The sequence below is a fragment of the Bacteroides sp. MSK.18.37 genome (assembly GCF_019129155.2).
Classification (GTDB): domain Bacteria; phylum Bacteroidota; class Bacteroidia; order Bacteroidales; family Bacteroidaceae; genus Bacteroides; species Bacteroides ovatus.
Genome location: NZ_JAHOIB020000001.1, coordinates 1499459 through 1557129, shown reverse-complemented (window position 1 = coordinate 1557129; position 57671 = coordinate 1499459). Strand labels below are relative to the sequence as shown.

42 protein-coding genes and 2 riboswitches (2 of these 44 running past the window's edge) are annotated in these 57671 nt (G+C 41.8%); of the genes, 23 read left to right on the top strand and 19 right to left on the bottom strand.

The window, feature by feature from the left end; genetic code table 11:
• Positions 1 to 60: the start of a DUF4248 domain-containing protein gene (locus KSX81_RS06515; RefSeq protein WP_004299385.1), read on the bottom strand. Its footprint begins 186 nt before the window's first position; the window shows 60 of its 246 coding nt (coding positions 1-60); its start codon is at positions 58 to 60; its stop codon lies off the left edge, out of view.
• Between the two features lie 141 nt (positions 61 to 201).
• Positions 202 to 681 carry an HU family DNA-binding protein gene (locus KSX81_RS06510; protein WP_004313515.1) on the bottom strand — a complete coding sequence of 160 codons (480 nt, stop codon included), beginning with the start codon at positions 679 to 681 and terminating at the stop codon, positions 202 to 204.
• 330 nt (positions 682 to 1011) lie between these two features.
• Here KSX81_RS06510 and KSX81_RS06505 point away from each other — a divergent pair, with 330 nt between their 5' ends.
• Genes KSX81_RS06505 through KSX81_RS06495 form a run of 3 tightly spaced genes read left to right on the top strand, consistent with a single transcriptional unit; the run spans position 1012 to position 1633 of the window.
• The gene (locus KSX81_RS06505; protein ID WP_004299387.1) at positions 1012 to 1278 is read left to right on the top strand and encodes a DUF3791 domain-containing protein; all 267 of its coding nucleotides are present in this window, start codon (positions 1012 to 1014) and stop codon (positions 1276 to 1278) included.
• Entirely contained in the window at positions 1275 to 1409 is a 135-nt protein-coding gene (locus KSX81_RS06500; protein ID WP_004326183.1) for a DUF3990 domain-containing protein, read from the top strand. Before KSX81_RS06505 ends, KSX81_RS06500 begins: the two co-directional genes overlap by 4 nt.
• 20 nt (positions 1410 to 1429) lie before the next feature.
• Positions 1430 to 1633, top strand: coding sequence for a DUF3791 domain-containing protein (locus tag KSX81_RS06495; RefSeq protein WP_004299389.1), 204 nt, complete (start codon positions 1430 to 1432; stop codon positions 1631 to 1633).
• Positions 1634 to 1668: 35 nt separating this feature from the next.
• On the opposite strand, the gene KSX81_RS06490 is transcribed toward KSX81_RS06495, so the two are convergent.
• Positions 1669 to 2268 carry a DsbA family protein gene (locus KSX81_RS06490; protein WP_004299390.1) on the bottom strand — a complete coding sequence of 200 codons (600 nt, stop codon included), beginning with the start codon at positions 2266 to 2268 and terminating at the stop codon, positions 1669 to 1671.
• Positions 2269 to 2874: 606 nt separating this feature from the next.
• Between KSX81_RS06490 and KSX81_RS06485 the strand changes: the two genes are divergently transcribed.
• On the top strand, positions 2875 to 3672 hold the full coding sequence (locus KSX81_RS06485; protein WP_217725550.1) for a hypothetical protein: 798 nt from the start codon (positions 2875 to 2877) through the stop codon (positions 3670 to 3672).
• 109 nt (positions 3673 to 3781) lie between these two features.
• On the opposite strand, the gene KSX81_RS06480 is transcribed toward KSX81_RS06485, so the two are convergent.
• Positions 3782 to 4510 carry a GntR family transcriptional regulator gene (locus KSX81_RS06480; protein WP_004321898.1) on the bottom strand — a complete coding sequence of 243 codons (729 nt, stop codon included), beginning with the start codon at positions 4508 to 4510 and terminating at the stop codon, positions 3782 to 3784.
• A gap of 142 nt (positions 4511 to 4652) precedes the next feature.
• Here KSX81_RS06480 and KSX81_RS06475 point away from each other — a divergent pair, with 142 nt between their 5' ends.
• Genes KSX81_RS06475 through KSX81_RS06440 form a run of 8 tightly spaced genes read left to right on the top strand, consistent with a single transcriptional unit; the run spans position 4653 to position 18099 of the window.
• The gene (locus KSX81_RS06475; RefSeq protein WP_115484970.1) at positions 4653 to 6383 is read left to right on the top strand and encodes a class I mannose-6-phosphate isomerase; all 1731 of its coding nucleotides are present in this window, start codon (positions 4653 to 4655) and stop codon (positions 6381 to 6383) included.
• Between the two features lie 29 nt (positions 6384 to 6412).
• Positions 6413 to 7513, top strand: coding sequence for an ROK family protein (locus KSX81_RS06470; RefSeq protein ID WP_004312377.1), 1101 nt, complete (start codon positions 6413 to 6415; stop codon positions 7511 to 7513).
• 21 nt (positions 7514 to 7534) lie between these two features.
• Positions 7535 to 8407: a hypothetical protein gene (locus tag KSX81_RS06465; RefSeq protein WP_004312378.1), complete on the top strand. Its 873-nt coding sequence runs from the start codon at positions 7535 to 7537 to the stop codon at positions 8405 to 8407.
• Between the two features lie 24 nt (positions 8408 to 8431).
• Entirely contained in the window at positions 8432 to 11533 is a 3102-nt protein-coding gene (locus KSX81_RS06460; protein WP_008998878.1) for a SusC/RagA family TonB-linked outer membrane protein, read from the top strand.
• Between the two features lie 13 nt (positions 11534 to 11546).
• Positions 11547 to 13040: a RagB/SusD family nutrient uptake outer membrane protein gene (locus tag KSX81_RS06455; RefSeq protein ID WP_008998877.1), complete on the top strand. Its 1494-nt coding sequence runs from the start codon at positions 11547 to 11549 to the stop codon at positions 13038 to 13040.
• Between the two features lie 16 nt (positions 13041 to 13056).
• A complete protein-coding gene (locus KSX81_RS06450; RefSeq protein ID WP_115484971.1) occupies positions 13057 to 14160 on the top strand; it encodes a DUF4185 domain-containing protein in 1104 nt (367 codons plus the stop codon).
• Between the two features lie 5 nt (positions 14161 to 14165).
• A complete protein-coding gene (locus tag KSX81_RS06445) occupies positions 14166 to 15350 on the top strand; it encodes an MFS transporter (protein ID WP_004312382.1) in 1185 nt (394 codons plus the stop codon).
• 10 nt (positions 15351 to 15360) lie between these two features.
• Entirely contained in the window at positions 15361 to 18099 is a 2739-nt protein-coding gene (locus KSX81_RS06440) for a GH92 family glycosyl hydrolase (RefSeq protein WP_217725555.1), read from the top strand.
• 109 nt (positions 18100 to 18208) lie between these two features.
• Here the strand turns inward: KSX81_RS06440 and KSX81_RS06435 are convergent, their stop codons facing one another.
• From KSX81_RS06435 to cobU, 14 genes are all read right to left on the bottom strand, one after another.
• Positions 18209 to 18787: a Crp/Fnr family transcriptional regulator gene (locus tag KSX81_RS06435; protein ID WP_008998873.1), complete on the bottom strand. Its 579-nt coding sequence runs from the start codon at positions 18785 to 18787 to the stop codon at positions 18209 to 18211.
• Positions 18788 to 18800: 13 nt separating this feature from the next.
• The gene (locus KSX81_RS06430) at positions 18801 to 20156 is read right to left on the bottom strand and encodes an MATE family efflux transporter (protein WP_115484965.1); all 1356 of its coding nucleotides are present in this window, start codon (positions 20154 to 20156) and stop codon (positions 18801 to 18803) included.
• A gap of 128 nt (positions 20157 to 20284) precedes the next feature.
• Entirely contained in the window at positions 20285 to 21997 is a 1713-nt protein-coding gene (locus KSX81_RS06425) for a PKD-like domain-containing protein (protein WP_115484966.1), read from the bottom strand.
• Entirely contained in the window at positions 21997 to 23634 is a 1638-nt protein-coding gene (locus KSX81_RS06420; protein WP_115484967.1) for a PL29 family lyase N-terminal domain-containing protein, read from the bottom strand. The genes KSX81_RS06425 and KSX81_RS06420 overlap by 1 nt, the downstream gene beginning before the upstream one ends.
• Positions 23635 to 23668: 34 nt before the next feature.
• The gene (locus tag KSX81_RS06415; protein ID WP_004312388.1) at positions 23669 to 24826 is read right to left on the bottom strand and encodes a DUF5074 domain-containing protein; all 1158 of its coding nucleotides are present in this window, start codon (positions 24824 to 24826) and stop codon (positions 23669 to 23671) included.
• On the bottom strand, positions 24823 to 26886 hold the full coding sequence (locus tag KSX81_RS06410; protein ID WP_217725549.1) for a TonB-dependent receptor: 2064 nt from the start codon (positions 26884 to 26886) through the stop codon (positions 24823 to 24825). Before KSX81_RS06410 ends, KSX81_RS06415 begins: the two co-directional genes overlap by 4 nt.
• A 137-nt stretch (positions 26887 to 27023) precedes the next feature.
• A riboswitch (cobalamin riboswitch) is annotated at positions 27024 to 27242 on the bottom strand.
• 132 nt (positions 27243 to 27374) lie between these two features.
• Positions 27375 to 29060 carry a putative transporter gene (locus KSX81_RS06405; RefSeq protein WP_120080610.1) on the bottom strand — a complete coding sequence of 562 codons (1686 nt, stop codon included), beginning with the start codon at positions 29058 to 29060 and terminating at the stop codon, positions 27375 to 27377.
• A gap of 211 nt (positions 29061 to 29271) precedes the next feature.
• A riboswitch (cobalamin riboswitch) is annotated at positions 29272 to 29483 on the bottom strand.
• A gap of 78 nt (positions 29484 to 29561) precedes the next feature.
• Positions 29562 to 30317 carry an ABC transporter ATP-binding protein gene (locus tag KSX81_RS06400; RefSeq protein WP_004299412.1) on the bottom strand — a complete coding sequence of 252 codons (756 nt, stop codon included), beginning with the start codon at positions 30315 to 30317 and terminating at the stop codon, positions 29562 to 29564.
• Positions 30314 to 31330, bottom strand: a complete 1017-nt coding sequence (locus tag KSX81_RS06395) for a FecCD family ABC transporter permease (RefSeq protein ID WP_008998867.1) — start codon at positions 31328 to 31330, stop codon at positions 30314 to 30316. Before KSX81_RS06395 ends, KSX81_RS06400 begins: the two co-directional genes overlap by 4 nt.
• Positions 31327 to 32460, bottom strand: coding sequence for an ABC transporter substrate-binding protein (locus tag KSX81_RS06390; protein WP_217725548.1), 1134 nt, complete (start codon positions 32458 to 32460; stop codon positions 31327 to 31329). Before KSX81_RS06390 ends, KSX81_RS06395 begins: the two co-directional genes overlap by 4 nt.
• Before the next feature lie 596 nt (positions 32461 to 33056).
• On the bottom strand, positions 33057 to 33590 hold the full coding sequence (gene cobC / locus KSX81_RS06385; protein WP_004299418.1) for an alpha-ribazole phosphatase: 534 nt from the start codon (positions 33588 to 33590) through the stop codon (positions 33057 to 33059).
• A gap of 8 nt (positions 33591 to 33598) precedes the next feature.
• A complete protein-coding gene (locus KSX81_RS06380; RefSeq protein ID WP_032843997.1) occupies positions 33599 to 34345 on the bottom strand; it encodes an adenosylcobinamide-GDP ribazoletransferase in 747 nt (248 codons plus the stop codon).
• Position 34346: 1 nt separating this feature from the next.
• Complete coding sequence (gene cobT / locus KSX81_RS06375; RefSeq protein WP_217725547.1) at positions 34347 to 35384, bottom strand: nicotinate-nucleotide--dimethylbenzimidazole phosphoribosyltransferase; 1038 nt, start codon at positions 35382 to 35384, stop codon at positions 34347 to 34349.
• Between the two features lie 2 nt (positions 35385 to 35386).
• Positions 35387 to 35896, bottom strand: coding sequence for a bifunctional adenosylcobinamide kinase/adenosylcobinamide-phosphate guanylyltransferase (cobU, locus tag KSX81_RS06370; protein WP_008024847.1), 510 nt, complete (start codon positions 35894 to 35896; stop codon positions 35387 to 35389).
• A gap of 136 nt (positions 35897 to 36032) precedes the next feature.
• Between cobU and KSX81_RS06365 the strand changes: the two genes are divergently transcribed.
• Complete coding sequence (locus tag KSX81_RS06365) at positions 36033 to 38789, top strand: outer membrane beta-barrel protein (RefSeq protein ID WP_117611051.1); 2757 nt, start codon at positions 36033 to 36035, stop codon at positions 38787 to 38789.
• A gap of 52 nt (positions 38790 to 38841) precedes the next feature.
• Positions 38842 to 39474 carry an AAA family ATPase gene (locus KSX81_RS06360; protein WP_004299434.1) on the top strand — a complete coding sequence of 211 codons (633 nt, stop codon included), beginning with the start codon at positions 38842 to 38844 and terminating at the stop codon, positions 39472 to 39474.
• 90 nt (positions 39475 to 39564) lie between these two features.
• On the opposite strand, the gene KSX81_RS06355 is transcribed toward KSX81_RS06360, so the two are convergent.
• Entirely contained in the window at positions 39565 to 41229 is a 1665-nt protein-coding gene (locus KSX81_RS06355) for a putative transporter (RefSeq protein WP_004321876.1), read from the bottom strand.
• Between the two features lie 269 nt (positions 41230 to 41498).
• Here KSX81_RS06355 and mutA point away from each other — a divergent pair, with 269 nt between their 5' ends.
• The 9 genes from mutA to KSX81_RS06310 all read left to right on the top strand — a co-directional run.
• Positions 41499 to 43400, top strand: coding sequence for a methylmalonyl-CoA mutase small subunit (mutA, locus tag KSX81_RS06350; RefSeq protein WP_128857553.1), 1902 nt, complete (start codon positions 41499 to 41501; stop codon positions 43398 to 43400).
• Between the two features lies 1 nt (position 43401).
• The gene (gene scpA / locus KSX81_RS06345; RefSeq protein ID WP_004299440.1) at positions 43402 to 45549 is read left to right on the top strand and encodes a methylmalonyl-CoA mutase; all 2148 of its coding nucleotides are present in this window, start codon (positions 43402 to 43404) and stop codon (positions 45547 to 45549) included.
• Between the two features lie 227 nt (positions 45550 to 45776).
• Positions 45777 to 46397: an RNA polymerase sigma-70 factor gene (locus KSX81_RS06340; protein WP_004312400.1), complete on the top strand. Its 621-nt coding sequence runs from the start codon at positions 45777 to 45779 to the stop codon at positions 46395 to 46397.
• A 118-nt stretch (positions 46398 to 46515) separates the two neighbouring features.
• Positions 46516 to 47499, top strand: a complete 984-nt coding sequence (locus KSX81_RS06335) for a FecR family protein (protein WP_149945211.1) — start codon at positions 46516 to 46518, stop codon at positions 47497 to 47499.
• Between the two features lie 32 nt (positions 47500 to 47531).
• Complete coding sequence (locus KSX81_RS06330; RefSeq protein ID WP_004299451.1) at positions 47532 to 48677, top strand: hypothetical protein; 1146 nt, start codon at positions 47532 to 47534, stop codon at positions 48675 to 48677.
• Between the two features lie 179 nt (positions 48678 to 48856).
• Entirely contained in the window at positions 48857 to 52378 is a 3522-nt protein-coding gene (locus tag KSX81_RS06325; RefSeq protein WP_004312402.1) for a SusC/RagA family TonB-linked outer membrane protein, read from the top strand.
• A gap of 19 nt (positions 52379 to 52397) precedes the next feature.
• The gene (locus KSX81_RS06320) at positions 52398 to 54155 is read left to right on the top strand and encodes a RagB/SusD family nutrient uptake outer membrane protein (protein ID WP_074637557.1); all 1758 of its coding nucleotides are present in this window, start codon (positions 52398 to 52400) and stop codon (positions 54153 to 54155) included.
• A gap of 24 nt (positions 54156 to 54179) precedes the next feature.
• Positions 54180 to 55739 (top strand): endonuclease/exonuclease/phosphatase family protein, encoded by a 1560-nt coding sequence (locus KSX81_RS06315; protein WP_032843990.1) that lies wholly within the window; start codon positions 54180 to 54182, stop codon positions 55737 to 55739.
• 257 nt (positions 55740 to 55996) lie between these two features.
• Positions 55997 to 57671 carry the 5' portion of a DNA topoisomerase 3 gene (locus KSX81_RS06310; RefSeq protein WP_004306716.1) on the top strand. 500 nt of this gene lie beyond the right edge of the window, so only the first 1675 of its 2175 coding nucleotides appear in the window; its start codon is at positions 55997 to 55999; its stop codon lies beyond the right edge, outside the window.

The following is a 57671-nucleotide window of genomic DNA, read 5'->3' as shown; positions in this document are numbered from 1 at the left end:
TTTCTTATAAGTTTTAATGCGAAACGGAATTTCTTCCTCTTCTGATGGCAATTCTTTCATGTTGATATTTTAATGTTTTAAGATGTGGTAAAGATACAAAATAAAAAAGGCGTTGTCAAGTCTTTTACAGGAATACTTTGGGAAACAGTATCCGCCCGTAGGCGGTACTGTTTTCCTGCTTTTAAAGGCTGATGATTAATCTTATGCTGCCGGGTCCGGTGCTTCTCCTTTGCCGTCATCCGGGTTTGGATTCGGGTTGGGGTCCGGTTGTTCCGGGCTGATGGAACCATCATCGGAAGCTACCGCTTTTTGAACACTGACTTTACTTAGCATCTCTTTGAATTTGTAGCCCGGAGTGAAAATGATTTTCACTCTGCGTATCGTATCGCTATCTACCTCTTTTTCAGTATCCTGACTTTCGCAATTCATACCTGGACGGAAGCATCCGAAATCTCCTAATTGAACAGAGATGCCTTTTCTAAGGTTGAGATTTAATGTATCGATCAAAGCATCGAGTACAAATTTTACCGCTCCACTGGGAACCATTCCTACTTTAGTGATTTCCTCGCACAAATCTCTGAAATCCACCGTATTGGTGATTACATTTTGTGCTACATACTTTTCAGCTTTAGTTTTATCAAAACCGAATGTTCTTTTTTTAATGACGTATCTAAGTGCCATAGTTTTTTGTTTTTTAAATTAATTACTTTACTTATCAATTCTCTTTGTGATCACGATGCAAAGATACTATGGGCACTTTCCGGGGAGGTGCTTTAACGGTCCTAGATGTACGTACTTTGATTCACTTTTATTTATTTTGTTTGTATGATTCTGATTTATAGATCCTTATATATTCTGCTTTAATAGCCATTTCCAAATAGGGAATATTTCAATCAGTTTCACGATACTCAAATGTTCTTGATAATCATAAAATATGCCGAAAAACGATGAACGTTGTAAGAATAAACACTATATTTGTACATATTACATTAAGATAATAGAGGTATAGCTATGCTACATTCAAGCCAATCAGCCCCCGTTGTTGATGGCAAAGTCATGGAGTTTGTGATTTTTGCCATTGAGAGTGCCGCCCAGAAGTTGGGTATTCCGGCTCCTACTCTCTATAACCGTTTGGAAAAACTGAATCTTATCCGTCAATACCTGATAAGTGGATATGACATGCTTCACACCCAGAGTCGTGAGTACATAGCCGATACGTTGGTAGAAGCTCTTGAAAACTGGGAAGCCCATTATAAAGAAAAAGGAGAATCTGTATGAAGGTCTATCATGGTAGTACGCAGGCCGTAGAGTATCCTTTGGTCGGTGTCGGACGCGAAAACCTCGACTTTGGTAAAGGATTCTCAATCAACGTCTCATTGACGAGTGTCTCTCTTTCAAAGAATATATAACAATAAAATAACCTGCGTTTATGATAGATGTATTAGTATGGAATAAATACACTCGTGTGGTGATGCAATTAGCGGAGCGTTTGAATATTTCTCCCGAAAAAGCATTGCACTTGTTCTATAATAGTAAGGTATATGCATTGCTTCTTAATAAACAATATCCGCTTATAACGTTGAGTGATGCCTACATCACTGATGAAATCATACTTGAGTTACAACAGCAATAATCTTGTTGTGGCTCTTAATTCTGTGTTCCAAGAGTTTATACCTTTATATATACAGTCAACTTTCCAACCCCTTCCTTTTGGATTATTCTGTCGGTAATAAAGGAATTTAATTCTTCAATAGCTACTTTTTTATTTCGTCCTGTCAGATGGCTATAATCTGTCCGGCTGATGAATAGGTGATTTTCCAAATATGTGTTGAGGCGCTCGCGACACGTCTCACGGGAGATACTATTTTTCTTAGGGCGTGTGATAGATTCTCCTCGTTGCAGCCTCATTTTGTCGCCTACTTCTTTCTTGAATGGACGACTTGCGCGGAAATTAATATTTTTCATTTGGACAGACGCTGCCCGAATTTCTTTTTTATCTTTAACCGGCGGACATTGTAACGATGTAGAGAAGAATCCGAAGTTTCCCATTTCTACATTCCAGCCGTCGGCTAGTAAATCCCGTGCTTCATTGGCAAAGGCTTCCATGGCTCCTGCCAATAAACTTCTGCTGATACCGGTAAATTTGTGGACACGATCCAGAAACTCTTCTTTATCTACGGTTCCTTTGGAGACAATACGGGCATGTAGCGGTTGTTTCTCTTCTTTGTTTGGACTAGGAGTCTCAAATAGGTCATATATTGCACTCATATACTAATGTTTAGTGGTTTTATAGTTACTGTTAATTCGTTCTACAACTGTTGACTTTTAGTTCCACAGTTGTTTCCCTTTAGTTCCACATCTGTTATTGTTTCGTTCCATATTTGTGGAACGAATTGATGTGTGTTACAAAAGTAGCTAGTTTATGTAAGAGAGAGGTGCTTTAATTGTAGAGTGGTTTCTTATATGAATAAGATAACTTATTGAAGCCTGCCTTTTTATATACATACGCTTTAATTATACAATCATCATTCATTTTCTTTCCTAAACATTTATAACTCTCTCTTGTTATTTTCCGAAAAGTATTTGTACCTTTGTCATTGGAACGTAGTATGCCTTTGTGGTATGCGATTGTGCGTTTCCTCGGTGAACAGGAAATCGTAGCGGATTTTTTTTCAGACACCGGGAGACGCCTGTACTTCTATGACTTCTCATAGGGTACGGGCTGTCTGCCCGTGTCTGAAAGGTAGCCGCTACTACCTCCTGTTTGCGGGATTGTGGCAGCTCCGTACTCTTTTATAATAAAAGGTACGGAACTAGTTGATATTATTAATCTAGTTCCGTTTTTTTATGTCAAATTGGCTCACAACAAAACAGATGTCTGAAAGACGCGACATTCAAGAAGCTATTCTAAAGAATTGGGCAAATCTTGGATACATTACGAGTTTCCGAATCGACGATCAGTTGTTTTTGGATGATGAGAGTTTGGATGCTTATCTGGAAGCTCACAAAAGACTTGGTTTAGAAGCAGGTTACCTTTCTAAAATCGTAGAAGAAAAGAAACTGGAACGGGACTTTATCATTTCCAAATACGATGATCTACTATATGTATTGAGAACACAGACGACTTGTAAACCGCTATATGAAATAATCATTCGTGAACTGTCAGCATTGATTCTTCACCCTGTTACCCGCGATATCTTCTATTCAATTTCTACAGGAGAATCAGTAGCGAAAGTGGCTGATCGGCATCGAATTACCTATGGGAAGACATTGCAAATGTATAACTTTATACTTAAAGGGTTGAAACTGAAAAAAGATATATTGGCTACTTATCGAAAGCGTGCTATCGATGCTCGTTTTTTATCCTTGGTAGACAATAATAAGAATATAAATGTTGGGCAGGAGGAGTGGATACTTCAATTGCCTGTTCGTAAAGTAGCTGATACCCGGTTGGCTAATATCTTGTATAATCAAGATGTTCGAACGGTGAAAGATTTGTTGGATATAGTATCGGGAAGAGGTTGGAAAAGTCTGTTGAGAATAGAAGGAGTAGGAAAAACTTCCTACTATCATTTATTATCCAAACTTCAGATGATAGGTGTTGTGGATGAAAGTCTGGATCGGATTCTTGCCGGATGCTCTAATGGTAGTTCGATAATAAATGACGGGTAGGACATGATTATGGAAAGAGAGATGATATAAAGAGGTTATTTTAAAGGAAAGATAGAGATTTCAACTTCTAAAATAGCCTCCTTATATTATATATGTATGAACATACGGTCTATCTCTCTGCCTCTATTGTATAAGTAAAGCTGTCTGCCCGATAATATCCGACGTTGTATTCAATAGGTACTCCGTTCACATCATAAACAAATCTTCTCCTTATTAATATAGGGTCATTGGATTTTATCTCCAGTTTCTCTGCAATAAATTCCCCTGCAAGTCTGGCTGAAATCTCCTCCTTGCTGGTCTTTACCACTATATTATATTGGGTTTCCAGCATTTCGTATAATGGGCGTGTATAATCTTCCTCTCCGGTTAGTGGAATATTGGGGTTGAAATAAGAGATGAAGTAAACAAACGGATATTCTTTTTTTCCTCTGACACGCTCCATCACTACACAGCGAGTGTCGGGATTGGAACCTAAATCAAAGAATGTGCCGATTTCTTCGGTTGGACGCTTTAAACTGATATGCAGCTCGAAATTGCGAATCTCGATACCTAACATCTTCATCTCCTGTGAGAAACTAAGCCAGTTCTTTACTCCGCCTACGATACCTTTCTTTACTACCTTCGTTCCGTAACCTTTCTTTCGCACCAAAAGCCCCTCAAACACGAGTTTGTTGATAGCTTGTCTTAATGTGTTCCTTGAAATGTGTAATTGTTCAGACAATTCGACCTCGTTGGGAAATAGCTTCCCGTTTTTGTACTCTTCAGATTCTATGAGTCTTCTTAGTATCTCTTCTGCCTGAATATGAAGCGGTTTATCACTATTATGATCTAATTTCATATCTATTCTGATTGGTTTATTTTCAGCAAATATAAGATTTATCAAAAAATAATCCAAGTTTTGTTTGGAATAAAAATAAAATCTATATATTTGCACAATTGAAAGTATGTATGAACATATAAAATTTAAAAACGCTATAAACATGAGAAAAGCTAATTATGATAAATTTCCTTCTACGAAGCTGACGGGGATGCTTGTTCAGGGTTGGGATAGTATCATTTCTATGTTAAAAAAGAAAATGGATGCAAGAAAAGTGCTGGCTGTGGATTTATATACAGGAGTATATGAAGAAGAAGTGCTGGATGCTTTTTCAAAAGAATTCTCCGGAAGAGTGATGAATGTACGTGATTTGATGAAACCGGAAAAAGAAATTCAAACGTTGACAGAACGCTTCATGACTGAAGATGTGTTATTCGGCTATGTTACCAATTTGAAGCTGGAAGATTATTTGGATGCGGATAAGGTGGCTGCTGCACGGAAGCAAATCAGTGAAGCGAAAGAAACCATTGTAATCATAGGTACGGGAGCTGCTGTTGTTGCTCCGCAGGATGCGATGGTAGTTTATGCGGATATGGCACGTTGGGAAATCCAACAACGTTTCCGCCGGCATGAGGTAAAAGCTTTAGGTATAGACAATCGGAACGATGCTGTTTCTTTGCAATACAAGAGAGGCTATTTCAATGATTGGAGAGTATGTGATAGGTATAAGGAAAGATTGTTTGACAGGGTAGAATTCTGGATTGACACCCATGTGGCCGGAACACCGAAGATGATTGATAAGGATACTTTCTTTAAAGGGGTAGAGGCAACGGTGAAAACACCGTTCCGGGTAGTTCCTTTCTTCGATCCGGCTCCCTGGGGTGGTCAATGGATGAAAGAAGTTTGCGACTTGGATCGTGAACGCGAAAATTTTGGCTGGTGCTTTGACTGTGTGCCCGAAGAAAACAGCCTCTATTTTGAGGTGAACGGAGTGCGCTTCGAACTTCCTTCGGTCGATTTGGTTTTGCTGAAAAGTAAAGAGTTGCTTGGTGAACCGGTGGAAGCACGCTTTGGAAAAGACTTCCCCATCCGTTTCGACTTTTTGGATACGATAGGTGGAGGTAATTTGAGTTTGCAGGTGCATCCTACCACTCAATTTATCCGTGATAGTTTCGGTATGTACTATACACAGGATGAAAGTTACTACATGGTAGATGCGGAAGAAGATGCCGTAGTTTATCTGGGAGTGAAAACGGGCGTTGATAAAGAAGCGATGATCGACGATTTGCGTAAGGCACAAAAAGGCGAATTGGTGTTCGACGCAGAAAAGTATGTCAACAAGATTCCGACAAAGAAACACGATCACTTCCTGATTCCGGGAGGAACGATTCATTGTTCCGGTGCGAATAGTATGGTACTTGAAATCAGTTCGACTCCGAACCTCTTTACTTTCAAACTATGGGACTGGCAACGTCTGGGACTGGATGGAAAACCACGCCCAATCAATGTGGAACGTGGTAAATGCGTAATCAACTGGAACCGGGATACGGAATATGTAAATGAACATCTTCGCAACCAGTTTAAAGAAGTGGCTTCCGGAGATGGGTGGATTGAGGAACGTACCGGATTGCATCCGAATGAATTTATCGAAACCCGCCGTCACCGTTTCTCGTCACCGGTGCTGCATCACACAAACGACAGTGTAAATGTGCTGAATCTGCTGGAGGGAGAAGAGGCCGTCGTTGAGAGTCCTACTCACGCCTTTGAACCTTTCGTGGTGCATTATGCGGAAACATTTATCATTCCTGCTTCTGTTGGCGAATATACAATCAAACCTTATGGAAAGTGTCGCGATAAGGAATGTGTCACTATCAAGGCATATGTCAGATTTTAGTACTTGAACTTTTAAACCTAAAATAGTATATGTATGAATATGATAAACGGGTAGTTTTGACTCTGGATGCAGGAGGAACAAATTTTGTATTTTCTGCCATTCAAGGGAATAATGAAATGATAAGTCCAATAGGGCTTCCGGCAGTTTCTGATAACTTAGACGAGTGCCTGGAAGTATTGGTGAAAGGATTTGATAGAGTGATAGCTGCTATACCAGTTCCCCCAGTTGCGATCAGTTTTGCTTTTCCGGGCCCTGCTGATTATGAGAATGGAATCATAGGAGATTTGCCCAATTTTCCTTCATTTAGAGGAGGTGTTGCATTAGGTCCTTTTTTGAAGCATAAATACGGAATTCCGGTTTTTATAGAAAATGATGGAAATCTGTTTGCTTACGGTGAAGCCTTATCGGGTGCATTGCCTATGATAAACAGGGAATTATCTTTAGCTGGTTGCAGCAGGGAATATAAAAATTTGATTGGTATAACATTGGGAACCGGATTCGGTGCAGGAGTTGTTATAAATAAAGTCTTGTTGACCGGAGATAATGGTTGTGGAGGGGACATCTGGCTTATGAGAAATAAGAAATATCCGGATATGCTTGCTGAAGAAAGTGTTAGCATACGCGCTGTGAGAAGAGTATACAGCGATTTGTCCGGACAAAGCTCTGCTTCATTAAGTCCAAAAGATATTTATGACATTGCTGAAGGTATAAAGGAAGGTGACAGTCATGCAGCAATCGCAAGTTTTAATGAACTTGGTATAATGGCAGGTGCTGCTATTGCTTCGGTACTGAATGTTGTGGATGGTCTGGTGGTTATAGGTGGAGGAGTCGCAGGAGCCTCAAAATATATATTACCAGCTCTGATAACAGAACTTAGGGCACAACTGACAACTTTTTCGGGAAATAAGTTTCCATGCGTTTCTATGCAAGTATATAATGGAGAAGATGAATCGGAGAGAGCTCGTTTCTTGAGTTTATCTGATAGTCAGGTTGTCATTCCTGGTACTCATTTGACTACTACCTATCATCAATTAAAACAGACCTTGGTGCTGTGCAGTAAAGAAGGTGCTAGCCGCTCTATTATGCGAGGTGCTTATGCCTATGCGCTACAAAAAATAGATTTAACATAATATTCGTAAACTAAATATCATATGAAAACACTAAAAAAAATCATTTTCATTTCTATTGTATTAGGAATGATATCATCATTAATTATTTCGTGTAAGAGTGATGATAAGCAACAGACAGGGTTACTGACCTTAAGTATTTTGGAGGGGAAAATTAAGATTGGGGATTATGTTTCTGTAGAACTGTCATTGTCTCATCCTGATTTGATTTCAAAAATTGTGGTTAAGAAAAGTATCGAAGGAAAAGAAGTCAGTTCTTATTTAAAGGAACTGAATGTGAAGGAATTGAGCTTTCCATATACATTCACTGAGGAGATTATCGCCGGTGATGAAAATGGAATATTAGTGTACTCCTTTTATGGAATGGATGAGAATAATAGTGTGGTGGATGCCGCAGATCTGGTTTTAACAGTGGAGCTGGCGCAGATTCCGTTATTGCTAAAATATGACTGGGTATTGGCATCACAAACTATTAAAGGAGAAGATACAGCTACTCCCGATTTGAAAGATGATATACATCGGTTTAATTCAGACCTGACTTGGCAGGTTGATTGGGGATTCATATTCTCAAGTGCTGCTTTGGAAACATTAAACTCCTATTGTGCATGGCAGGTTACCATGGACGGCGCTACTGTCAAGACTCTATCTACCATTCACTATAATGTGTTTTCACCGTCCCAAGCTTTGATGACTCATTATAATGTATTACAGTTGTCGGATCGTAAAATGATATTGGAAAGTTATCAAGACCTTTCAGGGCTGGGGGATGGCTATTCTTCAAATGAAAGAGTGTTGGAAGTTTATACGCCAGTATCCAAAACTGAAGATTTTACTCCTTATCGGGGACAAAATCCGGATAACTATATTGTAGCGTCTTGTAATCCGGGATCTTATTAATAAACAATCTAATCATAAAAACACATGAATAATTTATTTAGGAGCATAACTTTATTGTTGTTGATGTTTATTCTGGGAAGTGTTAGTGCACAGAATAAAAGTTTGAACGTCAAGGGTACAGTTCGTGATGCAATGGGTGACCCCATTATCGGAGCTACTATTTTACAGCAAGGTTCAACTTATGGAACCATTTCTAATAAGGATGGAGAATTTTCATTATCTGTTCCCGACAAATCAGTACTTGAGATTTCTTTTGTAGGATACCAAACAAAGATCGTTAAAGTTACCGCACAAAAGAGAGAATTTCACATAGTGCTGGAAGATGATATGCAAGTATTGGCTGATGTGGTAGTGGTAGGATATGGTGTGCAAAAGAAAAGTGATCTGACTTCGTCAATTTCTACTATTAAGTCAGAACAATTATCTTCCACTTCGATAACCTCTTTAGATCAGGGTATTCAGGGAAGAGCAGCCGGTGTGGCTGTTTTAAACACTTCGGGTCAGCCAGGTGCCGGAACTTCTATTCGAATCAGAGGTACCAGTTCTATTAATGGAAACAATGAACCTTTGTATGTGATTGATGGTGTTCCTGTGATTAGTGATGCAAATACATTCAGCACCGGGACTTTAAAGAATCCGGCTCTTAATCCTTTGACTAATATCAATCCCAATGATATTGAATCTATTGAAATTTTGAAAGATGCTTCTGCAACTTCCATATACGGTGCCCGTGGGGCGAATGGTGTGGTGCTGGTCACTACCAAACAAGGTAAGAATGGAAAGCCTAAAGTCTCTATCGGAGCTAAATACACATTGCAGCAGGTAACTAAAAAAATGGATATGCTGAATGCGGTCCAATTGGCCGAGTTGGGAAATGAGGCAACGGACAATGCTGGTGAAGAAAGAAATCCCGTTTTTGCTGGGTTGAATAATCTGTCCAAACTAAATACGGACTGGCAAGATGAGATATTCCGTACAGCACCTATGCAGAACTATGATATTTCAGTATCAGGTGGAAATGATAAAACTACTTATTTTGTTTCCGGTAATTTACTGTTGCAAGATGGTATAATTATTGGTTCAGATTTTGGAAAAGGAAGCTTCCGTATTAACCTGGGGCAGCAAATAAATAAATGGCTGAAGACTGGCGTTTCTGTAAATCTGAGTTATAGCCGTTCAAATGGTGTAGTAACGAACTCGGAAGGAGGATTTGCTTCTTCTATCACTTCTTGGGCGTTGGAAATGAATCCGGCTCTTCCCGTGAGAAATGAATCCGGAGATTACATTTATGAAAACAATTTGACTACAACTAATAATGTGGGTAATCCTGTGCAAGATGCCTATGAAGCGAAAAATAGAAATACTTCATTCCGGACATTGGCTAATGCTTATTTAGAATGGGTTCCAATTAAAAATCTAACCTTTAAGACTAGTATCGGTGTTGACTATTTCTATATAAAGGATCAGGCTTTTGCTCCCGGGGAGATTAAACGTGCAGAATCGAATGGTGGCTATGCCAGCATAGGAAATCGTGACGGTTACAACTGGGTATGGGAGAATACCGTCAACTATACAAACACTTTTGAGAAGCATACGATTAGCGCTTTGGCCGGTATGACAGCGCAAGCTTTTGTCTCGGAAAATTCGGCAGTTTCAACAGCTGATTTTACAGACGGATTTTTAGGATTCAACTCAATACAATCAGGAGCGTTGCGTCAAGCTGCAAGTTCGGGTATCTCCGAATGGCAGATGTTATCTTATTTGGCTCGTGTGAATTATAATTACGGTGGTCGTTATTTAATGAGTCTGACCGGTCGTATTGACGGATCTTCAAAATTTGGTAAGGGCAATAAATATGGCTTTTTCCCTTCGATCTCGGGTGCATGGAGAATTTCAGAAGAGAATTTCATGAAGCGGGCGCAAGCCATTTCAAATATGAAGTTGAGAGTAAGTTATGGTATTGTGGGCAATGAAGGAATTCCTCCATATAGTTCGCAAGGGTTGATGTATAACACAGAAGCGTATTTTGGCAATAGTGAAGTGGCAACCGGCGTGGTGCCTTATACATTGAGTAATCAAGACTTGAAGTGGGAAACAACTTCGCAGGTGAATCTTGGTTTTGACTTGGGTTTATTTAATAATCGTCTTACCTTAACTGCGGACTATTACCGAAAAAATACGCGCGACTTGCTGCTTGCTATGCCTGTGTCGTTTAATACCGGTTATGATACAGCCGTAAAGAATGTTGGCAGTCTGCGTAATGAGGGTTTTGAATTTGCTTTGGGTGCAGTACCTTTTGCCGGTAAATTCGGCTGGGATATGAATTTTACTCTCGGTTACAATAAGAATGAAATTACAGATTTAGCTGGAAGCCAGGAAAATCTTTCGGGGGCATCTATTTTGGGAGTAACCTATTGGACTAAAATAAATGAGGGTAAGCCTATCGGTACAATTTATGGATATAAAACTGATGGAATAGCACAATTGAGCGAAGACTTGTCTAAAATTCCATATTTCTCTGGAAAAACCTTGAAACATGGTGATCGTAAATATGTCAATAAGAATGGTGATAATGTGATTAATGAGGACGATTTATATGAGTTGGGAAATGCTAATCCGGATTTTACTTTCGGATTCAATAATACCTTTACTTATAACCTGCGCGATCATTCATCCATTGGGCTGACAGTCTATTTGCAAGGTGCGGTAGGTAATGAGATTGTGAACTTCAATAAGTTTTCATTGGAAAGTTTTGACGGACATAAAAATAATTCTGTGGCAGCATTGGAAAGATGGACTCCTGAGAATCCTACTAATAAATATCCTCGTGCCACGACTAAATCATCTGGTACTATTTTGTCCGATCATTATGTGGAAGACGGTTCATATCTCAGAATAAAAGATATCACGTTAAGTTATACTTTCCCCAAAAGCATCCTTCAGAAATTTTATTGTGAGGGACTTACAATCTTTGCCGGATTAAAGAATATTTATACGTTCACCAATTATTCCGGATATGATCCTGAGGTAAGTCGTTTTTCTAACGACAATCTTTCAATGGGAGCTGATTATGGTTCTTATCCGATGTCTAAATCGTATGAGTTTGGTTTAAGAATGAATTTTTAAAAAAGAATAGATTATGAAAAAATACATATTAAGCATTTTATTGAGTGGAGCATTCATGTTCACTGCTTGTTCGGATTTCCTCGACGAAGTGCCTAAAGGGAATATTACAAGTGAAGGATATTATAAAACAGCTCAGCATGCTATATCCGCCACCAATGCTATTTATGATTATTTGATTATCGGATATGCTCCGAATGGGTTATGGGATAAAAACTATGGTGGTACTTTCTACAATGATTATTGGGTTCTTCAGGATATGTTTGCTGATAATTCGGAAACTAATCAGACCAGCATTGACTACCAATCGGTGGAAAATATGCAAATAGACCAATATAATCAGCCTGTAGAATTGCTGTGGAGAGATTTTTATCAAACGATAAAATGTTGTAATGTCGTGATTGATAAAGTTCCATCTATTGATATGGATGTGACTTTAAGAAATCAGTTGGTGGCCGAAGCAAAATTCTTTAGAGCAATGATGTATTTTGATTTGATCCGGATGTTTGGTGATGTTCCTTTACGCGAACATAATGTTGAAAGTGCAGAGGAAGATGCAACTAGCCGGACCTCCAAAGAAACAATTTATGAATTGATCTTTTCGGATCTTAAGACTGCTGAAACCGATTTGAAGTACACTGAACGCTTTGGCGGAGGAAGACCTTATCCTGCATCTGCATCAGCTTTGTTAGCCAGGGTTTATCTAACTTATGCAGCAGAACATCATAGTCAGGAGCATTACCAGCTTGCTGTAGACAAGGCTAAATCTGTCATCCCGAATTTCCCTATGCTTGAAAACTACGGTGATTTATTTAAAGTGGCCAATCGTTTTAATACGGAAATAATCTGGGGAGTAAACTTTAGCGCAACGTTGAGTGAAGGTTGGAAAGGTGCACAGTTTTTGGTACGTTTATTGCCTGCCCTTGACGGAGTAAGCAATGCCCAAGGATGGGAAAATGCTACCGAAGATTTATGGAATAGCTTTGACCAGCAGAATGACCAGCGCCTGGATGTTACTTTGAAGAGAAGTTTTACTTATAGTGATGGTAGCATTAAGGATTTCGATAAGCCCTATGTTTTTAAGTATTGGGATAGTCAAGCCGAACCTAAAGGGAATAATACAGAGGCTATATTTCCGGCAATTCGTACAGCAGAGATGTATTTGATTATAGCCGAAGCTTTGAATGAAATAAATCAAGGAGCTAATGAGGAGGCGGTAATCGCAATTAATGCTGTAAGGAACCGTGCCGGACTGACCACGGCTGTACCTACTGACTATAAGGGATTTAAGAAGGCCGTATTGAATGAGTATCGTCATGAATTTGTGATGGAAGGACATCGTTGGTTTGATTTGACCAGGATGTGTACACCGCAAGAATTTGTGTCTATCATAAAGGCTGCCAAACCGGAATCTACTCCTAAAGAATACCATGTGAAATTTCCTATTCCTCAAAGAGAAATAGACCTGTCACAAAACATGATTACGCAGAATGAAGGCTATGGACAATAACCAAAAAGATAGAATTATGAATAAGTTTATCTATTTGTTGGCCTGTACATTATTTGTATCTTGCCAAAACAACAATAAGTCATCTGTAACACAGATGGAAGTCGAACTGGATTCAATGTGGTGTACACGGTTGATGCCTGGACTTGGCAGTGGAGTGACAGGAGGTGACGGTGCTATATCAATAGACTTGAAGGATGGACGGAATCTTTTTATGTGGGGTGACTCGTTTTTTGGAGATGTTGTCGATGATAAAAGGAGTAAAGACTCTAAATTTGTGATGGGTAACACTTTTACGATTATCAATGAGAAAGGAGAACTGGAGACCTTGTATAGTGGTGATTTGAAGAATCCTTCTGCATATATACTGGCAGAGCAGGATGGGGATTCACCCCGTTGGTATTGGCCTGGAGATGGATTTGTGAAAGATGGTATTCTTCATTTGTTCATGTCCAAGTTCAGGAAAGTGGGTGAGGGATCTTTTGGTTTTGAATATATGTGTTGTGACTATTTTCGTCTGGATGTGAAAACCATGAAGATCATTGATAAGATGAATATCCCTGCTGCCAATCAGAATGGTGTACACTATGGACATGCAGTGATGCCTTATCAAAATGCAATCTACATTTACGGAACAAAGTCGGACTCGACAGGAGCAAAGGCAGTTGTTCATGTGGCGAAGGCTGAATTGGTTGATAATAAGCTGGCGAACTTTGTGTATTGGGATGGGGCTAGCTGGCAGGCGGATGCTACTAAAACAGCGAAACTTGAAGGATTTCAGAAAAATATCTCTGAGCAATTCAATGTATTTAGTCTAAATGAAAAAATTGTGTTGGTTTCCCAAAATCGTTCGGGAAATGCCAAAGAAATTTATTCCTATATTGCCGACAGCCCTGAAGGTGCATTTAGTCATGAGAAATTGCTCTATACGGTCGATGAACCTAATTTTGAAAAAGACAGTATGATGACTTATAATACAATGGTACATCCTCAATACATGAAAAATGATAAAATATTGATGTGTTATAACGTTAATACCTATGATTTGAAGAAGGTATTTGAGAAGGCATCATTGTACCAGCCTCGTTTCTTCTGGGTACCCGTAGATCATATATTAAAGTGATAGTTATGGTAAAGAATAACTCTTATTTGAAAGCCATTCCCGTGCTTGCCGCTTTTTTTGTTATGGGATTCTGTGATATAGTCGGTATTTCATCCGACTATATGCAGAAGAGCTTTAATTGGTCTCCAACTATGACAGGTTTTGTTCCTTCAATGGTATTTATCTGGTTTCTATTTTTAGGGATTCCTGTTGGTAACAGAATGAGTAAATACGGACGGAAAAATACAGTACTCGCCAGTATGGCGGTAACAGTTGTTGGGATGTTTTTGCCATTGTTGGTCTACAGTAGTGTAACATGTGTTATTGCGTATGTTTTGCTAGGTATAGGGAACGCCATATTACAGATCTCTTTAAATCCGTTATTGAATAATGTTATTTCCAGCCCTCGGCTATTGACTAGCAGTCTGACGGCCGGACAGGTTATCAAGGCTGTCTCTTCGTTGGTAGGTCCTGAAATTGTATTATTTGCTACCCTGCATTTTGGTGATGATAAATGGTATTATTGTTTCCCCATTTTAGGCGCTATTACATTATTCTTTGCTTTATGGTTGACGTTTACTCCCATTCGGAGAGAGCAGGTGGAAGAGAGTAAAGTATCTGTTTCTGATTCTTTCAACCTGCTGAAAAATAGAACCATACTCATTCTTTTTTTGGGAATATTCTTTATTGTAGGTGTGGATGTCGCTACAAATTATGTCAGTTCAAAATTAATGAGCATCCGGTATGATTGGACTGCGGAACAAGTGAAGTTTGCTCCACAAGTATATTTCTTTAGTAGAACGGTTGGTGCTCTTCTCGGTGCTTTCTTGCTGACCCGCATTGCAGGTGCCCGCTATTTCAAAGTCAATATTCTGGCATGTATCATGATGCTTGTATTATTGATTAGTGTTCAGAATCCCGCTGTTAGTCTATTATGTATTGGCGGAATTGGCTTTTTTGCTTCGTCTGTATTTTCTATTATTTACTCGATGGCATTTCAAGAGTGTCCCACAAAAATGAATCAGATTTCCGGGTTAATGCTGACGGCTGTAGCCGGAGGGGGAGTGGTAACTCCTGTTATTGGGTTTGCAATAGATAACGCCGGAATTACGGCTGGAGTTATTGTCATTTTACTTTGTGTGTTGTATCTCACCTATTGTGCTTTTGCGGTAGGAGAACGGAAATGTGGAGAGCAGACATATAATAAATAAAAATATAATGATGAATCAAAACATAATAAAAGGATTGCTAGTAGCTGCTATATGGTGCAGCAATATTCTTGTACTTCAGGCAGCACAAGATAATATAGCCCCACGGGCGCATGTCACGGTATCTAATGTGTTGAATGAGAATTATGCTGCCGACAACCTGGTTGACGGTAAAATAATGTATGATGATAAGGGCGAGTGGGCTTGCAAGGGAAGTGTTACATCGTGGGGAGTCATGTATACCCCGTGGGCACAGTTGGAATGGGATGAAGAAGTGTGTGTGGATCGAGTGGTGCTGTATGACCGGGTATCTCTTGCTGAACACCTTGCCGGTGGAACTCTTCATTTCAGTGATGGATCTCAGCTTAGTGTAACAGCTATTCCCAATGATGGAAGCCCGAAAAGTATCTCTTTCCCTAAGAAAAAGGTGAAATGGATTCGTTTTGAGGCAACAGATGGGAATGGAAAGAATTTGGGGTTGTCTGAAATCGAAGTTTTTGCCGCACATGGTAATCAAACTGACTATGTAGAGTGGGTTGACCCTTATATTGAAACTACCCGGGGACGGTGGTTTTTCTGTACTCCGGGCGGACGTCCCTTTGGTATGGTGGCTGCTCATGCTTTCACCCGCAATAAAAATCAGGGAGGTGGCGGATATAATTATAATTTTCCGGATATCTTAGGATTCTCTCAAATAAATGAATGGATGATTTCCGGTCCGAACATTATGCCGGTTGTAGGGGAAATAAATCCTACTGAAGGTATGGCAGGATGGAAATCACCTTTTAAACATGAAAGTGAAATAATTCAGCCAGGCTATCATCGTCTGTATTTGGACCGGTATAAGACTTGGGTGGAGTATACGGCAACAGAGCGGGCTACATTCTACCGTTTGAATTATACCGAAAATGTAAATGCCAAATTATTGGTGGATGTAGGTAGTGTTTTAGGGAATTGCTCTATGGATAAAGCTACCTTACTGCGTGTCAGCAATACACGTGTTGTAGGAGAATTTTTCACGACAGAACGCTTTTGGGGTGGTCCTGACAGCATAAAAATAAGCTTTGTACTAGATTGTAACCGTCCCATAAAAAGCATTGACGGATGGAATGAGAAAGGTGTCTTGCCCGATGTTGAGGCTATTGCGGGGAATGCTGCCGGTATGGTTTTGAACTTTGGACAATTGAATGCTGAAGAGTTGCTTTTTAAAATGGCATTCTCATATACAAGCGTAGACAATGCAATAGCCAATATGGATGCGGAACTGAACCATTGGGATTTTGACAAGGTATGTAAAGAAACCCGTTCTGTCTGGAATGAGGCTTTAGGACGTATAGCTGTTGAAGGTGGTACGGATGCTCAACGCATCAAATTCTACACTGACCTTTGGCATGTATTGCTAGGGCGACATAAAATAAATGATGTGAATGGCTATTATCCGGATTATGCCGGAAATAAATACGTCAATAAACGTACGTCTGAACCTATGAAGGTACGTCGTCTTCCACTTACGGCGGATGGAAAACCTAAGTTTAATATGTATGGCTTTGACGGGCTTTGGTTGACACACTGGAATTTAAACGTATTATGGGGTCTGGCATGGCCCGAAGTCATGGATGATTTATCTGCTTGTTTAGTTCAGTATGCTGATAATGGTAAGCTGTTGCCTCGTGGGGCATGTTCGGGTGGATATTCATTTATTATGAGCGGTTGTCCGGCTACCAGCTTGCTGGTAAGTACATATATGAAAGGAATTATGAAAAAAGCTGATCCTTTGCATACATTTGATGTCATAAAACGTAATCATATGCCTGGCGGAATGATGAGCTATGAGAGTGCTGATGATTTAAAGTTTTATATCAGTCATGGTTATTGTCCGGACAATGCAAGTAAAACTCTGGAATGGGCATTTCAAGATTGGGGAGCAAGCCGGATGGCTGCAAGGTTGGGAAAACACTCGGATGCACGTATGTTTGAAAAACGCTCACGAGCATGGACTCCTTTATTCAATGCGGAACTGGGCTTGGTATTTCCGAAAAAGAGAAATGGTGAATGGCTGCATCAGGATGCATTGAGTGGAAACGGTTGGGTGGAAGCGAATTCCTGGCAGGCCACATGGTTTTTGTCTCATGAACTGCCTAAGCTGGTAAAGATGATGGGAGGAGCAGATAAGTTTTGCGAGAAATTAAATTTCGCATTTGAGCAGGCAAGAGATTTAGATTTTGTTTATGCTTACAGTGGAGGATACGTAAGTTATGCTAATCAGCCCGGATGTTCTAATGCACACATCTTTGCTTATGGTGGAAAACCTTGGTTGACACAATATTGGGTACGTCAGGTAAAAGAACGTGCGTATGGAGGAATTACTCCAGATAAAGGGTACGGTGGTCATGATGAAGATGAAGGTCAAATGGGAGGGGTCAGTGCATTGATGGCACTTGGACTATTTAGTGTAACAGGTACGGAATCTGATACTCCATACTACGATATTACTTCACCTATTTTTGATAAGATCACAATCAAACTGAATGGGGATTATTATGAAGGAAGTACATTTACTATAACTACCCACAATAATTCTGCTGAAAATTGTTATATCCAACGTGCGCAATTGAACGGTATGGAATGGAATTATGCACAATTTAATCATGCAGACTTTACGAAAGGAGGAAAGCTTGAGCTATGGTTAGGCAATGAACCCAATAAATCGTGGGGAAAACTTAAATATTTGGCTCCGGACTCAGATTTATAATTGAAATAAAACAGTTGTTATTTCTCTATTAAGTGATTGGAATAATGCCGAGTAGTGGTTCTGTTATAACTAATCATGTTGACAGAACCACTTCTTTTAGAGGCGTCTATTAAAGAGAAGAAGATGCTATCTTCGCCCGAATCCTACTTAGCGACTGCGGAGTTATCCACAAGTAAGACGCTATATGTTTTAAAGGTACATATTGCAATAATTCAGGAGTCTCTTTGATAAGGTTGAGATAGCGTTCTTTAGCCCGTGGGCTTCCCGAGCTGATAAGCCAGTTCTCCTGTTGAAGAAACTGATGATCCATGAGGCGGAGCCCCAAATTAGCGAGTCCGATGGATGAGGCGAATAGCTGATTCAGAGCTGTTCGGGAAATACAATAGGCCACACTGTCACACATGACCTCAATATTTATTAATGAGTAGGCATTATCTACATAGCCCCAGACGGAGAAAGCAGCTTCTCCATCTGAAGCAAACCAGATGGTAGTATCCACTCCGTCTTTATGATAATAGGCTCGCCATATTCCTGTCTTGATAAAATAAAGATTACAGTTCTTTGTCCCCTCGCGTACTATTAAATCTCTCTTTTTGAAATGTACCTCTTCCATACAGTTCAGTAGAGACTGTACATCGGTTTCTGATACCTTGTATCTATCGCAAAGTTTTTCAATGAATGTTCTCATATTGCAAAGATACTTATCGTCGGCAGACAATGAAACGATCTTTCAAATAAATTCCGAAAATATAGAAAGTGGTTAATAACTCTGCCAATGGTACGGCTAGCCAGATACCCGGTATACCCAATACCGGAGGGAGCGCAAAGAATCCGATCAACATAAATACGACTCCCCGGAGAAGAGTGATAATTGTTGCTCGCTGACCTCTTTCGACACTCTGATAATAACCAATGCCAATCATGTTGACGGCAAAGAAAATGAATCCTACTCCGAAATAAGGAAGCCCGTTTACTGCTATATCAAATGCAGCGTAGCTGCGGTCAATGAATAACAAAACGATGTCTTGGCAGCATAGTACGGTAAGAATGAAAAAGCTGATACCGCAGATTAAAGCGGTCCGAATGGCGAGATGCAGTGTCTTTCGTACACGCTCGGGTTGTCCGGCTCCGAAGTTATAGCTGATAATCGGCTGTGCGGATTGTGCAATGGCATTATAGACCATGAAGATGATAGGGAAGAAGTAACAGGCAATACTGAATGCTGCCACTCCGTCTTCACCGAGATGGCGGATGAAAACGTAGTTCCCCAGAAACATCATACAGGCAATGGAGGCTTCACTGATAAAAGCAGAACTTCCCAGTTTAATCATATAACCGATGTTGCGAAGAGTCAGTAACAGACTTTTGATACTTAACTTTATCCGGCATAGATGGAGGGTACGAGAGAAGCGGAGTAAGTAAATCAGTGTCATCAACCCTCCCACAACAGTCCCCAGACTGGTGGCAAAAGCTGCTCCCATTATTCCCCAACCAAATTCGAAGATGAATATATAATCCAGTATGATATTGAGTATGGCTGCAACCGCATTACACATCATGGCATAGGTGGGTGAACCGTCCAGACGGATGCAGAACATACCTATATTTAAGACTTCGTAGAATACGAGAAAAGGAATGTACCATGCCATATATTCTACAGCTAACGGCAACAATCGGTCCGAACTACCTAATAATCTGGCTAATGGCTCTATAAAATAAAGGCACAGAGCAGACAGGATAAGTATGAGCAATGCGGAAAAAGCAATTGCCTGAGTGATATTAATACTTGCTACTTTGCGTTTTCCCTGAGATAAATGAATGGAAGCCACCACCGAAGCTCCCACTCCGAACATCAGTCCGATACCCGCTGCGATCATAAAAAGCGGTGCAGTGATATTTACTGCCGCCAGCGCGTCACTGCCAATTCCTTTTCCTACAAATATCCCGTCCGTAATAACGAACAGAGCCGAGAATACCATCCCAAGTACCGTAGGAATTAGTAACTTACGGAACAACGTGGAGATGTTCATACTGCCGAAATCAATACTATCTTTCATAACTTTCTACCTTTGTCGTTGAAAATGGCGACAAAGGTAGGGTTATGGGAGGAGATAAAAATTACCATTTGGTAATTTTTATCTCTATATTTAATAGCGAAAAGAATCTCTTATGTATATTCTATCAATTATTTGAGCATGTTGAAATCCTTTATTCCAAAAACTTCAGTGGATATTTCACCCAACCAACCGCTTTTACTATTAACACCCACTTGTACTTTGATAAAATCAACGTACTTCAGGTTTGCATCCTTACCGTCGAAAGTTACAGCATGGGATATCTTGAAATGATTGTCAGACGGTCCGGCATTATAGTTGTCATCATCTGTCAGACGATCAATGGCGCTGAAATTATCAGCATATCCCCATTCATAACTATCATTTACCCAATAAGTACCATTACCGGATTGATCGTAATTACGCTCTTTCAGGCGAGTACCTCGCAAAGTATATTGTTTTTCCTTTACCCAGGTGGGATAATAATAATCTTGCCGGTGAAAAGCACCCAGATAATCAATAGACCCACTTTGACCATGATTGTCTGTCCATGGGGTGGGAAGCTGAATACCAGTTGGTTTATGATAGGTGACGGCATAGTCCTGCCAGGTTTCGGCTTTCCCATATTCGGATCCGCGCAATTCATACCAAGTGTCATTAGGTAACCCATCACCATTTTCGTCCTGCATTACCCATACAATTCCCGGTTCTGACGAACCATCAAAAGCGTTTCCTGTAATAGCAATGTTGTAATCTCCATCATTCACGATACTATGATCGAATCCAACGATGATGTATCCACCGAATCCGCCTAGGGAAACATAAGCCGTCTGATTGATTCGTTCTTCTGCATAGGTGCAGGCTTCTGCCATAGTTGTTGTGTTATGATTCTCATTGATGAATTGACCGGGAGCCGGTAAATATTCATATACTTTGTTCATTGACGCAGAACTTGTGGCGCTAATCTTCCGCTGGTATGTTCCTGCGGGAGGGCAAACATTGACTTTTAATGTTTGCGTAGCGAGTATATATGAGTTCTTCATTTCGACCTTTACCGTGTGTTCTCCCTGCTGCTCGGATGTAAACAGATAAGTATCATTTTCTCCGGATTGCACTTGTTCATTGTCCACGGTCCATGTATAGACTGCATCCAGTGCATTATTCACGTCAACCGGTTTGATACGGATAGTTCTGCCGGCTGACATGTTATATTCCGTTTGCAGGAATGTCCAGTTGAAATCTACTTGATCCGGTGAACAAACTTCTACTTTGAAAGTTACTTCGTCATCGCCATCTTCATTGTGAGTAGCAAAACGAACCTGATATTCGCCAAGTTCGGTTGTGGGGAGAGTACAGGTTAATTCGCTCGAAATATCTTCACCGTTTATTTGCCAGGAGTAACTGGTTTCCAGAAAAGAATCTACTATGGGTGTAATGGTTAGTTCAGAGCCTTGAAGCACTTTGAAACCTTTGTTGGCATCCGCAATAGAGATAGTCGGTATATCAAGTTGAAAGACATCGATACGTATCTCTTTTTCTGTTGTCCCTCCGGCATTGGTGGCAGAAATCAGAATGAAATACCTGCCTGCTTCATCGGCTGAAAATGTCAGGGTGGAAGTGGTACAGATACTCTTTCCATCTATTGTCCAGTTAAAGGTCGTTTCCGAATCGGTATTTTCATAAATGGGAGCGATGGTTATCTCCCGACCAATTTTTGTTTTATAGATGGGGGATTCTTCTTTCAAGGTAATGACAGGAGCGGAAAGAAGAGGAGAGTCCTCCTCTTCTTTCACGCATGATATTAATGCTAACAGAACAAATAAAAAAAGTATAATATGTTTCATTAGAATCTCACTGCTACATCATCATAACAGAAATAAGCCGGTTGGCTAAAACCATAACCATTATCATTGCTCCCTGTGACATTGAAATCAATCTTTACTACCTTGCCCAGAGCTGATAAATCCCATTTGCTCCATTCCAGAATGTTACCAGTTTTTCCTACCAGATAAAATTCAGGTTTAGTTTTAACTTCGTTACCGTCTTCATCATAACCGATAGCGACCAGTTTTACCCAATCATCTTCCCCGGCAGGTGCAGTCAGTCCGTTGCCATTGGCTACACAATTGGCGAGATAAGTTGTCATTGTCACGTACATATGATCTACTACACGAGCTACTCCATCTCCAAAGTAAATGTAGGGTAAGTTTTCGGAAGCATAACCGGAGTTATCTGTATAGCCATAATGTACACAGAAATTCTTAGAGCCGTTATGCCCTCCATTTCCTGTTGCCGGATCTTTGTAATAAACCGCCAACTGGTATTGAAAACCTCCATGAGTCAAATCCATATCTACATAGTTGGATATAGCGTGTCCACCTCCCCAATAACAGGTAGTGCCCCAATTCGTTGGGAACTCATGTTGGAGTAATGTATTGTTTTCATCATACCAATTATAGTCTGAAGGGCCCATTCCTGATTGTCCATAAAGTAACGGACCGCCATATTGAGGATTGTCAATTAATGAAGACCAGTCGCTTTTGCCTATATAATTGCCTGTACCTTTATAATCGGAGTCTTCAAAAGATAACCCTTTTAAAGTATATGCAGAAGCATAAACGAATAATCGCTGAATTTTTGTTAGTCCTTGTTTATTAAATAACTGGATTTTAATGACAGCTTCATTTTCTGATACGGAAGCAGGGGCGGTAATGGAAAGTTTGGTATAGCTCATTTTTATTGTCCATCCTTCCGGTGCATGGACGATGAAGTCTGCCACGTTAGTGAGTTGTAATTCAAATGATTTGGTTTGGTTAAAAGTGAAATATTCAACGCTTCCCATATCAGTGACTTTCATAACCGAATTAGTTGTTTTTGGCAGCATGAACGAAGTGTTTTTTTCATCTGCCAAAGTAATGATAACAACATCATTCTCCGTGTCATCTACTACCGACTTGAAGAAAGAATCCCCGTCCTTTCCCGTTGCTTTTACCGGTTTGCCATCTGTTCCATTCATGCGTTTAGCTCCTTCACCTGTATCAACCGTCCAATAGCCTTCACTGTCAACTCCCATGACAGGAGTTACACCTGTTACTCTCAATTTGTGTTCGGCATCCGGTAGCCATTCTGTAGTGCCATTAGTGGTGACTGTCCAGTAATATACTCCGTTTTCATCAGCTTTCACTCCAATCACAGGTGCATCTGTACCATTTGTTCCATTTTTGATAGATACTTTGCTTCCGTCATTGAAGGTCAGCGTGTAGCCTTCAGAGGTCTGTTCTGTATTCGTAATTATTTTCCCTTGATTTAATGCGTCTACCAAACTCTGTAAAGTTGTAATTTCAGAGTTCATTTTCTTGACTGTTGTTTCTAGTGTTTCTACTCGTCCGTCGAGATCATTGACTTTATCCCAGAGATCATCGTCATTGTAGCAACTGCATACTGTAACGACAGTGAGCAGTAAAAATAGAATTTTCTTCATTGCTTTTGTTTTTAATTATTAATAGAATTGTGAATTATTGAATCTCTTTTAGTTTCTTATCTGTAAAGGCAATATGTGCCGGAATGTCCCCCGTGATGACTGACCATTTCTTTTTTCCATCCCGGGAGAAACAGTATAATGTGCCGGGAGTCACATAGTCTTTGGCATCGGTGACGAAGAATTCACCTGTTTCCGGATTGATTGCTATTCCATAAGGTATCTTGATAGATTTTTCCGTACCATCTGTAATAAAATTGCGGGTATCAGTTTTCTTTGTTTTTGTATTATAGATAGCGTAAGAGACTGTCCAACTGTTGGTGTAATAACTCCATTCTGTACTGTATACATACAGTGAATCTCTGCAAATAGCCATTTCTGTATTGGGAAGAAGCGGTAATTCTTCGATTACTTTATCGGTATTGGAATCTATTACAAATGTTTCGGAGTAAGTGTCATAATAATCTCCCCGGGATGAGACATAAATATTTCCGTATTGGTCTAATTCCATTCTATGCAAATTGATTCCCACATCAATGGTTTTGATAACTTTGAATGTGTTCAAGTCGATGACGGATACCGTGCGGTCATAATTAGGTACGCGATACCCGCCGGAGTTGGCTACATAGAGTTTGTTGCCCACAATCACCATTTCTTCCGGCTGGTAGCCGACCACACAGGTATCTTTGACAGTCAGTGTGGTAGTGTCAACACGTGCTACATACCCCAGTCTGGCGTTGGGATCTATTTTGACAGGGCCTGCATACGAACTGACGTATGCATATTTATCTTTAAAGACGATATAACGGCAATTAGGTATGGAAATTTGCGTGATGTGTTTTGCTGTTTCTACATTCATCACTTCTACGAAATGAGAACAGTTGATGATGGCATATAACTTATTTCCATAGATTTGGATATCATTTCCCACATCCCCCAATTCTTGTACGACTCCCGGGTTCCGTTCCGCATAGATATTCTTATGATAGATACCGGTTTCGTAATCAAAGTAATCAAGGGTAGCCTTGTTGCTTCCCATATTTCCTTCATTGAGTAGAAAGAAACCTTTGACAGAGGTACCGCTTACTCCGGGGGTAACTTGGTTGGGAGTTGACGGAATAATGCGTTCATCTTCGCGACAAGAAGTCGATAGAAGAACAAAACAGATAATGATGGATAGAACAGATATTCTCATAACATGACGTTTAATTTGATTTTAAAACTTGTACCGGGCATAGGATAGCATTGCACTACTTCATATTGCTGATTGAAGATATTATTAATTTCTGCCGTTACACGTATTCCCGTTTTCCCCCATTGAAAAGTTTTGGATAGGGAAAAATCGTGGGTATACCAGGGCTGTGCGTAGTTCTCCGGGATATTGGCGACTGCTTCATAACGTTCACCTGTATAAATGAAACTATAGTTACAGGACCATGTTTGGTAACTTCCATTGAGGATGATGGAACCTCCATGCCAAGGTATATAAGGAATCTGGCCTCCATACCATTCACTGGTAGGATCGGTAAAATCCTGTGCCTTTTGATAGGTGTAATTGAAGAGAGTGCTAAGTTCCACCTTTCCGAAGCCCCATTCTCCTCGTATGGCTGCGTCTAATCCCCGAATTTCCACATGTCCGAGATTAATCATAGTCCAACGGAACTGGTTGGAGGTAGGCATGGCAATGATTTTATCATCTACTTCATTATAGTAACCATCTATTTGTAAGTCCAGGCTTTTCAGCCAATGGTTATTCCAGGTGTGAGAAAAAGTGATACCCACATCGTATTGGGTGGTATATTCTGGTTTTAAGTCCTTATTGCCTATAAAAGTATAATACAAATCATTGAGAGTTGGCATGCGAAAGACTTTCTTATAAAAGGCTCGTACATTCAGAGGGAGCTTGGTCAATGGTTGCCAGGTGGCTATGACAGACGGAGTGTATTTGTTTTTGGTGCCTGCATTGGCTCCTTTGGTACGTGTATTGTCGTCGACATGAGTATATAACAGGCTCGCCTGCAACATGAGGCGGTTGAAGTCAAAGGACGTGGCAGCAGAAGTCAGGATTGTATTACGGGTTGGATAGACAAAATCTATGAGATCGGCCCGTAATGTATTCCATTGGAAATCGTTGGATAATGACATACTCCACCAGGGATAGATGGTGAATAAATGGGCGGCCGAAGCATAGATTTCTTGCTGTCGGTAGTAATTGTCTACGTACATGGTGGTGACATCCAGTCTGGGATCGGATAAATAGTGGAGATAGTCATAAGCATATTTTCCGTTGGCTAGCAGACTGTACCAAGGCTTAAAATAGTTTTGAAAAGAGCCTTGCACAAACAGATTGGTATCCCACTGCCGGTCCTGATGGCGAAACTTACCCGGTTCTTCTCTTACCGCAGCTCCGGGGTATCCCCGTTCCGAATTGTATAGGTATGCTTTGGCTTTCCATTCTCCTTTGGGGACTTTTCCGAAGAATGCATTCTCCAAACGTAACATTCTTACGTCTCCATTTTGACGAACAGCTGTTGTGTCGTAACCATCTTTCTTGGCGTATGTGAATTTATATCGTCCTGATGTATACATATACTCCGTACTGATGGAACTGCTTATTCGTTCGTTGAAACGATGTTCCCAAAGTAGTGACGGATTGATGGTAGAGAATGAACCGCCTTTCACCCCGATGTTCAGGTTGTTTTTCTTTTCCCCTTTGAATAGGGGTTTTCGTGTCTGCATATATATGGCACTTGCGGAACTATAATCTTTGGCAGGTTGGAAGATGGCACTTTTTTGACCATTATATAGTGAAATGACTTCCATATTATCTAATGAAAAACGGCCTAGATCGACGACTCCATTTTGCGCATTTCCTAATTCAATACCATCGTAAAATACTCCGACATGATGACTGCCCATACTTCGTATATTGACGGTTTTTAGTCCTCCAATACCTCCGTAATCTTTTATCTGTACTCCGGAAAAGTAGCGCAAAGCATCAGCAACGGAGTAAACATTGAGCTTCTCAAGTTCTTTGCCGGACAGAATCTGTACAGGAGACATCTTTTTTTGCATCCGGTTGCTGTAGATAGTAACTTCTTTGAGTTTGAGAAGTGTATCAGACAGAGAAGTCTGATGCCGAACCCTGGACTGGGAAATGGCCGGTAATGTGGTAAATAGAGATAGAATCAAACATAATATCCACCGTAAATGGATATAATGCTTATTGTATGAATGGACTTGAATAGAAAGCATGTCTTTTATTTTATAGGTATAAAAAAATCCGTTTGTTCAGATCTGAATTCAATCTACACAAACGGACATATAGCTATTATACCAAATAAAAGATAATTGCTTATTTTCTATTTGACTACTACCCGAAATCCCGCAGGTGTAAATCAGAGCATCAAGGCAGGTCTTCTGACTCATCCCATTTTGCAACGCCTTCCCAGATAAACTATCCAGTGACTTTCGTGTTGCAATTTTGCTCTCTGATTACAAGGAGCGGAGATTTACAGCAGCAGGTTCTGTTGCCGGTTTACACGGCATTCCCTTTTCATTCCTTAACAACGCAAAAGTTGTTTAAGGAAACCTTAACGGCACAAAGTTAGAAAGTTTTTATTAATTAGTTTGTTTTATTCTAAAAAAATATCCCACTGACCAATAACAAATATTCCGGCATCTGATTCTGTTTTCCCCATTTGTTAATAATCAATTGGATGGAAAAAGGATATATTAATATGTTATCCCAACGACAGAATCAATATTTGTGCCGTCAATACTCGCAGAAACATGGTGAGCGGATATACCGTAGCGTAACCAACGGCAGGTGCATCACAGGAGGTCAGGTCATTGGAGTAAGCCAATGCCGGCGGATTGGTGGTAGAACCAGCCAGAACTCCGATAAGCGTGAAATAATTCAGCTTGCAATAATACCGTCCTATCAATCCCGTAATCAGAAGTGGCAGGATGGTTATGATTACTCCGTAGCCTACCCATATATATCCTCCGCCATGAATGACTGTGTCTACAAAGCCTTCGCCTGCTCCTAAACCTACGCAGGCGAGGAAGATGGAAATACCGATTTCACGAAGCATCAGGTTGGCACTCATGGTGGTATAAGTAATCAGCTTGTATTTCGGACCGAAACGGCTAATCAGGATAGAAACGATGAGCGGACCGCCTGCCAGTCCTAGTTTCACAGGTTGCGGGATTCCGGGAAATGCGAAAGGAAGACTTCCCAGAATACATCCTAAAGCGATACCTATAAAGATAGGAATCAGGTTCGGGTGATTCAAGCGTTTCATGGAGTTGCCAAGTACTTTCTCTGCATGGGCAACAGCCAGTTCGGAACCTACAATGGTGACACGGTCTCCCATTTGTAACTGTAATTGTGGAGAAGCTACCAAGTCTACTCCCGAACGATTGATACGGGTGATGTTTGCTCCGAAGTTATTTCTGATTTTGAGTTGTGAGAGCGTTTTCCCGTTCAATTCCGGTTTAGTAATCAGGATACGGCGTGAAATGAGCTCTTTGTTCAGTTGTTCCCATTCCATTTTGATTTCCTTTCCGAAGAATATAGTGATTGCTTCCACGTCAATCGGGGTAGAGATCACTAATATGATATCCCCTACATGTAGAATTGTTTCGGAATTGACCAATTCGGTTTCTCCACCCTCGCGGTGTTTGATGCGGGAAATGACAAACTTACGGTTCAGTAACGGGCGGAGTTCTTTAATCCTGATGCCGTCTACCGATTCGTTTCTCACTTCAATGGAGATAGGACGTACGGTAAGTTCCTGGAGATGTCCCAGACCGACTTCTGCTTCTTTTTCTTCTTGAGCAGTATTGATGCGAAGGAGATATTTCAAAGCAAGCAGTGAAAGGATGATACCTACTACACCCAGCGGATAACTGACAGCATATCCCAAAGCAATTTCGGGAGCATCTATTCCATTCAAATCACTATTGGCCTGTTGTGCGGCTCCCAGCCCCGGAGTATTGGTGACAGCTCCGGACAAAATACCTACCATTGTGGTAATCGGAGTTCCGGTGGTGAAGTGCAGGATAACAGTGATGGTTACTCCTAATACTACTACCAGCATGGCCAACATATTCAGGGTAAAGCCCCCCTTTTTGAATGCTGAAAAAAAGCCGGGCCCTACCTGCAAACCAATTGAGTAAACAAACAGAATCAATCCGAATTCTTTTAGAAAGTGGAGCAGGTGTTCGTCCAGATTCATGTTGAAATGGCCGAATACGATTCCGACAAAGAGTATCCAGGTAACTCCCAGAGATACTCCCCGCACTTTGATTTTTGCAAGGATGATTCCAAACGCTATGGTTAGTGACAGAATCAGTACGGAGTGTGCCACTCCGCCGCCCCAAAGATTGGGGTAACCTTCAAATAAATTTCTTAGAACTTCCATTGTGATTATTATATGATGATATTTTTTAGTTAAAAGTACCCCCGGAGAAATCACTTCTGCGGGGATACGCACACATTGAGCATGACGGTCTAATGCCGTCCTTTTGATATTTTAGCTAGAGAGAATTTATCCTCCTTCAATCATTTCCGATGTCATGACTACTCGATTCTTTTTTTACAGTCTGCCGTTTTCCTATCCCACGAGTAAAAACAACTATAAAGGTATGAATGGCAGGTCTTCTGACTGACTCCCTTCCTGATGCCTTCCCGACCTTGACTATCGATACCTGGTCAGTGGTAAAAGTAAATATCAAGAAGTTGAATGGAGTTTCACAGCAGCGGGACTGTCCGGGATTTACACCCGATTCCCTTTTAATTCAGATAGTTGATATGGCTATCTGAAACCAATTCGGGGCAAAGATAGCGAATTTATATAGGAACCCAAATGAATGCTACCTATTTATTTTATACACAGTCTGATTCTTGTCGGATATCTGTTTGTTTATTTGATGCGTACTCTCATCTCCTGCACATCAAACGTGACGGATTCATTTCGGAAAAGTCTTTCTATATGTCCGCTAGCCACCATTTCCGGAGTAGGCAGCGTGTACATCTGCGGATTATCGATGAGCATGATGGAGTCGCAAAGCGATAAGGCAATGTCGAGGTCATGAGTGGAGAATAAGACACATTTTTTTTCTTCCTGTGCCAGTTTCTTTAAAAGCAAACAGAGCTCGTAGCGGTTAGGTAAGTCCAGGAAGGCGGTCGGTTCATCAAGCAGGATGACGGGAGTATCCTGTGCAAGAGCACGGGCAATCATGATTCGCTGACATTCGCCATCGGACATTTTATCCATTGTCTTTTCTGCATAACCGGACATACCGACTAGCTGCATAGCGTCATCCACCCGCTTTTGGTCTTCCGGTTGCAGTTGGCCGATCCAGTTGGTATAGGGAGCACGCCCTAAGGCTACTACATCTTTACAGCGGAGATTAGCGATACGTACTTTATCGGTGGTGACAAAGCTTATATTCCGGGCTAATTTTTCCGGTTTCAATGATGCTATGTTTTTTCCTTGCAGAGTAATCTCTCCTGATTGAGGCTTTTCCAGCCCCATCATAGCACGGAGCAGGGTGCTCTTTCCCGTTCCGTTACGTCCTAACAGGGCAACGAGTTGTCCGCCTGTGATTCGGGCATTTACCGTTTCCAACAGCGTGCGCTGTCCATATCCTAATGTCAGTTCTTTAAGTTCTATCATTTGAATCTACGCAAGTTTTTAGCAATTACCCATAAAATAACCGGAACACCTAGTAAGGCGGTGATGCAGTTAACCGGAAGTAGGAACTTCTTGGCGATGATGTCGCAGAGAAGCATGCTGATAAGCCCTGTCAGCATGGTGCCGGGGACCAGTATCCGGTGGTCGGCATTGTTGAATAGCAGTCGTGTGACATGCGGTACTGCCAGGCCGATAAATCCTACCGGACCACAGAAAGCGGTGACCGTTCCTGTCAGCAGTGCGGTAGAAACGAAGATGAACGTGCGTGAACGTTTAATGTTCATTCCCATCGTTCGTGCATAATTTTCACCGAGCAGTAACAGGTTCAGCGATTTGATACAGGCTACGGAAATTAGTAAACCGATACATAACATCGGTATCATAATTCCCAGTTGGGTGACTGTGATGTGGCTAAGAGATCCCATTGACCAGAGTGTGAACATTTTCAGTTGTTCGGCAGAACTTAGGTATTGGAGTATCTGAATGATAGCACCTGCTACGTAGCCTATCATAACTCCCATAATCAATACACCGAGAATGTTTTTTACTTTCCGGCTGATAATGGCTACTCCCAATAAGATTATGGCAGTTCCTATCCAGCCCGAACCTACGATACCCAGCGACTGAAGAATTGGAAACTCCGCCCATCCAAGTAATGGAGCACCTAGTATGAACAGAGCTACGCCCAGTCCTGCACCGGAACTTACTCCCAGCAGGTAAGGATCTGCCAACGGATTCTGGAATACAGTTTGCATCTGTAAACCGCTAACGGAGAGTGCTATTCCTATCAAAGCCGCTACCACTACCCGTATGAAACGGATAGAAAGGAGAATATTCCGTGTCATTTCGTCACATTCGCCTCCGGTGAGTACAGCCCATACCTTGGTGATAGGAATATATGTATCTCCCGTTGCCATGTCTATCAGTAATAACAGTATGGCAACTATACCCAGTGTAATGAATAAAAAGGGAGTACGTTTATCAGGCTGTTTCATTCCAGGTGTCTGTAATAGTAAAGTGAATCGGATACGAGTTCGGGGTGAAAGATATGAATCAGATCACGCAATACGACGTCGGGACGTACCACTGCAGATTCCCAGTAGTCATTACTTCCTGTCGGTGTTGTTCGTAAATTGTTGTTGTAAACAGTTTTTTCGCGTACAGCTTTGGCGTCTACAAATTTAGGATTGACCGTCTTTAATTCATCCAACGTAGAAGCCATGCCTACATTAATCCAGTAGTCGGCCTTTTGTATCAGTTTGTAAGCTGTTTCCAGTCCGATGGGAGTGGAACTGTTAGAAGTGTTTTCTTTGTAGATGTAATCCGCACCTGCATCAGTTACCAATTGTGCCATGTAACTTTGTGTGGAAGGCATCACCCAACTGTCGTTCCACGGGGTATTGAGCATAACGGTAGGACGTTGTTCTACCGATTCGGTGAGCGCTTTCAAAACTTGATAACGTTTAGGGATTTCACGGAATATTTCGATGCCTTTTTCCCTGCTGTCTGTTAATTCGGCAAGAGCTACCAGCCATTCGGCTTTACCAAGCGGTGATTCCTCCAAATATTCTCCTACATACATATAAGGTATATACAGTTCTTTCAGTTTGTCTGTTACGGCAGTTTGCGCATCTCCGATACCGTATAACAGGACAACATCCGGTTTCAGTCCCAATAATAATTCATAATTCATTTCGGGACCCATGTCCTTGATAGAATCTTTGTGTGCAAGAATATATGGATTGGATACATAGTCGATGCCCGATACTCCGACAATTTTGTCCACTTGACCTAGAGCGTCGAACATGGCGATGTAGGAAGAAGCCATACATACGATACGTTTCGCTCCGGCAGGGATGGTAGGCCCGTTGAATCCGGCAGGTGCCTGTTCACCGTTGCGTGAAATGAAATAAGACATTTTTACGTCCTTGGCTCCCTGCCATGGATTGGATACCTGAATAAGTGTGCTGGCGGCATTGTCCGCACCCAGAATCTTGAATCCGGTAGCATATTCAGGTGTATAGACATCCTGTTTGAAAGCCTCGAGAGAAGTCTTCTTGTTGGATATACAACTAGCCAGGAAAAGAAGACATAGCCATGTGAGGATTGAAATAGGAGATTTCATCTTTATTCGTGTATCTTTTAAATGAATAAATAATTTTCGGTGTCCGAAGATTGACATTGCGGGGCAAAGATAAGTATCTTTGGAGATATTCTTTCTTTTTTTATTGCATTTTCTCCGAAATCATTCCTATTTATGTATCCTCCCCTTAGGCAGGCAGAATGGATTAAGTTTATCGGTCTGCTGATTACTTCAGAGAATTTCTGCACCTTAAAGATTCAGAAAAAATTTGGAGATGCTTTTTATCCTCGCACTCTCACCCTGTCTCGTCTTGATTTGGTTGATAGGTTAAACCTGAAGTTTATAAGGATATAGTAAATCCATCGAAAGTATGTAGTTATTTGCAGAATCTATGCAGATAATGGCTTGTTCATATAGGTAAACACTTAGTTTCAAGTAGCGAAACATTTTGTTTCTCGGTGTGAAACACTTCGTTTCATTACTTGAAACATTTCGTTTCTCGGTGCGAAACACTTTGTCCCAAGTAATGAAATAAAGTGGAACTGCCGTCAACCGAAAATTCTCCAGTAAGTAATTATTAAACAGGGTGTGAGGGTAAAGACATCGCAAACTTATTAGAGATATCTACACCTGTTTGTTTACGGGCACTCTTGATATAGAAAAACTCCTCCGTAGGCAGGTACTGCCTGAAATGCTTCTTCCGGGTGAATCAACTTTGCATAAATCTGTGCGCAAATCAATACGCCGCCATGAGCGAATACTACTGTATTTTCACCCTCCTTTTGTCTGACTTCGTCTAAAAACGCGGCTACCCGTTTATATTGATCGGCAAACGATTCTCCATTGGTTGCTTTTACATTCAAGTAGTCGTCGTACCAGCATTGGAGATTCGGGTCTTTGATTTTATGAAAATACTGCATTTCCCAATCTCCGAAGTTAAGTTCCAGTATTCTTGGGTCACGGATGGCATCTCCGAATCCGCAATACTGTGCCAGACGGGTGCATCTGGATAGAGGACTGGTGTAAGCCATATCAAAGTGAATGGATTCGATTTTAGCTTTGGTTACAGCTGCTTCTGCCTCAAATGTAGGACGTAAAGGAACGTCTGACTGACCGTAACAAAGACCTTTAGGAACGTCGACAGAGGTATGTCTGATTAGATAAATATTCATAGGTTTACTTATTTTATATAGATAGACATCACTGCTCCCAGCCAGAAACTCATTTCGCTTAGGAGAAATAATGCACCGCAACAATCTCCGGTATATCCGTTCAGACGTCGTTTCATCATCCGGCAGATAAAGAAGAATACCAGAATGGGAAATATACATACGGGCCAGTAGCTTGGAGGAAGTAATAGGAGAGGCAGTATTCCACCCATCGCAGACATTACGATCTCCCCAAAATTCATTCTTGTATATACTGTTCCGGATTTGCTATCTTCTTCTTTACGTGCATAGGGCAGGTAATTGATGATATTGGAAGAAATGAATTTACTCCAGGTATCTCCGCTTAGTAATAAGAAAGGAGTAACTGCTAAGGGAAGTGCGACCAGTAGATTGTAAGCAAATAAATAATAGATGATTAATCCCAAAACTCCATAGCTTCCGATATGGGAATCTTTCATGATGCGTAACGTGCTTTCCCTGTTCGTTCCACCTCCGAATCCATCGAAGAAATCGGCCAATCCATCCTCATGCAATGCTCCTGTGATAAGTAAACGTGAAGTCAGTGCCAGGATCACGGCTACTCCGTGAGGTAAAATAGTACTGGCTCCCCAGAAAATCAATGCCATCATTCCCCCGGTCAGCCAGCCACTGAAACTCCAATAATTGACAACGTGTTTGAAACACTCCTGCGGAACTTCTTTTATTTTCCAGAAAGGCAATCGTGTAAAGAATATGAGGGCGGCAAGTATCTGGTTCATTTTAGAAATATTTAGTGATGGAAGCATGAGCAAATGAATCCATCTCATTCAGCATTTTCACAGCAGAATCTACAATGGGATAGGCACAAACGGAACCGCTTCCTTCTCCAAGTCTTAGTCCGAGATTGAGTAGGGGACGTGCTCCGAGATAGTCCAATAATAGCTTATGTCCGCTCTCGTCTCCCTGATGACCGAATATGGCATAGCTCATCACTTCCGGATAAAGGCGTGAAGCGGCAAGAATACAATTGGTCATAATAAATCCATCAATTAGAATAACCATTCCCAGTTCGGCAGCTTTGAGCATTGCTCCTACGGCCATTACCATTTCGTAACCTCCGAAACGGCAGAGGATTTCTTCTGCGGAATGCTCTCCCGGATATTGTTCGAGAGATCTTTTCAGAACTTCGTATTTGTGGTTTATTCCCTGGTGATTGAGTCCGCTTCCTGCACCTACACATTGATCTAATGGGATTCCGGTGAAGCAAGTCATCCATAGAGAAGAGGACGAAGTATTTCCGATTCCCATTTCACCGAAACTAATGACATTGCAGCCTTCCTGGTGAGAAGCATCCACACATTGAGCACCACGCTCCAGGCAAAGTTCCATCTCTTCGGGCATCATGGCTGCTTCGTACAGGAAATTGCGTGTTCCTCTTCCGACTTTCATGTTAATGATACCTTTTTCATAAGGTAAATCATAATCGACTCCTGCGTCTACAATTTTAAGAGTGAAACCGTGCTGTCGGCACAGGAAATTGATCCCTGCTCCCCCATGAAGAAAGTTGCTGATTTGTTGCCAGGTTACTTCTTTAGGAGATGGGCTGACTTTTTCTTCTACGATGCCATGATCCGCGGCAAAGATTATATTTTGAGGATGAGTTAATCGTGGAGAAAGGGATTGTTGGATCAGTCCGATTTGCAAAGCAATTTCTTCCAGTCTTCCAAGCGATCCTTTAGGCTTGGTCAGATTATTGATTTTGTCAATCAGAGCTTCTTTGATAGCTTCATCCGGCTTTTGAATCTGAAACGTTTTCATGTTTATTTTATTTTTACGGGAATACCACTTGCCATGAGATATACATCGTCGGCATGCGATGCGATGTATTGATTGGTCCAACCTTGCAAGTCTGTGAATTTACGTTGCAGTTTGTTCTCGGAAACTCCCCCCCAACCAATCTCATTAGTTACAAATATGAAAGTGGCATCCTGCTGGGTAAATTTGTCGAATTCTTTTTTGACGGCTTCCAATGAGGAGGCAACGTTAGAATCAAACTCCATAAAGAAGTTAGTGCACCAAAGAGTTACACAATCTATCACTACGACTCTGCCCGCTACATTGTGACGGCTCAATTCTTTTTCTTCTTCTATATTTGTCCATTCAGGACCGCGGTTCTTTTGATGGCGTTCCACCCTTTTTCTGAATTCTTCGTCCCATATCCTGGCAGTGGCCAAGTAAACCGGTGACGTAGTAAGTTCATGCGCTTTTTTTTCCGCAAACGAACTTTTACCGGATCGTTGTCCTCCTGTGATTAGTATAATCCTTTTCATTAAGTTGCTGATTGAATAATGGATGGACAAAGGTATAAAAAATAACTCCGGGATTAACCGTTTTACGTAAAAGTTATTAACTTTGTCCCGATTTGTTTTAGATCAACATAAATATCAGACTTAACTACTATTAGATATGAACGCTTGTAAGTTAGTGGGATTGCTTTTGCTGCTACTTTGGGGACATACTGCTCTGTATGCTCAACAAGTGAGAACTGTGCGAGGAAGAGTGCAGACAGTGGAAGCCGGCAGTAATGAGAAGCGGGCATTACCATCTGCCAGCATTGTTATTTTGGCGAAAAGTGATTCTGCCTTTATCAAGGGAATAACAAGTGATAAGAATGGGCGTTTCATTCTTAATTATCAACCGCAGAAGAAAAAGAAATACCTGTTGAAGGTCTCTTTTATGGGAATGCAATCTGTATACCGGGCACTGGAAGACTCTGTATCGGTGAATATCGGTACAGTGGTATTGAAAGATGATGATATTCAGATTAGTGAAGTGACGATAACGGGAAAATTGCAGGAAGTAGTGATGGAGGGAGATACTACGGTTATCAATGCTGCCGCTTTTAAAACTCGTGAAGGAGCTTATCTGGAAGATTTAGTGAAGCGTGTTCCCGGATTGGTATATAATAAGAAAGATAATTCGTTGACATACAACGGACAGCCCATCAGTGAAATCAATGTAAATGGCGAAGCTTTTTTCTCCGGAGATAAAAAGACGGCACTCGAAAATCTTCCGGCAGACTTGATTAGTAAGTTGAAAGTATATGATAAGAAATCGAAAGAAGAGGAGTTCACCGGAATTAGTTCAGGAGAAAAGAAATATGTACTCGACTTGCAGACTAAGGATGAATTGAATAAAACCTGGCTGACAAATGCAACGGTAGGATACGGGAATAACCAGAAGAAGGATTTCGAGGGGCAAGTGAATTATTTTAGTAAAGACGGAGATAATCTTTCTTTTATCGCACAGTCTACCAACAGATACCAGAATAGTACGTACAAGGATAATATCAACAATTCGGTAGGAATGAATATGACTCATAAATTCGGTAAGAAATTCTCCCTGACCGGAAGTGTGAACTATAATTTGAACCGGAACGGAAATCTTTCTTCCATTTATCAGGAACAGTATTTGCCGGCAGGTAATCAATACTCTGCGTCTACTAACGAAAGTAACTCTAAGGGGCGGTCGATTAGTTCTAACTTCATGGGAAGCTGGGAAGTAGATAAACGTACACGTATACATTTTACCGGTAATTTAGGAATCTCTCCTAATAGGAATGAAAACAGTAGCCAGAATGCATCTTTTGATGCTCCTCCCGGCATAAGTCATGAGAGCTTGTTTGATGACTTTGAATCTATTCCCCGGGATATAAAAGTGAATCGTAGCGAGAACCGGTCGCGTTCGGAGAATCAGTCGAACCGTTATAGCTGGATGATGAGTATTATGAGACGTCTGAATGAAAAAGGTACAACGCTGGCATTGAACATCCTGAACTCGGATTCGTGGGGAGATAATGAAAGTTTTTCGCTTTCTAAAACTACTTATTTCCGTCTTGAAGATAAATTGGGAAATGATTCGGTGCTTTTTCGTAACCAGTATTTGAAGTCGCCTCAAAAAAATAATTCATGGAGAGTCGGGATTACCTTTGCCCAGCCTATTGGTAAGAAGATGCATTTCCGGGTAGCATATAACTGGGATACTAACTATGAACGTGATAATCGTGATACATATGAATTATCTTCTCTGACGAAGTCGGAAGTTTTTGGTGAACTGCCTCCCGACTATGAAGCAGGGTATGTGGATAGTTTGAGTAATCGGAGTCATAGTCGTACGAATGGCCATAATCTGGATGTGGGGCTTAATTACTCTGATGATACCTGGATGTTTAATGCCTCATTAGGGATGACTCCGCAAAAACGTGCCATTGAACGGAAAATGGGAAAGCTCTATGCGGACACTACCATGCATACTATCGACTTTCAGCCTATGATATGGGTGAATTGGAAAAAGAAAGAGGCCCGGATCACTTTCAATTATAGCGGTAGAACCCGGCAACCCTCCTTATCAGATTTAATGCCGCTGACGGATAACAGTAATCCGTTGTATATCACCCGGGGAAATCCGGATTTGAAACAGATGTTTTCTCATAGTGTCCGTGTGAGCTTTCAACATTCAAAAAAAGGTATATCTGCGAATATCGGCGGGCAGATGGAACAGAACAGTGTGACGCAGGTAGTGCTATATGATGCAAAAACCGGCGGACGTGAGACATCTCCTATTAATATTAACGGAAACTGGAATGTATATGGAAGTGCCAACTGGTGGAAGCGTCTGGGACATTTTTCCTTGCGGTTGGATATGAACGGTAATCATAGCAATCGTGTCAGTATGATTAATGAAGACAAGAGCCTCGAACCGAAGAAAAGTACGACACGTGATACCGGATTGGGGTGTGACGCGAATGTATCTTATCAGCCCACCTGGGGAGGTATTGATTTCTCTACTTCCTGGAATTATCAGTATTCGCTTAATTCTATCAATGATAACGATACCTATACGCGTAATTATAGTTTTCGTCTTGAGGGGTACGTTGATCTTCCTTTTGGCTTGCAATTACGGACTGACGGGGCTTATTCTTTCCGTAATGGTACGAATATCCGTAAAGGCGAAGATGACCAGATGTTGTGGAATGCAAGTGCCAGCTGGCGGTTCTTGAAAAAGAAAGAAGCGGAACTGTCTGCTTATTGGGCGGATATTCTCGGAAAGAGGAAAAGTTTCGGCCGTACGACTTCTTCTGATGGTTTTTATGAGTTCCGTAACCAGGAAATAAAAGGATATTTCATAGTCACTTTCAAATATAACTTTCGTTTGATGATGTGATTTTTAGAAAAAAGTCGTATGTTTGCTACAGAACCATAAAACAAAATGTACTATGAGCGGTAATTATGTTATCAATATCGGCCGTCAGTTAGGTAGCGGCGGAAAAGAAATAGGAGAGAAGTTGGCAGCCCGTTTGGGAATCAACTTCTACGACAAGGAACTGATTAATCTGGCTTCGGAGGAAAGTGGATTGTGTAAGGAGTTTTTTGAAAAGGCTGATGAAAAAGCCTCGCAGGGTATTATTGGCGGACTGTTCGGTATGCGTTTCCCTTTTATCAGTGAGGGAGCTATGCCATGTAACAACTGCTTGAGCAATGATGCCTTGTTCAAAGTACAGAGTGATGTGATCCGTCATCTGGCAGCAGAAAGATCTTGTGTCTTTGTAGGACGTTGCGCAGATTATATTCTGAGAGAGCATCCTCGTTGCGCTAATGTTTTTATTTCAGCCTCTAAAGAAGATCGCATAGCGCGGTTGTGTGGCATGCATCATATTGATGCGGAAGCTGCAGAAGAAATGATCGAAAAAGCGGATAAGAGACGTTCGGAATACTATAATTATTATAGCTATAAAACGTGGGGAGCAGCAGCTACTTATCATTTGTGCATCGATTCTTCTTCTTTGGGAATTGAAGAGACAGTGCGGTTCATTGAAGAATTTGTAGTAAAGAAACTGCAGCTTGTATGACAGGATAGAAAAGCAGATTGAAAAAATAAATAAAGCCGGCGTATTCCATTTGGATATAGCCGGCTTTATTGTTTATATGCTAAACTTGATTTACATCATTGCTAATAATATCATCTGTCCCGTCAGAATACGGAGGAACATCGATAACGGATAAACTGTAGAGTATCCCACTGCCGGAGCATCTCCGGAGGTTGTTTGATTGGCATAAGCCAATGCCGGTGGGTCGGTATTACTACCGGCTATCAATCCCATCAGGGTGAAGTAGTTTACCTTATAATATAATCTTGCGATGGTGCCGATGATAAGTAGCGGGATAACGGTGATAAGGAAACCGGAACCTACGTATAGTAATCCGTCTCCCTCGACTACCGTTTGCACGAAATTGGCACCGGCATCTATACCGACACTGGCAAGGAATAGAACGATACCGATTTCACGAAGCATCAGGTTGGCACTCATGGTTGTATAAGTCACTAAATGCAGCTTATGACCGAAACGGCCGATAAGAATTGCCACTACCAGCGGTCCGCCTGCCAAACCTAATTTTAAAGGAGTCGGCATACCCGGGAATGCAATCGGAAGACTACCCAGAAGGATACCTAAGAAGATACCAACGAAGATCGTAACAATGTTCGGTGTATCCAAGCGTTTTAACTGATTACCCAGTACACCGGCAACACGTTCCACTGCATCTTGCTGTCCTACCACCATAACGCGGTCACCTACCTGAAGTATCAGATTCGGATCGGCAAACAGGTCCATACCGGAACGGTTGATACGAGTGACATTGACCCCATACATACTACGGAAGTGCATAGAACCTAATGTTTTACCATTGATTTCCGGTTTGGTAACCAGAATACGACGGGAAACCATTGGGAGGTCTTGTTTTTCCCAGTCGAGCTCCACTTCTTTTCCGATAAATACTACAATTGCAGGAGCGTCTTCTTCCGAGCAGACGATAAATAACTGGTCGCCTATATTAAACACTGTTTCATGGTCGGGAATACTTACATGACCATCATGGCGAATTCGGGAGCAAACGAACTTACGACCCAGGAAATTCTTGATTTCAATCAGCGTTTTTCCACTAATTGATTCATTGCGAACTTCCAGGCTCATCATGTGAGGTTTGTGGTGTGAATCTCCACTTTGGATTTTCAGGCTTTCTTCTTCTTTCGCCATATTGACACGGAAGATGTAACGGATGGCAATGATAGAACCAATGATACCTACCACACCGAGGGGATAAGCACATGCATAACCGAGAGCAATCTGCGGACCGGTATAATGCAACTGATTCAGAGCCTCATTGGCAGCACCAAGTCCCGGAGTATTTGTCACTGCTCCGTAAAGGATACCTACCATCATCGGCAGTTCTACCCGGCCGTTCCAGAGGTAATAAAGCCCCAGTGCGACAGCAATATTTAACACTACGATGCCTACAGCCAACAGGTTTAATGTCATTCCTCCTTTTTTGAAAGAGGAGAAGAAAGATGGCCCCACCTGAAGACCGATACAGAATACGAACAAGATCAATCCGAATTCACGGATGAAATGTAGGATGTGTGTATCGGCTGTGAAGCCGAAATGTCCCATTAGGATGCCGGCAAACAAAACAAATGTGACGCCCAAAGAAACTCCGAATATCTTTATCTTACCAAGATACACGCCGGCAGCCACTACAAATGCGTAGAGGAGCACGATGTGAGCTACGGAGCTGGGGTCCCATAATAAACTTTGTAACCAATCCATAATATAGCAGTTTTTATAATGTTTTTCTAAAAACGAGTGCAAAATTACTCATAACATTGGAGCTAATCAAATAAAAGAAGAACTAAAAATGAAGAATTTCTATGCAGATTGTATGCACTTGACGAATCGGGGCGTCCTGTGCGAATTTTCCCTAAAAAAGAGATTCGTTTTAACTTATTGGTTATATTTGCAGGTCGAACGACTGACATTTAGAAAGAGATAGATAAAAATAAAGACAATATTAATCTTGTTTTAATTTTAAATAAACTATGGCAGACAAAAAAGAAAAACTCTTCTCAGACTTTTCTCCTGCCTCCACCGAACAATGGATGGAGAAGGTTACAGCCGATTTAAAAGGTGCTGATTTTGAGAAGAAGCTCGTTTGGAAAACAAACGAAGGGTTTAAAGTGAAACCTTTTTACCGGATGGAAGATCTGGAGGATTTAAAAACTACTGACGCACTTCCTGGAGAGTTCCCTTATTTAAGAGGAACTAAAAAAGACAACAATGCATGGTTGGTTCGTCAGGAAATTAGAGTAGAATGTCCGAAAGAAGCCAATGCGAAAGCACTGGATATCCTAAATAAGGGTGTTGACTCACTTTCTTTCCATGTGAAAGCAAAAGAACTCAATGCGGAATATATTGAAACACTGTTAAGTGATATTCAGGCAGAGTGTGTTGAACTGAATTTCTCAACCTGTCAGGGGCATGTGGTTGAGTTGGCTAATCTGCTGGTAGCTTATTTCCAGAAGAAAGATTATGATGTGAAGAAACTGAAAGGTTCTATCAACTATGATTTCTTCAACAAGATGCTGACTCGTGGCAAGGAGAAAGGTGATATGGTACAAACAGCCAAATCTTTGATTGAAGCCATTCAGCCGCTTCCTTTCTATCGTGTGCTGAATGTAAACGCTTTATCATTGAATAATGCAGGCGCTTATATTTCTCAGGAACTGGGTTATGCTCTGGCTTGGGGAAATGAATATATGGGTCAATTGACTGATGCCGGTATTCCTGCTGCCATAGTAGCTAAGAAAATCAAATTTAATTTTGGTATCAGTTCCAATTATTTCCTTGAAATAGCGAAATTCCGTGCGGCACGTTTGCTTTGGGCAAATATTGTAGCTTCTTACAATCCTGAATGTGTGCGTGATTGCGAGAATAAAGGTCCTAACGGAGAATGTCGTTGCGCAGCAAAAATGGCGGTTCATGCCGAAACTTCTACTTTCAATCTTACTTTGTTTGATGCACATGTAAATCTGCTTCGTACACAGACTGAAGCCATGAGTGCTGCATTAGGAGGCGTAGACTCTATGACGGTAACTCCGTTTGATAAGACTTATGAGACTCCGGACGAGTTCTCAGAACGCCTGGCTCGTAACCAACAACTGCTGCTGAAAGAAGAATCTCATTTTGATAAAGTGATCGACCCTGCTGCCGGTTCTTATTATATCGAGAATCTGACTGTGGCTATTGCAAAACAGGCTTGGGAACTCTTCCTTGCTGTAGAAGAAGCAGGTGGCTTCTATGCGGCATTGAAAGCAGGAACTGTTCAGGCTGCTGTGAATGAGAGCAACAAAGCTCGTCATAAAGCAGTTGCACAGCGTCGTGAAGTGCTGTTGGGTACCAACCAATTCCCGAACTTCAATGAAAAGGCAGGCAATAAGCAACCTGTTGAAGGTAAGTGTTGTTGCGGAGGTGACTCTCACACTTGCGAAAAAGAGGTGGATACTCTGGTGTTCGATCGTGCTGCCAGTCAGTTTGAAGCATTGCGTCTCGAAACGGAAGCATCAGGCAAACGTCCGAAAGCGTTCATGTTAACCATTGGTAATCTGGCCATGCGTCAGGCACGTGCTCAATATTCTTGTAACTTCCTGGCTTGTGCTGGTTATGAAGTCGTTGATAATCTGGGATTTGAGACAGTAGAAGCAGGAGTAGAGGCAGCTATAGCTGCAAAAGCTGATATTGTTGTTATCTGTTCCAGCGATGATGAATATGCTGAATATGCAATTCCTGCTTTCAAAGCACTGAATGGTCGTGCTATGTTTATCGTTGCCGGTGCTCCGGCTTGTATGGACGACCTGAAAGCTGCAGGTATCGAAAACTTCATCCATGTTCGTGTCAATGTATTGGATACCTTGAAAGAGTTTAACGCTAAACTATTGAAGTAAGATGAGAAAAGATTTTAAAAACATCGATATATATGCTGCATTTCAGCCGACTAATGGTGCTGAATGGCAAAAGGCTAACGGTATCTCCGCTGACTGGAAAACACCGGAACACATTGAAGTGAAGCCTGTTTATACAAAAGAAGACCTCGAAGGAATGGAACACCTTGGCTATGCTGCCGGACTTCCTCCTTATCTGCGCGGTCCGTATTCAGTTATGTACACTCTTCGTCCTTGGACCATCCGCCAGTATGCCGGATTCTCTACCGCCGAAGAATCAAATGCATTTTATCGCCGTAATTTGGCTGCCGGTCAGAAAGGTTTGTCAGTGGCATTCGACTTGGCTACTCACCGCGGTTATGACCCCGATCACGAACGTGTAGTAGGTGACGTAGGTAAAGCCGGTGTATCTATCTGTTCATTGGAAAATATGAAAGTGCTGTTCGATGGTATCCCATTGAACAAGATGTCTGTGTCTATGACAATGAATGGAGCTGTACTTCCGATTATGGCATTCTATATCAATGCCGGTCTGGAGCAAGGTGCTAAACTCGAAGAAATGGCCGGTACTATCCAGAATGATATTCTGAAAGAATTCATGGTGCGTAATACTTATATTTATCCGCCTGCATTCTCTATGAAGATTATTTCTGATATTTTCGAATACACTTCGCAGAAGATGCCTAAGTTCAACTCTATCTCTATCTCCGGTTATCACATGCAGGAAGCAGGCGCAACCGCGGATATCGAGTTAGCTTATACATTGGCCGATGGTTTGGAATATCTTCGTGCAGGAACGGCAGCAGGCATTGATATTGATGCATTTGCACCGCGTCTGTCTTTCTTCTGGGCGATTGGAACCAATCACTTTATGGAAATAGCCAAGATGCGTGCTGCACGTATGTTGTGGGCAAAGATTGTGAAACAATTCAATCCGAAGAACCCGAAATCACTGGCGTTGCGTACTCACTCGCAGACTTCCGGCTGGTCACTGACCGAACAGGATCCGTTCAATAACGTAGGACGTACCTGTATTGAGGCTATGGCTGCAGCTTTGGGGCATACTCAATCTTTGCATACCAATGCATTGGATGAGGCTATTGCTCTTCCAACAGATTTTTCTGCACGTATTGCACGTAATACACAGATTTACATTCAGGAAGAAACTTACATCTGCAAGAACGTTGACCCATGGGGTGGTTCTTACTATGTAGAATCTCTGACGAACGAACTGGCACACAAGGCTTGGGAGCATATTCAGGAAATTGAAAAACTGGGTGGTATGGCGAAAGCTATCGAAACAGGTATTCCAAAGATGCGTATCGAAGAAGCTGCTGCACGTACACAGGCTCGTATCGACAGTGGTCAGCAGACAATTGTCGGTGTGAACAAGTATCGTCTGGAAAAAGAAGCTCCGATTGATATTCTTGAAATTGATAATACAGCCGTTCGTCTTGAACAGATTGAAAACCTGAAACGTTTGAAAGATGGACGTAATCAGGCTGAAGTGGACAAAGCATTGGCAGCAATTACCGAATGTGTGAAGACTGGCAAGGGTAACTTGTTGGAATTGGCTGTGGAAGCAGCTCGTGTTCGCGCAACATTGGGTGAGATTTCTTATGCTTGCGAACAGATAGTAGGACGTTATAAAGCAATAATTAGAACGATATCAGGCGTGTATTCATCAGAAAGTAAAAACGATAGCGACTTCAAACGTGCTTGTGAACTGGCCGAGAAGTTCGCGAAGAAAGAGGGACGTCAACCTCGTATCATGGTTGCAAAGATGGGACAGGACGGTCACGACCGTGGTGCTAAAGTCGTAGCAACCGGTTATGCTGACTGTGGCTTCGATGTGGATATGGGACCGTTGTTCCAGACTCCGGCGGAAGCTGCTCGCGAGGCTGTTGAAAACGACGTTCATGTAGTAGGTGTTTCTTCACTGGCTGCCGGACATAAGACATTGGTTCCGCAAATTATTGAAGAACTGAAGAAACTGGGTCGCGAAGACATTGTAGTGATTGCCGGTGGTGTTATTCCTGCACAAGATTACGATTTCTTGTATAAGGCAGGTGTAGCTGCTATCTTCGGTCCGGGTACTCCGGTAGCGAAAGCTGCTTGTCAGATTCTGGAAATCCTAATGGATGAAGAATAAGGAAAACTTTCTTATTGACAGATTGTATATGCAATAAGTGGGAAACCATGAATTAATAGAAAAAAGGGTCAGTAACTGACCCTTTTTTTGTATCCTATTATTGAAAACTTCCTTTTTGGCGTTTTATAAAAAAGTACCTCAAATTTGATTTATTGAAAAAATATTCATAATATTGTCATCACTTTGTTAACTGTTGACCCGTACCTTTGCGCATAAATTTCTAAACTATGGTAGATTTCATGGATGATAAACAATTATTGGGAGAGCTGAAAAGAGGCAATAATGCAGCTTTTGAGTTTCTGTTCAAGAGTTATTATCCTCGTTTGCGAGGGTATGCTATTCGTTTTATAGAAGATGAAGAAACGGTTCGTGATATTATTCAAGAGTGTTTCTTACGATTTTGGGAACGTCGCGAAATGTTATCTGCCTTCTCACTTACTTCTCTTCTTTTTTCTATGGTCCGCAATGGATGTCTAAATTATCTGAAGCATCGCTCGATTGTTGAAAAGTACCGGGTGGAGTACTTGGCAAAGGTGGATGGGGAAGAAAGACTCTACTATGCAGACTTTATGCAGGATGCAGAACATAAATTATTATACAAAGAATTGCAGGAGCAGATTGCCCTTGTGCTTAATCAGTTGCCGGACAGGTCGCGTGAGATTTTTTTGTTAAGCCGTTTCAGGGGATTGAAGAACAGGGAAATCGCAGAAAAACTACAAATATCTACCACAGCAGTCGAAAAGCATATAGCAAGGGCTTTGCAATATTTCTCCCGGCATTTTAGCGAACGCTATCCGGTGGATCTGTATATAGTGATATTGGCATGGCTGATGATGGAGCAGAAATAATCAATGCACTCTTCGGTTATATAAAGAATAAGAAGCAGGAAAGTTTTTTCTGCTTTTTTTGTTTCAGAGGTTGGGTAAAAGAAATATGGGTTGTTACATCTTATAGAAAGTGAATATCATGAAGCAAGAAGAAAATATCCGTGAATTGGCTATTCAGTATTTTGAAGGACGCATATCAAGAGCTGACGAAAAGAATCTGTTCGAATATATCGAACAGGTGGAAGGTGGCTATGGCAGGTTCCGTCAATGGGAGAGAGAATGGATGAATCACCGGAATACCGATTCGGAGACAGATGCCGAATGGGAAGCTTTGAAGCATAAGATGTATACGCAGGAAGCGATTGTTCCGTTATTGAAAAAGTCGAAACCTGGTATATGGAAGATAGCCCGTATTGCTGCCGTTATAGCATTGATTGTCGGTACTACGTTGGGTATTCAACAGGCTATTTACTTGTTTACGCCAAAGACTTTCTTTGTTTGCGAAGCTCCGTTGGGGGATAAAAGTAAGATACAGCTTTCGGATGGTACGGTTGTATGGCTGAATGCAGGTTCCGTATTAAGATATTCGAATCATTTTAATACAGCCGACCGGGTGGTGGAGCTGGAAGGAGAGGGGTATTTTGAGGTGACTAAACAGAATGGAAAGCAATTTACGGTAAAGACGCATGAATATGATGTGGTGGTGAAAGGTACGAAATTTAATGTATCTGCCTATTCGGACGATTCGTATATAACAACCACCTTGCTGGAAGGAGCGGTAGAGTTGAATTATAAAGAAGATCAGATACGGATGTCTCCGGGAGAATCTATTTCTCTGGATTTGGCAACAGGACAGTTGAAAGGAAAGAAGGTAAATGCACGTCAGGCAATGGCGTGGGCGGAAGACAGGATTGAATATGATGACATTACGTTAGGAGAGATGGTGAAGAAGCTTTCACGTCAGTACGATGTGCATATTCAGTTAGAGTCGGAGAAATTGGGCGATATGAAGTTCCGTGTTTCGTTGCGTAATAAAGAGACAATCGTAGATGTAATGGATGCACTGAAAGAAATCATACCTATCAAAGTAGAATATAAGGAAAAGGATATATATATAAGATAAGAACTCAATGTTTAATTGTAAAGAAATCAAGTATGAATATTACTCAAATAGGCAGATTTGGGATGCTGTTGATGATGGCATCTGTTGCAATCTCGTGTTCTGACCCTAATCCTTTGGACTCATACACTCGTGTTCCGTTCGAAAAAACGGAAACGGATGACGGAAATGGTGATGGTGACGGAGACGGTGCCGGCGGTTTGTTCGAGAAAGGAAACGGAACGGACAGCAAACCTTATATGATAATGAATGCTACGCAGATCAGAAATATGCGTAGTGTGTTGAAATCGGGAATGAAAGTTTATTTCCAGTTAGGTGCTGATATTGATATGGCAGGCATTGATGACTGGCAGTCGTTGAATGGTTCCGGTGATTTTCCTTATGAAATAGATTTTGACGGAGACAGCCATGTCATTAAGAACTTCAAATGTTCTGCCGGTGATTATCCAAGTTTCTTCGGAGTATTGTGCGGTGATTGTCGTAATGTGGGCTTTGTGAATGCTTCTGTATCATCTGCTCGGCAGGGGATTGGAATTATTACCGGTTATCTCGGACTTAAAGATAAAGGTAACGGAAATAAGACAGGAAGAATTGTGAACTGCTATACGACCGGCGAAGTAATCGGTTCTGGTGCGGCAGGTGGAATAGCCGGTGTATTGGCAAATAGCTATGATGGGCAGGAAAGTTATATAAAGAACTGTTATTCAAATGCAACGGTCAGCGATCGGGCGGCAAGTGGCGGAAAAGCAGGCGGTATTGCTGGACGGAAAGTAGGTGTCGGCGGATTTATTGAGAACTGCTATGCATACGGAGCAGTCAGTGCAACTAAAGGAGGCGTAGGCGGTATTTTGGGACAAATTGACAAAAGTTGTGACATTGCTATCAAGAACAGCGCAGCATGGAGTAACTTGACCGGAGTGGATGCTTCGTCAACCGTAGGACGCATTGTTGGGGTCTCTGCTTCATTAGGCAGTTATGAGAATTGTTACGCCTGCGAAAGTATTGTACTCAAAGTGAATGAAAAAACGATTACCGCATCAGACGAATCATCAGCCACAGGAACAACTTTTCACGGAGTGGCGAAGTCAGCGGAAGAACTGGGGAATATCATCGTAGCCTGGAATCCGAATCTTTGGAAAAAAGGAACGAACGGTTATCCGATATTCCAGTGGTCTGAATAAATAAAGCCAGTCGATACAAAAAAGCAGAAATAATCTGCTTTTTTGCTTTTATAGGGGTTGGGCAGATGAATGATGAGTTGTTTTATCTTATAGAAGCGATTCAGAGAAATACTACAATCGAATATATATATCCTTAAATATAAATCACTTTAAATTGTAACAACTTAATTGATAAAATTATGAATGACCGAAGAAACTCATTTTTTAGACTGTTTCTCCTGATTCTGTTGTGTTTGGGCGTCCAGTCACTACGGGCGCAGACAGTTACAAAGGTCTTTAAAAATGAGCCGCTGAAGGCGGTATTGAAAGAAGTTGAGCGGCAGACGAAGTACTCCATTATCTATAAAACGGACGAGGTTAATGAAAACAAGAAGATAACGGCTTCCTTTCAGCAGGCAACTGTTAATAATGTGCTTGCTACTGTTTTGGATAAGGATGTAGAGTATAAACTACAAAACCGGATGATTATCATCACAAAGAAAACAGAACGTAATACTACTGCCGTCCCATCGCAGCCTTTACATCGGGTTACGGGGAAAGTGGTCGATGTGAACGGTGACCCGGTAATCGGTGCCAGTGTACAGGTGATGGGACAGTCTATGGGAACGATCACGAATTTGGATGGTGAATTTACATTATCCTCGGTTCCGGCCAATGCCCTAGTCGTTGTGTCCTATATTGGATTTGAGAAGAAAGAAATTAAAGTCTCCGACTTGCAGAAATCTTCGAGAGTAATACTCCGGGAGGATACGGCTACGCTGGAAGAAGTGGTGGTGGTAGGCTATGGTACTCAAAAGAAAATAAACCTGACGGGAGCTGTTGCAGTAGTAGACAGTAAAGCGATGGAAGACAGACCCGTGCCGAGAGCCTCACAGATGTTGCAAGGGACTGTGCCCAATATGAATGTAACTTTTGGGTCTGGGTATCCGGGAGCTTCGGCAACTATCAATATCCGTGGTGTGAATTCTATCAGTGGCAATGCATCGCCATTAGTGCTGATTGACGGAATAGAAGGGGATATCGACCGCTTGAATCCGAATGACATCGCTTCCATTTCCGTATTAAAAGATGCATCTTCGGCCGCTATTTACGGGGCTCGTGCTTCTTATGGTGTTATCCTCGTGACTACCAAGGAAGGCTCCGCCCGCAAGACTACCGTTTCGTATGATGGAAGATATTCATGGAGTAATCAGACGACTTCTACTGATTTTGAAACCAGGGGATATTATTCGGCAGGCATCAACGACTTGTTTTATACCAATTATAACGGAAAGCCTTATACCAACTATACGGAAGAAGACTACCGCCAGCTTTGGTTGCGCCGGAATGATAAAACGGAGAATCCCGAACGTCCCTGGGTAGTTACCGACCAACGTGACGGAAGAGATACATACGTCTATTACGGTAACTTCGACTGGTATAATTATCTTTATCGTAAAAACAGACCGATGTGGGAGCACAATATCAGTGTCAGTGGAGGAAATGAAAAGTTGAACTATTATTTATCAGGAAATACAGTTGACCAAACGGGTATCTTCAGACAGAATCCTGATAAATACAAGGTGTATAATTTCAGAAGTAAAATCTCGGCAAAGATCACTCCACGACTGACAATCAGCAATAACACGAAGTACCATTATAATAGTTACTCTTATCCGGGATTATCGGGTATTAATAACAACTTCAATACTGCGGTGAATCATGCACTGGCGAGCTTTGTACCCATTAATCCGGATGGCAGTGCGGTGTATCTGACTTCGTTGAGCAATTCTGCTGTTTTGGATGGCATGGGAGCTATCCTTGCTTATGGAAAACATAAGAATGAAGACCAGCGGTATGAGTTTTCCACGACTTTCGAAGCAAGTTTCAATGTAATGAAGAACCTGAATGTCCGTGCAAATTACAGCTACCTGCACTATAACTATCAGACCATGAACAGAACAGTAAATGTACCATATTCTAAGTATCCGGGTGAGATATCCTATCTGACTACCGGAAGCGGTGTGAATCAGTTGAAAGAAACGCAGACCAATCATTGGTATCAGGCTTTCAATGTTTATGGTGATTATATGCTGGATATTGCCGACCATCAGATAAAAATCATGGCAGGTTACAATTATGAAACCAAGCGCCTGAAAGATATCAAAGTCTCCCGCCAGGGCTTGCTCTCCGATGACTTGAATGACTTAAATCTGGCAGTCGGAGATGCGATGACTATGTCCGGCGGACAAAATGAATATGCGCTTTTGGGAGCATTTTATCGTCTTAATTACTCCTATAAAGGAGGTCGTTACCTATTTGAGACGAGTGGACGCTATGACGGAAGTTCACGTTTCAGAAGCGGACACCGTTTCGGTTTCTTCCCCTCGGCTTCCGTAGGATGGAGAATCAGTGAAGAACCGTTTTTCGGGAATTTAAAGAAGAATATTGATAATGTGAAATTGCGTCTGTCATACGGTTCGTTGGGAAATCAGCAGGTAGGATACTACGATTATATCCAAACCATTAATACCAACGGTACAATGAATTATATCTTTGGCGATCAGAAGAAAGGCTCTTATGCAAGTGTCTCCGACCCGAATTCCGCCGACCTGACCTGGGAAACCGTTTCGACTTGGAACGTAGGACTCGATCTCGGATTCCTGAACAACCGTCTGAACCTGACTGCCGATGCCTATGTTCGTGATACTAAAGGTATGCAAACTTCCGGCAAAAAGCTTCCCGGTGCTTATGGAGCCAACGAGCCCAAGCAAAATGCAGCCAACTTGCGTACCAAAGGCTGGGAATTGATGCTGACCTGGAATGATGCTTTCAAACTGGCAAACAAACCTTTCCGTTATAACCTGTCTGTAGGCTTGGCAGATAATACATCGGAAATAACCAAATTCGATAATCCTTCCAAGATATTGAGTGATTATTATGTAGGTCAGAAATTGGGAGATATCTGGGGATATGTAGTAGACGGACTTTTCAGAACAGACGAAGAAGCGGCAAACTATAACGTCGACCAAACAGCAGTCAACTTCGTTATCAATACAGCGCAGGTGAATCCGGGACTTCACGCCGGTGATATGAAATTTGTTGATTTAGACGGCGACCATACAATATCTTCCGGCTCGAACACGGCAGATGATCCGGGCGACCGTAAAATAATCGGAAACTCATTGCCGCGCTATACATACAGTATTCAAGGTGGATTCGACTGGTATGGATTCGACTTCTCCATCTATCTTCAGGGAGTAGGACATCAAGACTGGTATCCGGGTACTAATTCTGTATTCTTTTGGGGACCATACGCTCGTCCGTATTCATCGTTCATTCCACGCGATTTCTTGAGCCAGGTATGGAGCCCGGAAAATCCCGATGCTTATTTCCCACGTCCGATAGGGTATCTTGCCCTCGGCAATAACCGTTCTTTGGGAGTGGTGAACGACCGTTATTTGCAGAATCTGGCTTATTGCAGAGTGAAGAATATCACAGTAGGCTATACGATTCCCGCCGTATGGACGAAGAAGGTAAAGATAGAACGCCTGCATATCTATTTCAGTGGTGAGAATCTGTTTACCTTCTCTCCGCTAAAGAGCGACTACATTGATCCGGAACAAGCGTCGGCAGAAAATTCCATCCAATCGGCAAATGGTAACGCAAAGTTGTATCCCTGGTCAAAGACCTATTCTTTTGGAGTGAACGTAACTTTTTAAACTAACTAATATTTGAATTATGAAACCTGTTTATATAGTATCCTGGTTGTTCGCGTTGGCGGTATCTTTCGTATCTTGCGACGATTGGTTGGATAAGACACCCAAAGACCGCCTGTATCCGGATGTATATTTCAAGACTGAAGATGAGTTGCGATTATTTACGAATCAGTTTTATAACAATCTGGTTCCGTCCGCTGCCGATATTTATTCCGAGTCGTCCGATTTGATTGTCAAGTCCGACTTGATGCTCGAAATGTCCGGACAGCGCATCATACCCGATGAAGGGAACGGTTGGAATTTTACGGCACTTCGCGATATTAATTTCTATCTGCAGTATTCCCATAACTGTACGGAGGTGAATGCTCGTAATCGTTACGATGGTGTTGCCCGTTTTTTCAGAGCTTATTTCTACTTTGAGAAGGTGAAGAGATACGGCGATATTCCCTGGTATGACAAAGCACTCGACTCGGATGATCCCGAATTGTATAAAGCCCGGGACTCACGTGAATTTGTCATGCAGAAAATGCTGGAGGACCTGGATTTTGCGATAGCCAATCTTCCGAAAACGAAGAATGCGTATATACTGACCCGGTGGACGGCATTGGCCCTGAAATCCCGTGTCTGCCTGTTTGAGGGCACTTTTCGCAAATATCATGGGCTGGAGGATTATGAAAAATACCTGAATGCCTGTGTCTCGGCTTCTGAAACCTTTATGAACGAAAGCGGATATACGCTCTATAAAACGGGCAGCACGCCTTACAGGGATTTATTCGCTTCCATAAATCTACAAGCAGATGAAGTGATTTTCGGCCGTGACTACGAAGCTTCTCTTTCTGTGCTTCATAATGTGCAGAATTATGAGAACTCCACCACAATGGGACGTCCGGGAATGAACAAGAAGATTGTGAATTCTTATCTGATGGCGGACGGAAGTCGTTTCACAGATAAAGCCGGTTATGAAACGATGACATTCGATCAGGAATGTCAGAATCGGGATCCGCGACTGGCACAAACCATCCGTACCCCTGGATATACGAGAATCGGAAGTACAAAGAAAGAAGCCCCGAACCTGGCTTATACCATGACCGGATATCACCTGATAAAATATTCGATGACGGCTAATTACGATGAATATAATAAATCGTGCAACGATATTCCCCTGTTCCGCACGGCAGAGGTGTATCTGAATTTTGCAGAAGCAAAAGCCGAACTGGGCACTTTGAAGCAAGCCGACATCAATAAATCCATAAAATTGCTTAGAGACAGGGTAGGAATGACTAACCTGGATATGGAACTGGCAAATTCGAAACCCGATCCGTATTTGATGAGTGCCGCCACAGGTTATCCGAATGTGAAAGGAGCCAATCAGGGAGTAATTCTTGAAATCCGTCGTGAACGAACCATCGAACTGGCAATGGAGGGTTTCCGTTATTACGACATCATGCGTTGGAAAGAAGGTAAACTATTTGAGAACGATCTGCTGGGAATCTATGTTCCCGGGCCCGGTACTTACGATTTGGATAAAGACGGTACGGATGATGTTTGTTTCTACGTAGGAACAAAACCTGCCGGAAATGTACCTTTATATTTAGAGATTGGCGAGCAGATTCGCTTGTCGAATGGCGAAAGTGGTTATATCATCTGTCATAGTCTGATTACCAAGAAATGGAATGAAGACAGAGATTATTTGTACCCTGTTCCTATCAGCGAACGTACTTTGTCCAATGGTGTGATAACACAGAATCCCGGTTGGAATGACGGATTGAACTTTAATTAATTAGATTCAGAAATATAAATTCTTATGAAAAATATGATTTCTTATATATGTCTTTTGGCAACCGTGTTTGCCAACTTGTCCTGTGCCGACGACATGGACAACTCTAAATTCGATAATATGATACCTTACGGTAAACAGGAAGTTTCCTATACTTATCCGAAAGGGGAGGGGAACCTTAGAGTGTTGACCTTTAATATAAGGCATTGTGCCGGTAACGATGACGTGATTAATTATGACAGGACAGCCGCTGTTATCAACGGAATGGAACCCGATGTCGTTTGCCTGCAGGAAGTGGACTACATGACTACCCGCAGTAATAAAGTCGACCAACTGAAAACCTTGGCGGATAAAACAGGCATGAATCACTATTTTAGTAAGTCAATCGCTTACCAGGGTGGTGAATACGGTAATGGCCTTTTGTTCAAAGGGACGCCGATCAGCACGAAGACTTATCCCCTTCCCGGTGCCGAACTCCGTTCTGCTGCCATAGCCGAATTTGAGAACTATGTAGTTATCTCCACCCACTTGGCTTTGGAAGAGAATAATAGAGTTGAATCTGCAAAACAGCTCACAGACCTTGCCAAAACATATAATAAAGTGGTTTATATGGCTGGTGACTTTAACGAGGACTTGATGAATGGCACATTCTTTACGGAACTGAAGAAAGAATGGGAGGTTGTCAGTTCTACAGAAAACACTTTTCCTACCGGACAGGCTACCAAACGGATTGATTTTGTCGTTACTTTGAAAACTCCACCTACCACTGTGGTAAAATCGAATGTAATATACAACCTGGATGGTGTCAACGTAGCAATAACTTCCGACCATTATCCACTTTATTGTGATTTTAAGAAGCCGACCGGACTTGAAGAATATCCGAAGGCAGAAGGTGACCTGCGCATAGGTAACTATTTCCTGACCTATTGTAAAGGTACAGATGGCGTGATTGATTACGACCGGACAGGACGTATTATCGCCAAAATGAATGCGGATATTGTCTGCTTGCAGGGACTGGATAAGGAGACGGAACGTTCGGAAGGTATCGACCAGTTGAACGTACTGGCACAGAAAGCAAATATGCATGATTACTTTGCTAAAGCCATTGATTATAAAGGCGGTGAATTCGGTGTTGGTATACTGACAAAAGAAGAACCTGTAAGTGTAGACAGATACCAAATGGCGGGAAAGAGCGAGATGCGTGCAGCCATGGTAGTGGAATATGAAAAGTTTGTAGTAGCCAGTACCAACTTCGATACGGATATGGCAAAGCGTATAGAGGCCCTTCAAACGTTAGAAACGAAACTGTCTGCCTATAATAAACCTGCATTCTTGTTAGGATACTTCAATGAGGGCGACTTGGAAAGCGAATTTTTCCAAATGGTGAAGAGTAACTGGAATCTTCTTAGTGCCGATAAGTCTACCGAAGTCAGTGGTAAGAAACGTCGCCTTGACTTTATCGTGTCTTTGAAGAGTCACAACGTAAATGTGACACAGGCTGATGTGATAGAAAGTCTGTCGGGAGTAGATGTGACCGTTGCTTCTACACATTATCCTCTTTTTTGTGATTTCTCCGGTTTAAAATAGAAACGTTATAGAGAGGCTGCACAGAGCTATGCACATATCGTGTGTAGAACTGTGCAGCTTCATTATATAGCTTATCAAACATCAAATGGAGTGGTATAAAAAAGGAGAAAGCGGTACATCTTGAAAACTATTCAGTTGAAGTTATCATTCTTTCTCCGATCTATGCCTTTATGGACTTTTTTCTCTCTTCATGCGGTCAATGAGAAATAATCGTGTAACTTTGTAAACTGTTAGTGTAAAAACAAGAAGAGAAAAAAATGATAGTTTGCATAGCCGAAAAGCCATCAGTAGCACGCGATATAGCCGAAGTACTCGGCGCTCATACCAGAAAAGAAGGATATATAGAAGGAAACGGATACCAGGTGACCTGGACATTCGGGCATCTTTGTACCCTGAAAGAGCCGCATGAATACACGCCTAACTGGAAATCATGGAATTTAGGTAGCCTGCCAATGATTCCTCCACGTTTCGGCATCAAGTTGATAGAGAATCCTACCTACGAAAAACAATTCCACATTATCGAGGGACTGATGCAGAACGCAGATGAAATCATCAACTGCGGTGATGCCGGGCAAGAGGGAGAATTGATTCAGCGTTGGGTGATGCAGAAAGCAGGTGCACGCTGTCCGGTGAAACGTCTGTGGATTTCTTCATTGACAGAAGAAGCTATCCGGGAAGGGTTTGCGAAGCTGAAAGATCAGACAGATTTTCAGTCACTCTATGAAGCCGGACTTTCTCGTGCAATGGGTGACTGGCTATTAGGAATGAACGCCACCCGTCTTTACACCATTAAATACGGTCAAAATAAACAGGTACTCTCTATCGGTCGTGTACAGACACCGACTCTGGCACTGATTGTCAACCGTCAGTTGGAAATAGCCAATTTCGAACCCAAGCAATACTGGGAACTGAAAACCAACTATCGGGATACCACTTTTTCCGCACTTATCCGCAAAAGTGATGAAGAAATTGCTGCGGAAGAAGAAAAGAACGGTGGAAAAAAGAAAATAGATAATCCGGGTATCGACCCTATCGCTAACCGGGAAGAAGGCGAGGCATTGGTAGAACGCATAAAGGATCTTCCGTTTGTAGTCACTAGTGTTGGCAAGAAAGATGGGAGAGAGTTCGCCCCACGTTTGTTCGACTTGACTTCTCTTCAGGTAGAATGTAACAAGAAATTCGCTTATTCGGCTGATGAAACGCTGAAACTAATCCAGTCTCTTTATGAGAAGAAGGTAGCTACCTATCCGCGTGTCGATACCACTTTCTTGAGTGATGATATTTACCCGAAATGTCCCGCTATCCTGAAAGGACTCCGTGATTACGAAGTCTTGACGGCTCCGTTAGCCGGCACTACACTTCCTAAATCGAAAAAGGTATTTGACAACTCGAAGGTGACGGATCACCACGCCATTATCCCCACCGGAGTCTATGCTCAAAACCTGACGGATATGGAACGTCGTGTCTATGACTTGATAGCCCGTCGTTTTATAGCCGTATTCTATCCGGACTGTAAGATTTCTACTACTACCGTCATGGGAGAAGTGGATAAGATAGAATTCCGGGTAACCGGAAAACAAATTCTGGAACCGGGATGGCGTGTCGTGTTTGCAAAGGACGTAAAAGATCCTACTGAAGAAAAAGAGGAAGAGGATGAAAATGTACTCCCTACCTTTGTGAAGGGTGAAAGTGGTCCTCACATTCCCGACTTGAACGAGAAATGGACACAGCCGCCCAGACCTTATACCGAAGCAACACTGCTCCGTGCAATGGAAACAGCCGGAAAACTGGTGGATAATGATGAACTTCGTGATGCCTTGAAAGAGAATGGTATCGGTCGTCCGTCTACCCGTGCTGCCATCATTGAAACACTGTTCAAACGAAATTATATCCGTAAGGAGAGAAAGAACCTGATTGCCACCCCGACAGGAG

What these genes read in the sequence shown, in the direction of transcription:
- KSX81_RS06510 (WP_004313515.1), bottom strand. Translation starts at nt 681, where the DNA reads ATGGCACTTAGATACGTCATTAAAAAAAGAACATTCGGTTTTGATAAA.
- KSX81_RS06505 (WP_004299387.1), top strand. Translation starts at nt 1,012, where the DNA reads ATGCTACATTCAAGCCAATCAGCCCCCGTTGTTGATGGCAAAGTCATG.
- KSX81_RS06500 (WP_004326183.1), top strand. Translation starts at nt 1,275, where the DNA reads ATGAAGGTCTATCATGGTAGTACGCAGGCCGTAGAGTATCCTTTGGTC.
- KSX81_RS06495 (WP_004299389.1), top strand. Translation starts at nt 1,430, where the DNA reads ATGATAGATGTATTAGTATGGAATAAATACACTCGTGTGGTGATGCAA.
- KSX81_RS06490 (WP_004299390.1), bottom strand. Translation starts at nt 2,268, where the DNA reads ATGAGTGCAATATATGACCTATTTGAGACTCCTAGTCCAAACAAAGAA.
- KSX81_RS06485 (WP_217725550.1), top strand. Translation starts at nt 2,875, where the DNA reads ATGTCTGAAAGACGCGACATTCAAGAAGCTATTCTAAAGAATTGGGCA.
- KSX81_RS06480 (WP_004321898.1), bottom strand. Translation starts at nt 4,510, where the DNA reads ATGAAATTAGATCATAATAGTGATAAACCGCTTCATATTCAGGCAGAA.
- KSX81_RS06475 (WP_115484970.1), top strand. Translation starts at nt 4,653, where the DNA reads ATGAGAAAAGCTAATTATGATAAATTTCCTTCTACGAAGCTGACGGGG.
- KSX81_RS06470 (WP_004312377.1), top strand. Translation starts at nt 6,413, where the DNA reads ATGTATGAATATGATAAACGGGTAGTTTTGACTCTGGATGCAGGAGGA.
- KSX81_RS06465 (WP_004312378.1), top strand. Translation starts at nt 7,535, where the DNA reads ATGAAAACACTAAAAAAAATCATTTTCATTTCTATTGTATTAGGAATG.
- KSX81_RS06460 (WP_008998878.1), top strand. Translation starts at nt 8,432, where the DNA reads ATGAATAATTTATTTAGGAGCATAACTTTATTGTTGTTGATGTTTATT.
- KSX81_RS06455 (WP_008998877.1), top strand. Translation starts at nt 11,547, where the DNA reads ATGAAAAAATACATATTAAGCATTTTATTGAGTGGAGCATTCATGTTC.
- KSX81_RS06450 (WP_115484971.1), top strand. Translation starts at nt 13,057, where the DNA reads ATGAATAAGTTTATCTATTTGTTGGCCTGTACATTATTTGTATCTTGC.
- KSX81_RS06445 (WP_004312382.1), top strand. Translation starts at nt 14,166, where the DNA reads ATGGTAAAGAATAACTCTTATTTGAAAGCCATTCCCGTGCTTGCCGCT.
- KSX81_RS06440 (WP_217725555.1), top strand. Translation starts at nt 15,361, where the DNA reads ATGAATCAAAACATAATAAAAGGATTGCTAGTAGCTGCTATATGGTGC.
- KSX81_RS06435 (WP_008998873.1), bottom strand. Translation starts at nt 18,787, where the DNA reads ATGAGAACATTCATTGAAAAACTTTGCGATAGATACAAGGTATCAGAA.
- KSX81_RS06430 (WP_115484965.1), bottom strand. Translation starts at nt 20,156, where the DNA reads ATGAAAGATAGTATTGATTTCGGCAGTATGAACATCTCCACGTTGTTC.
- KSX81_RS06425 (WP_115484966.1), bottom strand. Translation starts at nt 21,997, where the DNA reads ATGAAACATATTATACTTTTTTTATTTGTTCTGTTAGCATTAATATCA.
- KSX81_RS06420 (WP_115484967.1), bottom strand. Translation starts at nt 23,634, where the DNA reads ATGAAGAAAATTCTATTTTTACTGCTCACTGTCGTTACAGTATGCAGT.
- KSX81_RS06415 (WP_004312388.1), bottom strand. Translation starts at nt 24,826, where the DNA reads ATGAGAATATCTGTTCTATCCATCATTATCTGTTTTGTTCTTCTATCG.
- KSX81_RS06410 (WP_217725549.1), bottom strand. Translation starts at nt 26,886, where the DNA reads ATGCTTTCTATTCAAGTCCATTCATACAATAAGCATTATATCCATTTA.
- KSX81_RS06405 (WP_120080610.1), bottom strand. Translation starts at nt 29,060, where the DNA reads ATGGAAGTTCTAAGAAATTTATTTGAAGGTTACCCCAATCTTTGGGGC.
- KSX81_RS06400 (WP_004299412.1), bottom strand. Translation starts at nt 30,317, where the DNA reads ATGATAGAACTTAAAGAACTGACATTAGGATATGGACAGCGCACGCTG.
- KSX81_RS06395 (WP_008998867.1), bottom strand. Translation starts at nt 31,330, where the DNA reads ATGAAACAGCCTGATAAACGTACTCCCTTTTTATTCATTACACTGGGT.
- KSX81_RS06390 (WP_217725548.1), bottom strand. Translation starts at nt 32,460, where the DNA reads ATGAAATCTCCTATTTCAATCCTCACATGGCTATGTCTTCTTTTCCTG.
- cobC (WP_004299418.1), bottom strand. Translation starts at nt 33,590, where the DNA reads ATGAATATTTATCTAATCAGACATACCTCTGTCGACGTTCCTAAAGGT.
- KSX81_RS06380 (WP_032843997.1), bottom strand. Translation starts at nt 34,345, where the DNA reads ATGAACCAGATACTTGCCGCCCTCATATTCTTTACACGATTGCCTTTC.
- cobT (WP_217725547.1), bottom strand. Translation starts at nt 35,384, where the DNA reads ATGAAAACGTTTCAGATTCAAAAGCCGGATGAAGCTATCAAAGAAGCT.
- cobU (WP_008024847.1), bottom strand. Translation starts at nt 35,896, where the DNA reads ATGAAAAGGATTATACTAATCACAGGAGGACAACGATCCGGTAAAAGT.
- KSX81_RS06365 (WP_117611051.1), top strand. Translation starts at nt 36,033, where the DNA reads ATGAACGCTTGTAAGTTAGTGGGATTGCTTTTGCTGCTACTTTGGGGA.
- KSX81_RS06360 (WP_004299434.1), top strand. Translation starts at nt 38,842, where the DNA reads ATGAGCGGTAATTATGTTATCAATATCGGCCGTCAGTTAGGTAGCGGC.
- KSX81_RS06355 (WP_004321876.1), bottom strand. Translation starts at nt 41,229, where the DNA reads ATGGATTGGTTACAAAGTTTATTATGGGACCCCAGCTCCGTAGCTCAC.
- mutA (WP_128857553.1), top strand. Translation starts at nt 41,499, where the DNA reads ATGGCAGACAAAAAAGAAAAACTCTTCTCAGACTTTTCTCCTGCCTCC.
- scpA (WP_004299440.1), top strand. Translation starts at nt 43,402, where the DNA reads ATGAGAAAAGATTTTAAAAACATCGATATATATGCTGCATTTCAGCCG.
- KSX81_RS06340 (WP_004312400.1), top strand. Translation starts at nt 45,777, where the DNA reads ATGGTAGATTTCATGGATGATAAACAATTATTGGGAGAGCTGAAAAGA.
- KSX81_RS06335 (WP_149945211.1), top strand. Translation starts at nt 46,516, where the DNA reads ATGAAGCAAGAAGAAAATATCCGTGAATTGGCTATTCAGTATTTTGAA.
- KSX81_RS06330 (WP_004299451.1), top strand. Translation starts at nt 47,532, where the DNA reads ATGAATATTACTCAAATAGGCAGATTTGGGATGCTGTTGATGATGGCA.
- KSX81_RS06325 (WP_004312402.1), top strand. Translation starts at nt 48,857, where the DNA reads ATGAATGACCGAAGAAACTCATTTTTTAGACTGTTTCTCCTGATTCTG.
- KSX81_RS06320 (WP_074637557.1), top strand. Translation starts at nt 52,398, where the DNA reads ATGAAACCTGTTTATATAGTATCCTGGTTGTTCGCGTTGGCGGTATCT.
- KSX81_RS06315 (WP_032843990.1), top strand. Translation starts at nt 54,180, where the DNA reads ATGAAAAATATGATTTCTTATATATGTCTTTTGGCAACCGTGTTTGCC.